This window comes from Streptomyces sp. NPDC049597 (genome assembly GCF_040675505.1).
Lineage (GTDB): Bacteria > Actinomycetota > Actinomycetes > Streptomycetales > Streptomycetaceae > Streptomyces.
On record NZ_JBFAOY010000028.1, the window covers coordinates 1 to 54,631 of the forward strand.

Sequence of the window (54,631 nt, forward strand, 5' to 3'; positions counted from 1 at the left end):
GGGGTCACGTCGAGGAGCAGGACGTCCTTGACCTCACCCTTGAGGACACCGGCCTGGAGCGAGGCGCCGATCGCGACGACCTCGTCCGGGTTCACACCCTTGTTGGCGTCCTTGCCGCCGGTGAGCTCCTTGACGAGCTCGGCGACGGCGGGCATACGGGTCGAGCCGCCGACCAGGACCACGTGGTCGATCTCGGACAGCTGGATGCCGGCGTCCTTGATGACGTTGTGGAACGGGGTCTTGCAGCGCTCGAGCAGGTCGGCCGTCAGCTGCTGGAACTGGGCGCGGGTGAGCTTCTCGTCCAGGTGCAGCGGGCCCTCGGCGGACGCCGTGATGTACGGCAGGTTGATCGTCGTCTCGGTCGAGGACGACAGCTCGATCTTCGCCTTCTCCGCGGCCTCGCGCAGACGCTGGAGAGCCATCTTGTCCTTGGACAGGTCGACGCCGTGCCCGTTCTGGAACTGCTTGACCAGGTAGTCGACGACGCGCTGGTCCCAGTCGTCACCACCGAGGTGGTTGTCACCGTTGGTGGCCTTCACCTCGACGACGCCGTCGCCGATCTCCAGCAGCGAGACGTCGAAGGTGCCGCCACCGAGGTCGAAGACGAGGATCGTCTGGTCGTCCTTGTCCAGGCCGTAGGCCAGGGCGGCCGCGGTGGGCTCGTTGACGATGCGCAGGACGTTAAGGCCCGCGATCTCGCCGGCCTCCTTGGTGGCCTGGCGCTCCGAGTCGTTGAAGTACGCCGGGACGGTGATCACCGCGTCGGTGACCTTCTCACCCAGGTACGACTCGGCGTCGCGCTTCAGCTTCTGCAGGATGAACGCGCTCATCTGCTGCGGGTTGAAGTGCTTCCCGTCGAGCTCGATCTTCCAGTCCGTGCCCATGTGGCGCTTGACGGACCGGATGGTCCTGTCGACGTTGGTGACCGCCTGACGCTTGGCCACCTCGCCGACCAGCACCTCACCGTTCTTCGCGAAGGCGACGACGGACGGCGTGGTCCTGGCACCCTCGGCGTTGGTGATGACGGTGGGCTCGCCGCCCTCCAGAACGCTGACGACGGAGTTAGTCGTGCCCAGGTCGATGCCGACCGCACGTGCCATTTCAATTCCTCCAGCTGACTTGAGTGGAACTGGCTCAAGGATGCCCGACGTCTCCCGATGAGTCAACAGACCTGAGTCGAGGCGACTCAACTTTTATCCGGCACTTATATGCAGCCTGACTCTCCCGCGCGTGGCGCACCCGTTCGGATCGAGGCCGGTCTGCGACAGTCATAGTCGCAAAAAGCGGTCAATAACCATCATTCGCGACGAAGGGTGGACACACATGCCCCCGAAGCGAGCCGTCGACCTCGCAGGCAGCCTCCTTCTGCTGCTGGCGCTGTCCCCGGTCCTGCTGGTCGCCGCGGCCGCCGTCGCCGTGACGTCGCCGGGCCCGGTCCTGCACCGCGCACCGCACACGGGCCTGGGCGGCCGCCCCTTCGAGAGGCTCACTTTTCGCACGACGCACGCCGGTCACGTCACACTGGTGGGCAGGCTGCTGCGCCGCCGGTTCCTGGACGGCCTGCCGCAGCTGCTCAACGTCGTGCGCGGCGAGATGTCCCTCGTCGGACCGCCCCCGCTGCCCGTCGCCCCGGCCCCCACCGGCCCGGGGCGGGCCCGCCTCGCCGTACGGCCCGGAATCACGGGCCTGTGGCAGATCAGCGGGCGATCCGAGCTGCCCTGGGAGGAAATGACGGTGCTCGACCTGCATTATGTGGAACAGCACTGGCTCGGACTCGACCTGATGATCCTGGCCAGAACGGTCCCCACCGCGGTCGCCGGGCGCCCTCCGGTCAGGGTTGCCTGAGCGACACAGATCACCGCCCACCCAGCTACAGTGCGGCGGAATAAGTGGGTACGCTCAGCACGGACTGAATAAGTTACCGCTTAGTAATAGTGCTGGATCATCCCACCCTCGCAGGCCCGAGGAGCCCCCAATGCAACTCGCCGCGATCATCGTGTCGCTGACCCTGACCGTGGTCGGCGTTGCGCTCATCTCCCGAGCGGTCGCGCAGATCTACCGGTTCGTCAAGCTCGGGCAGCCCGTGCCCGCGGGCAGCCGCACCGACAACCCCAAGGCGCGCACGGTCACCCTGGTCAGGGAGTTCCTCGGCCACACCCGGATGAACCGGTGGGGCATCGTCGGATTCGCGCACTGGTTCGTGGCCGTCGGCTTCCTGACGCTGCCGCCCACCCTGGTGCAGGCGTTCGGACAGCTCTTCGAGGCGGACTGGGTGCTCCCGGTCGTCGGCGGCTTCCTGCCGTTCGAGCTCTACATCGAGTTCATCGGCGTGATGACGATCCTCGGCATCGTCGTGCTGATGGCGATCCGGCTGCTGAGCCTGCCCTCCCGCGCGGGCCGCAAGTCCCGCTTCGCGGGCTCCAAGGCCTGGCAGGCGTACTTCGTCGAGTACGTGATCCTCACCATCGGCCTGGCGATCTACGTGCTGCGCGGCCTGGAGGGCGCGATCCACCACGTCGAGCACTACGAGGCGGCGTACTTCGCCTCGTACCCGCTGGTCCTGGCCTTCAAGGGCCTGAGCGTGCCGACGCTGCAGACGCTGATCTACTTCACCGCGATGGTGAAGATCAGCATCTCCTTCATCTGGGCCATCACGGTGGCGCTCAACACCAACATGGGTGTGGCCTGGCACCGCTTCCTCGGCTTCCCGAACATCTGGTTCAAGCGCAACGCCACCGGCGAGAGCGCCCTGGGCGCGCTGCAGCCGATGACGTCGGGCGGCAAGCCGATCGACTTCGAGGACCCGGGCGAGGACGACGTCTACGGCGTCTCCCAGGTCGAGCAGTTCTCCTGGAAGGGCATCCTCGACTTCTCCACCTGCACCGAGTGCGGCCGCTGCCAGTCGCAGTGCCCCGCCTGGAACACCGGCAAGCCGCTCTCCCCGAAGCTGCTGATCATGTCGCTGCGCGACCACGCGCACGCCAAGGCCCCCTACCTGCTGGCCGGCGGCGGCAAGACCATGGAGGGCGAGGAGAAGGCATCCGAGGAGCAGCTGAAGGACGTGCCCGCCGCCGCGCTGGCGGAGGCCGAGCGGCCGCTGATCGGCACCGTCGAGGAGAACGGCGTCATCGACCCGGACGTGCTGTGGTCCTGCACCACCTGCGGCGCCTGCGTCGAGCAGTGCCCGGTCGACATCGAGCACATCGACCACATCGTCGACATGCGCCGCTACCAGGTCATGATCGAGTCCGCGTTCCCGTCCGAGGCGGGCACGATGCTCAAGAACCTGGAGAAGAAGGGCAACCCCTGGGGCCTGGCCAAGAAGCAGCGCGTGGAATGGACCAAGGAGGTCGACTTCGAGGTCCCGATCGTCGGCAAGGACGTCGAGGACCTCACCGAGGTCGACTACCTCTACTGGGTCGGCTGCGCCGGCGCCCTGGAGGACCGGGCCAAGAAGACCACCAAGGCCTTCGCTGAGCTGCTGCACATGGCGGGCGTCAAGTTCGCGATCATGGGCGGCGAGGAGAAGTGCACCGGCGACTCCCCCCGCCGCCTGGGCAACGAGCCGCTGTTCCAGCAGCTCGGCCAGGAGAACGTCGCCATGCTCAACATGGCCTTCGGCGAGGACGACGAGGACGAGTCGACGAAGAAGCCGAAGTCCGCGAAGAAGATCGTCGCGACCTGCCCCCACTGCTTCAACACGATCGCGAACGAGTACCCCCAGCTGGGCGGCGAGTTCGAGGTCATCCACCACACCCAGCTGCTCCAGCACCTCATCGACGAGGGCAAGCTGATCCCGGTCACCCCGGTCGAGGGCCTGATCACCTACCACGACCCCTGCTACCTGGGCCGCCACAACAAGGTCTACACGCCCCCGCGCGAGATCATGGACAAGGTCCCCGGCCTGCGCCAGCAGGAGATGCACCGCCACAAGGAACGCGGCTTCTGCTGCGGCGCCGGCGGCGCCCGGATGTGGATGGAGGAGCGCATCGGCAAGCGCATCAACACCGAGCGCGTCGACGAGGCCCTGTCCCTCAACCCGGACATCGTCTCCACCGCCTGCCCGTTCTGCCTGGTCATGCTCACCGACTCCGTCAACGGCAAGAAGAACGACGGCCAGGCCAAGGAATCGCTGCAGGTCGTGGACGTGGCGCAACTGCTCCTCGACTCGGTCAGGACGCCCGTCGACCCGGCGGGCGAGGCCGAGGCCGAGAACACGTCGGAACCGGAGCCGGTGAAGTAGCCGTCCTCCAGTAGGAACAGCGAGCGGCCGGACCTGCCTCGGGGGCAGGACCGGCCGCTTCTGTCATGTCTCCCGGAGCCCCACCCACCACTTCTGACCTCGGCGAAGTCACACGGGGCCGGTCCCCCTCGGGGCACCCCTAGGGGATGTCACAGCTCGGCCGCAAAGGCCCCCGGTTCCCGGTCCGCCGTCACCCGCCATGCGCGGACCGGGTACGTTCGATTACGTGGCTGGATTCAGGATCGGACGCGGCCGGGACAACCGCACGCCGCAACAACAGCAGGCGCCCCAGGCGCCGCCCTACCCGGGCGGCGGCCGTACCGCGCCTCCCTACGGGCAGCAGGCCCCGCAGTGGCCCCGGACGAGCGGCGGGCCCCAGCAGTATCAGCAGCAGCAGCGCCGCCAGGGCGGGTACGACGAGCCGGAGTACTTCGGCGACCCGTACCACCAGGCCCCGCCCGCGCACGACCCGTACGCGGCCAACAACCCGGGCCACACGCAGGCGTTCAGCGTCCACGACGACGACGTGTACGGCGACGGCGCCACCTACCGCGCCGGCGCGGCCCCGGCCGCACCCGCCGGTCCGCGACTGCACTGGAAGCAGTTGCTGAGCGGCATCGTGATGCGCCCCGGCCCGACCTTCCTGCAGATGCGGGACTACCCGGTGTGGGGCCCCGCGCTCGTCGTCACCTTCCTCTACGGCCTGCTCGCGATCTTCGGCTTCGACGAGCCGCGCGAGGAGGTGATCAACGCGACGATCTCCACCGCGATCCCGTACGTGCTGAGCACGGGCGTCACGTTCGTGATCAGTGGACTGATCCTCGGCGCCGTGACCCATACGCTGGCCCGCCAGTTCGGCGGCGACGGCGCGTGGCAGCCGACGGTCGGCCTCTCCATGCTGATCATGTCCATCACGGACGCGCCGCGCCTGGTCTTCGCCCTCTTCCTGGGCGGCGAGAACTCCCTGGTGCAGGTGCTGGGCTGGCTGACGTGGCTGGCGGCCGGGGCGCTGTTCACGTCGATGGTCAGCAAGTCCCACGACCTGCCGTGGCCGAAGGCCCTGGGCGCGTCGGCGATCCAGCTGATCGCGCTGCTGTCGATCATCAAGCTCGGCACGATCTGATCCGGGCAGAGGAAAGGCCCCCGCCTGCGGGGGCCTTTCCATGTCGCCGCGGAGTCCCGCGCGCTCTCCTGCGCGTCCCTGCGCTCCCTAGGCGTCCCTACGCGTCGAGAACCTGCCCGGACCGGCGCACGACGGGCTTCTCCACGCTCCACGCTGACTTGACTGTATGACAGTAGTAGCCTTGCCCTGCTTTGAGACGCAGGGGGAGGTCCGTTCATCGTGGCGCGCAAAGTGGGGATCTACACCCGAATCTCTCGGGACGATGAGGGCGATGCCCTGGGCGTGGCCCGACAGCAGCAGGATTGCGAGCGTCTGGCTGATCTTCGGTCTTGGCAGGCAGTGAAGACCTACGAAGACAACGACGTCTCAGCGTTCAAGCGAAACGTCGTCCGTGACGAGTTCGAGCTGATGCTGAAGGACCTGAGCGCCGGCCTCATCGACGGCATCGTCGCTTACGACCTGGACCGCCTTGCCCGACAGCCGCGCGACCTGGAACGGCTGATCGAGATCTTCGACGAGCGCCCCAAGCTGGAGTTCGCGACGGTCACCAACGACGTGAACCTGGGAACGCCGGACGGCCGGACCATGGCCCGCATCATGGTCGCATTCGCCAACAAGTCGTCGCATGACGCGTCCCGCCGGATCAAGCGCAAGCACCTGGAGCTGGCCCAGCAGGGCAAGGACAGCGGCGGCCCGGCACCGTACGGATGGCGCAAGGACGATCGGACGAAGGTCGACCCCGAGGCCGCGCGAGCGATCCGCGAAGCCCAACAAGAGATCCTCGCCGGGGTCCGCATCGGCACGATCCGTGCCCGTTGGTGGGAACAGGGACTCGGCAACCCGCGTGCCGGCACCAAGCGCATGGCACACCACCACGTCGAGCACATCCTGACCAACCCTCGGCTGGTCGGGTATCGCACGTACCACGGCGAGATCCTGACCGGGGACGACGGTGAGCCAGTCAAGGGTGAATGGGAGCCGATCAACACCGTCGCAGAGTGGGAGGCGGTGTGTGCGGCCATTGCGGAGCGCAAGCAACAACAGCGTCCGGGAAAGCTCCTGGCCCGCAAGTACCTGCTGTCAGGCATCGCCCGGTGCGGACTCTGCAAGACCAAGATTCGGGGACAGGTCAACCAGCGATGGAAGCCAGGCTCAAAGGCAGCCAGGTACACGTATCAGTGCTCGGTGGTCAATGGCGGGTGCGGCAAGGTCGGGCGCGTGGGTGAGCCCGTCGACAAACTGATCGCGGAACTGGTGCTGGAGGAGCAGCGGGAGAAGGCGGCCGCACGAGGGGTGCCCGTCGAGCAGCAGTGGCCGCGGGAGGCCGAGCTGGAATCGGTCGTGGCTGACATCAGCCAGCTTCTGGAAGCCGAGAAGACCAAGCAGATCACCGTGTCCACCCTGCTACAGCTGCTCCCCGCGAAGGAGAGGGAGCGCGACGAACTCAGGTTGGAACGGGCCCGCTTCTACAAGCAGCAGAAGCAAGCAGAAGCCCAGAAGGCAGCCGCCGACCTCTCGTTGGCCGAGTTCCTTGATCTCCCAATCGAGCGCCAGCAGGAGGTCGTACTCCACAGCCTCTCAGCCGTGATGATCTACCCCGCCGGACGAGGCGCCCGCAAGTTCGACCCCAGGCTGATCGAACCTGTCTGGCGATGACGGTCACGCCTTCCCGTGCAAGATGAGCACGCGCCGCACCCACTCCTGATCCCTCTCAGGAGCCCGGCGGAGGTGCATCCGCATCCACTCCTCGGTACTCATGACCTCACGCTTCGGCGCACCCTTGTGAGCCTTCGGCCGCTCAGCGCTCCTGCTCATCGGTGGCACCTCCTGCCCATTCCTCCCGGGCGGTTTCTCGGTTGATGCGGATGTCTTCGGCGATGGACGCGGCGAGGGCGGATTCGCCGGGGGTGTGGCCGTGGCCGGCGTAGCGCCAGTCGGCGAGGACGAGTGTGGTGTCGGGCTCGGGCAGGCCGAGGGTTCGGCGTTGTTCGGCTGCGCGGTAGTCGGCGCGGACCTGTCGTCGCTCGGTGAAGGTGGAGGAGTAGCGGCGGGACTTGGTGAGGAAGTGGCCGCGGAAGCCGAGCATGTGCGCCCAGGCCCAGAGCTTGCGGGCCGGGTAGAGCGGGTCGAGGTCCCAGCAGGCGCGGATGAGCCGGCGTGCGTGGTCGGGCATGCGGTGTTGGTCGAGTTCGGCGAGTTCGCCGATCCGGCGGTCGAGTGTGCCGGTGGTCTCGGCTGCTTTGGTGGCGTACTTGGCGACGTAGGCCGCGACCTTCTGCTCTGTGATGTCGTCCGAGTCGAACGCCGTGATGGGCCGGACGTCGAGTTTCTTGCCCCAGCCCAGGGTGCGTGCGGGCTGCCCGTCGGCGGCGGGCACGGTCACCGTGGTGTACGGGTGCTTGCGAGCCTCGTGGATCGCCTCGGTGAGCAGGTCGAGGGTGGCCCAGGCCGGGGGCGTGCTGTCGGGCCCGTCGGGTCCGTCAATGCGGATGACGGCGTGGAAGTGGATCGCACCTCGCTTTTGGAACTCCGCGACCTTGTTGAACGACAGCCGGGCCGATTCCTTGAACGCCTTCTGCGTGAGTCCGGCAGCTGCGGCGAGTTCGCGGCGGAGCCGGTTGATGAACCGGTGCCACAACTCGCCTGCGTGGTTGTTGAACAGGACCGCGCCGGCGTAGTCGTACGTCGCGGGATCGAGGGCCGTGCCGAGGGCGGGATCGTCCTCTCGGTGGCGAGCACCGCAGCGGCAGCGCCCGGCATCGGGGATGTTGTGGACCGGCCCGAACGACGGGGCGGTCAGGGTGGCGAAGACCCGGGGGCGCTCCCGTACAGAGGCCGGGATGTTCATGGCGTCGTCGCCGGAAAGGCCCGCGCGGACGAGGCGGTAGGCGTCTCCCGCGTAGAGGTAGGCGCAGGGCTGGCAGCGCGAAGCACGGCGGTTGCCGCAGGCGATCCGTAGCCGGCCGCCGGGTTCGTCTTCGGTGGAGTAGGTGTGCAGGACCTGGCCGGTGTTCTTGTCGCGGGTGAGGGTCCAGCCGGTGAGGTGGATGGGTTGGGCGCATCCGCCGGTCTTTTTGATCTGGTCTTGCCAGCGGTCGAAGTCGGGGGCCGAGGCCACCCTGAGCAGGTCGCCCAGGGTGGTCGGGTCGAGCGTGTCAGCCATGGGCCGCCTCCATCGCATCGGCGAGGCGCGGGGAGGTGAGCAGTCCGGGCGGCGGGGTCCACAGGCCACGGGCGCCGGGCCACGGCAGCGGCGCGGCGAGCGGTGTCACGTCGGTGAGTCGCCAGTGGTAGCGGCCCCGGGCGGACCAGAGTGTGCACCAGCCGTCGTCGGTGTGGCAGTCCTCCAGGCGGGCGACGGCGACGATTGCGCCCCGGGGGAAGGGGCGGCGCAGGAACGGACGGGCCAGCGGTGCGTCTTTCGCGTTCGGGTCGGTGGTGCGTCCGGCGTGGATGAGGACCAGGCCCCGATGATCGGTCGGCCAGGTGCGGTTCTCGATCCGCTTGGTGCCGTAGGCGATCGCACTCGCCCAGGGCTGCCACAGCGTCAGCGCCAAAACCTCGGGGGTACTCATACAGCCGCCCCCTCGGTGGCGAGGGAGAACACCGCGTAGATAACGACCGTCGAGCGTCCAAGCCGCGTGACGAACTCCAGCCTGGTGCGTTGATTCAGCGCGCTGCGAGCGACCTCGGTGGTGTCCACATGAAGGGCTTCACGCCAGGCTTCCAAGGCGCTGGCCGTGTCGAGGAGAACGTGAGCCTCGGTGGGGGTGAAGCTGCTGGTGCTGATGTAGCCGCCGGGCAGGGCCGGGTGCGTCTGGGCGAAGCGGGCCAGAGCTGAGAGCAGTACCTCTTGGTCGCCGAGTGCATTCCCTTCGATCTCGTTCATGCCCTCACCGCCCCGCCGTCGAGACGCGCGTGGTGACGAGCCAGCGGGGTGCGGTGCCGGTGCCGTGGCAGGCCGGGCAGTGCGCGGTGATGGTGCGCAGGTGTCCGGAGCGGTCGCGGCCACCGAGGGTCACGGCGACGGACGGGAAGCCGTCGCAGTTCGGGCAGATCCGATCAGCGGGGCGCTTGGGGTGGGTCATGATGGAGTCCCTCCGGTTGTGAGATCGGGTAGGGGTCGGTCCGTCCGGGCGGCGGATACTTGGCGGTAGAGTCCGCCCGGAGGGCCGGTCATTTGCTGGGCTTCTTGGGGACCTTGACTGCGAGGGTGATCAGTCCGCCTCCGCCGATCAGCGTGGGAACCGCGGCTTTGATGGCTGCTGCTGTGGTGGCGGCGACCTGGACCAGGGACAGCACGGCGACGGTGGTGATGTAGACCAGGCCGCAGAGGCCGACCGTGGCCACGAGGATCAAGACCACCGGGCCCGTCCATGAGCGGGGCGTGGTGTGGACGATGACCACGGACCGAGGGTCGGTGCCCGGGGGGATCAGGTCGGACGGAACATGTCCGCTTCGGAGCTGTGCATCGGGGCGTATCACGGTGGTTCTCCCTTCCGGTCAGGTCACTTGGTGGTGCCGTTGACGACGTCGACACCGGCCTTGGTGCCGGACTCGATCGCCGGGGCCAGGAACGTGTCGGCGAGGAGGAAGCCGCTGAGGAGGAGCACGACGATCAGCCAGGTCGGCGGACGCAGGTGCTTGATCCCGAAGTAGCCGAAGATGGCCACGAGGAAGATCAGCGGAAGCTCGACGTTCACAGCCGGTCAGTCCTTTCCGGTGAGCTGGAGGGCGAGGGCATCGGCCATCGGGCCGGGCACACCCAGACGGGCACGCAGGGTGTCGGGATCGATCGCGGTACCGGTCGAGGCCCGGTGCGCATCGGCGATCTTCCGGGCGTGCGCGAGGAGCGCGGCCGGTACCGGGGCGGCGGGCGGAAGCGCGCGAACTGGATCGATCTCAGGCTCGGGATCGGAGGCCGGGACCGCGGCGGGTGTGTCACGGGTGAGCGCGATGTCCGCAGCCGGTTCGGGAAGCGGGCCCGGGGCGGGACTCGCGTCGGTGGCCTGGTGGGCGGGGGTATGGACGAGCAGGGTGCCGCCGAGGAACGCGAGTGCGGGCCAGCCGGCCACCAGGATCCGCAGCCAGGCAGGAACGTTGTTCAGGTCAAGCAGGCCCGCGGTGGCGACATTCGCGCCGAGCGAGGCAGCGAGCGCAACCGTGAACCAGGTCCACGCCGCACGCGCGGGCTCACCGGCATCCCGGAGGATGCGCAGGCGTCGCCAGGCGGCGACCAGCAGCAGATCCACGGAGACCGGGTAGGCCCAGGCTTTCCAGCCGTCCTGGCCTGCGGCGACGGCGATGTCGTGCAGGTGGGCGAAGGACAGAGCACCGGCGATCACGGCTTGCACCAGCACGGCATCCAGGCGGATCTTGCGGCTCACGGGTCTTCACCTCCTCGGGGTGTTGGGGCCAGGGCCGGGCGGGGCTCATACGTCCTGCCGCCCGGCACCCGGCGGAATCACTCGGTCGGGGTCTGGCCGGTGCCGAAGCAGGTCAGGCACAGGGCTTCCGGCCGGTCACTGCTTTCCCGTTTGCACCGGCCGCCGACCTGGAAGGACTCGGAGACCTGACCGGTCGCGCAGTCCGGACACGGCTTGGGCTTGGGCTTTGGCTTGCTGGTGGCCGGGCGGCGGGCGGTGCGCTTCGGTGCCGTCACGGGGCTACTCCTTTCGGGCATGGCGGGGTAGGGACCTGGCGCGAGATGGTCACGCCGACCGGATGGAGCGATGAGGCTACGGGGTGCCCGAGGCGACGGCCTGTGCCGCAGGAGTGGCTGATGCCGGGATGCCGGTGGCCGGGCGGAACGGGGCCAGGGTCGGGATGTCCGGCGTCAGGTGCGCGAACTCGCGGCACACCGCAGCGACTTCACCCAGGGACGTCTTCGGTGTGCGGATGCGCGTCCAGTTGCCGGAGGAGTCACCGACGATCGCGGTACCGGCCCGCTCCGGGGCGATGCTGGTCGCAGCCGTGACGGCGAGTTCGTTGACGTCGGCCAGGCCCATTTCGGCGGTCTGCTTGTCGTTGCAGCGATGCACCACACGCCCGGTGAGCTGAGCACGCAGCGCGGTGGCGCCCTTGCCGAGCTCGGAGCCGAAGCGCTGCCCGCACACCTCCAGGTAGATGCCGACCGCGCGGGCCAGCTGAGCGAGGCGCACCAGCTGCGTGACCATGTGGTCCCGGCGGGCCGTGTCTGCCTTGGAGGCGATCAGGAACAATTCGGCGATCTCATCGATCAGGACCACGATCGGGACCGGGCGCAGCTTCTTCGGCAGGCCCCAGATGTCGGAGGTGATGTCCTCGAGCGGGGTGCCCGGGGCGATGCCCTGGTGCAGGCACAGCAAGTCGAAGCGGTCTTCCATCTCCTCGACCAGCGCGTCCAGCAGCCCTTCGGCCTGATCAGGGGTGATGGCCAGGGCCGACAGCCGCGGGGCGAAGGGGCCCTGCTCCACGCCGCGTTTGCAGTCGATGCCGACCAGCGCGACACTCTGCGGCGCGAGAGCCTTGATTAGGCAGCGTTGATGCATCGACTTGCCCGACTTGTTCGCACCCAGCGTCAGGCCGTGCGGGATCTCCTGATAGTCGCGCACGTACGGCCGGCCGTCCTCCCGCAGAGCAACCGTCGCGGACAGCGGTCCCGCAGCCAGACGGCGCGGCATCCGCACGTGGGCAAGGATGTCGAAGCCGGTCATCCGCAGATCGACCACACCCGGCTTGATCTCGAAGACGTGCACCGAGTACACACCCCACGCGTGCCGCAGCCGCTCGGCCGACTTGACCACATCGTCCGGGGCCAGGCCCGCAGCCAGCCGCAGGCGCAGCACCAGACCGGTGCGGGTCGGGCGTATCCCGCGCAGCTTCGGAACACCGGGGCGGGCCTGCTGCTCACCGGCGGACAGCTTTCGGGCGAAGACCTTCCACCACGGCGGAGCCACCGTCAGCTCACACGCCTCCATCGTCGGACGGTAGGACGACAGCACCCGGTAGAGCGCGGCCGGAAGACCGAACAGCACCCAGTACACGGCCGGAGCCTTGACCCGAACGATCAGCGCGAAGACCACTAACGCGCCTATGCACAGAAGCAGTTCCGTCACGGCGATCAGCCCTTGCCGTTCGCAGCCGCCGGAACCTGCGCGGCCATCACCGCGGTTGCCTTGAAGCTGATGCCGTGCCCGAAGTCGTTCTCCCACGGAGTGGCCACCAGACCAGGCAGAGCCACCGGCATACCGGGGACCAGGTCCGGCTGCACACCGTCCTCGGTCACCACGACGGTCACCGCGTCCGGCCGGCCATCCACGACCACGGCCACGTTCACGTTGAACTGAACCTTGCCGGACTGCTTGTCGATCGCGACCTCACCGGTCTCCCGGTTCTTGACCTTCGGCTCCGGAGCCTGGATCAACATCACCGTCATGGCTTCGGTCTTCACGGGGATCCTGCGCATGATGGAACTCCCTTTCAGGGGATTGGGAGGGCGGCGAACTACTTGGCGGTTGGGCGTCGCCCTCTCGGCTTCTCATGACTGGAGCGTCATGAGGCATGCTGCTATATAGCAGACTAGAGCACAAGAGGTAGTGCGCGATAGAGTGCGCTAGTTCTTGGTGCTCGATACCCTCGGTTCATGACCGTTGCTGCCCACGATCCGCGGCCCAAGAAAGTGCAGATCGCCGACGCACTGCGCACCGAGATCGCAGACGCCCGACTCCCGGCAGGGCATCGCCTTGCATCACTTCGCAATCTCGCTGACAGGTTCGAGGTCACGACGGTCACCATCGGCAACGCGCTCCAGATCCTCATGGACGAAGGGTTGATCACGTCCGTGCCGACACGGGGGTACTTCGTGCAGACGCCTCCGACAAGCGCTGACGAAGCGACCGGGCATGTTAAGCGGGACGAGATCAACGCAATCCACTCCGAGATCCGAGAACTTGCCGCCCGAGTGGCCGAGTTGGAGAAGCGAGCCGGTCAGAAGGGCAGCGCCTGACTGGTGATCCACCATGCGCGCTCCGTGACCGTGCAACTAGTGACAGGCGTGGTGTCACTGGGGGACAGCCTTGGTGCCAACCCCCTGTCACCCCCGTGTCACCGGCTTGCGGGATGCCAGACTCGAAGCAGGCACCCCGATGGGAGGGCACATGAGCGACGACCGTCCGGCATGGGCGCGACGTATCGCGGCGGAGCGAGAGACGCGGCAGTGGTCACAAGCTGAGGCCGTGGCTGCCCTACGAGCACACGCACCGAAGCGGCTGCCTGAGGGCGCGAGCATGGTGCGGCAGTGGAAGCGCTGGGAGTCCGGTGAAGTCACGCCGAGCGAGTTCTACCAGCCGATCATTGCCGCAACCTTCGGCACTGTGACCCATGCGATCTTCCCCGTCGCCAGCCGACGAGACGGAAACGCCGAGATCATCGCGGCCAGCGGCATGGAAACGCTCGACATCATCAGCCGCTTGCAGGCGTCCGACGTCGACAGCGCCACTCTGGACGCTCTGCGGATCACCACCGATCGGCTGTGCTCTGAGTACCCGCACCTGCCGAGCGGCCAGCTTGCGATGGAGGGACGCCAATGGCTCAAGCGTGTGGCCGGCCTCCAGGCTCAGCGACTCACTCTTGCCCAGCACCGGGAGGTGCTCACGCTCTCAGGATGGCTGGCCCTCCTGATCGGCTGTGTCGAGTACGACATGGGCGACCGAGGAGCCGCTGAGAGCACGCGCCGCGCCGCTCTGTCGCTCGCCAACGAGGCGGGTAACTCGGAGATCGCCGGTTGGGCTCACGAGATGCGTGCATGGTTCGCCCTGACCACTGGCGACTACCGCGGCATCCTTGCTGCCTCACAGGCAGGAACGGACGCCGCGCCAAACCATGGGGTGGCCGTCCAGCTTGCAGCCCAGGAAGCCAAGGGATGGGCCCGACTTGGTGATCGTCGGCAGACTGAGGTTGCACTCGATCGCGGCCGCAAGCTGCTCGAAGGAATGCCGTACCCCGAAAACCTTGATCACCACTTCGTGGTGGACCCGGCGAAGTTCGATTTCTATGCGATGGACTGCTACCGACTCCTCGGAGAGGACCGCTTCGCGGAGAACCTAGCTCACGAGGTGATTCGTGCGGGGACAGACTTTGACGGAACCGAACGCGCACCGATGAGGATGGCCGAGGCTCGGATCACACTCGGGGTAGTAGCCGCTCGGCAGGGCGATCTGGACCAAGCCGTGACCTACGGAACGTGGGCACTCAAAGGTGATCGGCAGTCCTTGCCGTCGCTCCTCATGGTCAGTCGAGAACTGGCCGGGATCGTCAACCGCGATTACGCCAGCGAAGCAGCTGGCCGCGAGTACCTTGACCACCTGAACACGCTCAGCCGCACCAGCTGAGTTGCGCGGACAGAGTTTCCCTACGTCATCAAGGCTCGCTGCGCTCGCTGCTGAGGGCCGGTCATCGAGCACAGGTCCCGCCGGTCCAGCCGCCACACGTAGCCAAGCCACACTGGACCGGCTCTGTCCCATGCTCGCCATACGCCCGAGTCGCCCCCAGCAGACCTCAAGACGCCAGCGCACCGGGCCCGGGGGAAGAGACGGTCGCTCGGAAGAACACCACATTGGACGCATCGAGCGTCTGCATTCCCGACCTCCTGAACTGCGGTAGCAGTCTGATGCAGAGATCAGAGGTGCCGCGCCAAGGCGCGGCGGCGCCGGCCGGACGCCGCCGCGCTTGCCCCTCAATGTCTACGCCACCGGGGCCGCACGTCGTCGCCCGCCCGCGCCCACAAGGGGGCGAAAGAACCAGGCCGGGGGTGGGGACGGACGGCTCCACGGCTTTACCCACCTCCCCGATCCGGGACCCGCGTCGAGCAAGACCAGGGGGCCACTCGGACACATTGCGGGCAGGGGACAAACCTGCCCGAGTAGCCGGCAAGCGTACGGCCCCCTGATCATGCACGACCCCAAACCAGGCAGGACACCGGCCAAAGCCGATCCACCGCCCTCACGTAGGAGGCGGCACGCGCCCTGCCTTCCTCCCGCGCGATCGAAGCCGTCCAGGACGTACGGCGGCGCATGGTCCCGTTCGGGCCGCATCCCCTCGTCGCGGACTGCAACGAGCGGGCAAGGACACTCCAGGCGGCCTGGGGCTCGACCCCCGTCTCCTCTTCCTCCGTCTGTGGCGGCTTCGCTAACAGAGCGGCGTCCCTTGCCGCATGTCCGCGCCGTACCGCTCGGCTCGCCCGTATAGCCCTCTCTCCTGCGTTTTGAGCAGCATGTAATTGATCGGACACTTAGCGTGAGCTGCGGCGAACAGCGCCGCGGCGACCCCTGACGTCCCTGACAGGGCATCGGTCGCCGCCCTCATTTCGGAGCACGGGAAGCACGTCGGTGGCGTGCACTACAGGAGGTCTTCATGTCGGGTATTGCAGTCTCGGGGGCGCCGGGGCGGGGACGCAAGGGGCGAAGTCGCAGGGGCAGAGGTTCGTGGTGGGTGCTGTTGCGGGCCTGGGTGACGGGACTGGCGGTCCTGGCCGGCCTGGCCGTCCCGCTCGCCGTAGCCACGCCCGCCGCCGCGCAGACCGGAACCTTCGCCTACGTCGCCAACACCAACGCGGACACAGTGTCGGTGATCGACACAGCCACCAACACCGTCACCGCCACCGTCACCGTCGGCGACAACCCCACGCTGTTGGCGGTCACGCCGGACGGCTCCCGCGTCTACGTCGCCAACGCCGGCTCGGACAACGTGTCCGTGATCGACACAGCCACCAACACCGTCATCGACACCGTCACCGTCGGCGACAACCCCACGGGTGTGGCGGTCACGCCGGACGGCTCCCGCGTCTACGTCGCCAACGGCCTCTCGGACAACGTGTCCGTGATCGACACAGCCACCAACACCGTCATCGACACCGTCACCGTCGGTGACTTCCCCAACGGGGTGGCGGTCACGCCGGACGGCTCCCGCGTCTACGTCGTCAACAGCCTCTCGGACAACGTGTCCGTGATCGACACAGCCACCAACACCGTCATCGACACCGTCACCGTCGGCGACTTCCCTGGGGGTGTGGCGGTCACGCCGGACGGCTCCCGCGTCTACGTCACCAACAGCTTCGATGACACCGTGTCGGTGATCGCCACGACCACCAATACCGTCATCGACACCGTCACCGTCGGCGACGGCCCCGCGAGGGTGGCGGTCACGCCGGACGGCTCCCGCGCCTACGTCACCAACGCCCTCTCGGACAACGTGTCCGTGATCGACACAGCCACCAACACCGTCATCGACACCGTCACCGTCGGCGACTTCCCCCTGGATGTGGCGGTCACGCCGGACGGCTCCCGCGCCTACGTCACCAACAGCCTCGCTGACAGCGTGTCGGTGATCGCCACGGCCACCAACGCCGTCATCGACACCGTCACCGTCGGCGACGGCCCCAATGGAGTGGCGATCGGGACCATCGATGCGGACCGGACCCCGACCAAGCTGACGCTGAGGCTGGAGAAGAAGGGGAAGGGGAAGGGGAAGGGGAAGGGGAAGGACGTCGTGGACGCCCTGGGCGCCGGGGGCAGGGACGGCCTCACTCTGAAGGCCAAGCTGACCGCCGAGGGCTGGCCCCTGGCAGGCAAGCCCATCGACTTCACCACCGACTCCGTCTCGCTGTGCACCGACACCACCGACAGCAAGGGCAAGGCCACCTGCAAGGTCCCGCGCAGCCGGGCCAACGAGACCTGCTACACCGCCACCTTCGCCGGCGACGACACCTACGAGCCCTCCACCGCCACCTTCTGCAGGTTCAACGGCAAGACCGACAGGCTGTCAGAACTGGCGGGTCCGGAAGGCCTGAGCGTTATCCCCAGCCCGGCACTGCCGCCGGCCAGGACATGAACGTGATCCTGCGCGACCAAGCCCCGGCCACTTCACGCCGACGCCCACAGCCACGCGACTGATCACCTCGAAGGCACTGCCCCGCCAGGGCATGTCGTCGCTTCATGGCTCGTGGCCCTGACCCCGCCTGGGGTCAGGGCCACGACGGTGCCATGGGGGGCTCGATCGACGACACCGCGCGCATCGACGCATGAGGCGAGTGGCGAGCGCCTCGCGCAACAGGCCCGGCGGAACAGCAGGTCAGATGTGTTCTTATAGAGCTTCGCGCGACGGAGAGATCGGTGCGCCGGACTTACGGCATGGAGGCAACACAGACCAGGGGAAGTTGATCCAGTCGTCGGTGCGCTTCCAGACGTACTCGCACTTCACGAGCGAGTGCGACTTCTCGTAGATCACGGCGCTGCGGACCTCGGCGACGTGGTCGACGCAGAAGTCGTGGACGAGCTTGAGCGTCTTGCCCGTGTCGGCAACGTCGTCGGCGATCAGGACCTTCTTGTCGGAGAAGTCGATGGCGTTGGGCACCGGCGCCAGCATGACCGGCATCTCCAGCGTCGTCCCCACGCCGGTGTAGAACTCCACGTTGACCAGGTGGATGTTCTTGCAGTCCAGCGCGTAGGCGAGACCGCCGGCGACGAAGACGCCGCCGCGCGCGATGGAGAGCACGATGTCGGGCTCGTAGCCGTCGTCGGCGATGGTCTGCGCGAGCTCACGGATCGCGCCGCCGAACCGCTCGTACGTCAGGTTCTCCCGTACGTCACTCATGTTCGTTCCGGCCCTCACACCTGCGTCCGATGGAAATTGAGGAAGGACCGGGAGGCCGTCGGGCCCCGCTGGCCCTGGTACCGGGATCCGTACCGCTCGCTCCCGTACGGCTCCTCTGCGGGGGAGCTGAGCCGGAACATGCAGAGCTGCCCGATCTTCATGCCCGGCCAGAGCTTGATCGGCAGCGTGGCGAGGTTCGACAGCTCCAGGGTCACGTGCCCGGAGAACCCGGGGTCGATGAAGCCGGCAGTGGAGTGCGTCACCAGGCCGAGCCGCCCGAGGGAGCTCTTCCCCTCCAGTCTCGACGCGATGTCGTCCGGCAGCGAGATGACCTCGTAGGTCGAGGCGAGCACGAACTCGCCCGGGTGCAGGATGAACGCCTCGTCGCCCTCCGGCTCGACGAGCCGCGTCAGATCGGCCTGCTCGACGGCGGGGTCGATGTGGGGGTAACGGTGATTCTCGAACACCCGGAAGTAGCGGTCCAGCCGCACGTCGATGCTCGAGGGCTGCACCATGGATTCGTCGTACGGATCGATGCGCACGCGCCCGGCGTCGATCTCGGCCCGGATGTCCTTGTCTGAGAGAAGCACGCCCCGAGGATACGCAGAGCGCGCGGGCGGCCCCCAATCGGACACCGGCCCGCGCGCCCGGCCGCCGCCTCGGCTACCGCTTGCTCTGCTCCACGACGGGCACGGCATGCCGCAGCCGCGCGCACCGAGGACACCGGATCAGCCGCCCCGGCCCGAGCCGGTCGGGACCGAGCTGCTGCATAGGAAACGAAGCGGTGGTGAACACGTGCCCCTCGGCACAGCGGACGACGGTGCGCTCCATCAGGTCCATCGGGCCCCTTCCCCAACGAATACGGACGAAGGCCCACATTAAGGGATGATCCGGACCCGCCCCGGGCGGCACTCCGCGCCCCGAGGTTACGCCTCAACTCCCGCACCACGCACCCGCATCCGCCCTCCCGGAAACACGAACACCCCGCGGCGTCATACACCGGGGGGCGAGCGATGGGGTAGAGTGTGCGACGATGCGGCACCGATCACCGGTGCGCTACGCGGGTGTAGTTTAATGGTAGAACATGAGCTTCCCAAGCTCAGAGCGCGGGTTCGATTCCCGTCACCCGCTCCACGAGAAAGCCCCAGGCCAGCGGCCCGGGGCTTCTTTGTTGTCTAGACCGGATCAAGCTTCGCGTGCCCGTTCCGTGCCCGATCCCTGATCATCGGGCACGCTGTCGGCCTTCTCACGCTCGGCGCGGACACGGGCGTCGATCCCGTCGGCCACCTCCCGCTGACGCTCAAGGTTCGAGTGCTGATAGATCAGCGCGGCCCGCTCGGAGGACTGCCCGGCTCGGACCATCGTGTCCTTGAGCGTGGCACCCGACTGCGTCGAGAGGGTGTGACCGGTGTGACGAAGGTCGTAGAAGCGGAAGTTCTCCGGCAGCCCGACCGCCGCACGAGCCTTACGCCACTTCCGCCCGAAGGTGGAGCGCCGAAACGGCTTGCCGCGCTCCCCCACGAACAGCAGTCCGTCCGGCTGCTTCTCCGCGTACCAGGCGAGGTGCCGCTTGAGGTCCTTCTCCAGAAAGGCCGGCAGGACGAGGAACCGCTTGCCCGCGTCGGACTTTGTGTCGCCCGGTGCCCGCCGACCGGTGGTGAGTTCGGGCTCGGCGGTCCGCACCCAGATGCCGACGTTCTCCAGGTCGACATCACGACGGCGCATCGCGGCCTGTTCCTCCGGCCGGGCCGGGCCGTAGGCGGCGATGTAGACCATCAGCCGCCAGCGAGGCCCGAGGGCGTCGGCGAGCGCGTCGACCTGGGCGACAGTGGCGGTCGGACGCTCCTCGGCGGTCTCCTTGCCCGCGCCCCTGATACGGCAGGGGTTGCGGCGGATCAGCTCGTCATCGGCGGCGGTCTCCATGATGGCTTTCAGTAGCCGGTACGCCTTGGCGACCGTGGTTTCCGCCCCGGTGGTGTCGAGGCGTTCCGAACGCCAGGAGCGGACGCGGGGCGGGGTGATCTCGTCCAGGTCCAGGTCCTCGAAGGCAGGCAGGATGTGCAGTCGGAGCAGCCGCCGATACAGCTCGTCCGTCGTGGGCGAGAGACGACGCTCTTTGACCCACCGCAGCGCATAGTCCTTGAAGTTGACCGCCCCGGCATCGGGGTCCGCCCAGTCACCGCGCCGGATCTCGGTCTGCTGCTCAGCCAGCCAGTCGTCAGCATCCCGTGCAGTCTCGAAGGTGTGCGGCGCCGGGCGGTCGACGCCATCGGGGCCGAGGTACCGAGCCTGATAGCGGCCAGAAGGCAGCTTCCGGATGCGACCAAAGCGCCGCTTGTTCTTCTTGTTCCTCGCCATCAAGCAGCCCTCCCGTACCGAGCGCGGCGACGGCGGATGGGCTGGACGGTGTTGCCGTCGATGTAGGCGTCCAGCGCGCTTTCCGAGATCCGCACATGGCGGCCGACCTTGACGAAGGCGATCCGCCGTTCGGCGATGAGCCGCCGAGGGAAACGGGCGGTGGTGCCGAGGCGTTCGGCGGCTTGCTCAACGGTCAGCAGGAGGTCACTCACGACCGGTCTCCTTCCAGGGCTGCGAGGGCTTCGCGGGCGGTCTCGCGGTTGAGTTGGATGTCTCGGGCGATCGAGGCGGCGAGGGCGGACTCACCAGGGGTGTGGCCATGCCCGGCGTACTCCCAGGAGGCGAGGACCAGGACGGTGTCCGGGTCGCCGAGGGCGTCGTGTTCCTGGGCGGCGCGGTAGTCGGCGCGGATCTGGCGCAGTGCGCCGAGGGTGGTGGAGTAGCGGCGGGACTTGGTGGAGAAGTGGCCGCGGAAGCCGAGCATGTGCGCCCAGGCCCCGAGCTTGCGGTCGGGGTAGAGGGGCGCGAGGTCGAGGCAGGCCTCGATGAGGCGGCGGGGGTGGTCGGGGACGTCCAGGAGGTCGAGGACTTCCCGGTTGCCGATGCGGCGGTCGAGGCTGCCGGTCGACTCGGCTGCCTTGGTGGCGTACTTGGCCACGTAGGCGGCGACGGCCTGTTCGGTGATGTCGGAGCCGTCGTCGAAGGCTTTGACGGGTCGGATGTCGAGCTGGGTGCCCCAGCGGAAAGGCCGGCAGGGCTGGTCCCCGGCGGCCGGGACGGTGATCGAGGTGTAGGAGTGGGCGACCGCCGCGCGGATGGAGTCGTCGAGCAGCTGCACGGTGGCCCAGGACGGCGGGGCCGTGTCGGGGCCGTCGGGTCCGTCGAGGCGGATCACGGCGTGGAAGTGGATCGCTCCGCGCTTCTGGAACTCGGCGACCTTGCCGTACGAGACCCGCAGCACGTCTTTCAGCTCGCGCTGGGTGAGTCCGGCGCGGGCGGCGATCTCCCGGCGCAGGCGGGTGGTGAAGCGCTGCCAGAGCTCCCCGGCATGGTTGTTGAACAAGACGGCTCCGGCGTAGTCGTACGTCGCCGGGTCGAGGGCGGTGCCGAGAGCAGGATCGTCCTCTGGGTGGCGGGTGCCGCAGCGGCAGACGCCACGGTCGGGCCGGTTATGGACCGGGCCGAACGAGGGGGCGGTGAGGGTCGCGAAGACGCGCGGGTGATCGCGGACGGTTGCGGGGATGTCCCTGGATTCGTCCCCGGCCAGGCCCGCCCGGATGAGGTGGTAGGTGTCTCCGGCGTAGGTGTAGGCGCAGGTGGGGCAGCGGGAGGCGCGGCGGTTGCCGCAGGCGACGCGGAGCCGTCCGTCTGGCTCGGTGTCGGTGGAGTAGCGGCGCAGGGTCTCGCCGGTGGTGCGGTCTTTGGCGAGGGTCCAGCCGGTGAGGTGGATGGGGTCGGAGCAGCCGCCGGTGCGGTGCACCTGGTCTTTCCAGCGGTCGAAGCCGGGGGACCCGGCCACCCGGAGAACATCGTCCAGGGTGGCCGGGTCCAGGCCCGCCGCGGTGGCGGTGTGGGTCATGCGGCCACCTCGATGCGGGCGGGGATCGGCTGGCGGGCGGGGCGGGTGCCGGTGCCGTGGCAGGCCGGGCAGTGGACGGTGATGGTGCGCAGGTTCCCGTGCCGGTCGCGGCCGCCGAGGGTGACGCGGACCGTGGGGAAGCCGTCGCAGTTCGAGCAGACCCGCACGGCGTGGGTGGTGGGCTGGGCCATGATGGGTGTTCCTTCCGGATCGTTTGGTTCGGGCAGGGACACGGCTCCCGGGGCGGGCAAGACTTGGCGGTTGAGACCGCCCCGGGGGCCGGTCAGCGGCGCTTGCGCTCGGATGCGATCAGCGAGCGGACGACGAGCGCGCACACGGCGACCGAGGCCGCGGTAATTGCGACCGCCAAGAGCATCGAGACCAGAACCGCGCCGACGACCAGGACGACGGCGGTGCCGCCACCGACGAAGGCGAGCGCGGTGCCGGGCGTGAGCCGGACCGTGGGCCGGACCGGTGCTGCCGGGGCGACGGGGGCTGGGGCAGGGGTGTGCTGGACGATCGCGGTCGGCTCGACGACGGGCGGGGTGACGACGCCGGTCGGAGTCGGCATGGTGGGGATCTTCGGGCGGAGCATCAGTGGTTCTCCCTTCGGTGGTGCGCTACTTGACGGCGGTGTCGATGACGGGCGCCAGCAGGCTGTCCGCGAGGAGGTAGCCGCCGAGGAGCAGCACAGCGACGAGCCACCAGGGCGGGCGGATGAGGCTGATGCCGAGGGCACCGACGACGATCAGAGCGAGCCAGAGCGGAACGTCCATGGCGGTGATCTCCCGATCAGTCGGTGATGCGGCAGCGGTGGGTGCGGGCGGCGAGCTGAGCGGCGGAGGAGCTGGAGAAGTCGGCGGACCAGCCGCAGCGGTCGGCGGTGCAGACGGCGGCGTGCTTGGTGCGGCCGTGCCGGTCGCGGTGCGTGCCGATCTGCACGGGGCCGATCCGCATGACGGAGTGGAACTGGTCGCGGGCGGGCATGTCAGTTGGTCTCCGTTCGGGTGGTCGTTGGGTCGGGGTAGGTGGCGCGGATTCCGGCGGCGGTGGCCGCGTCGGTGGTGAGCTGGGCGGCTTCCTCGGCGAGCAGGTGAGCGAGGTAGGGCCTGTCAGCGGCAGTCATCTCGCGGGCGCTGTCGAGGTAGTCGGCGGCGGTCAAGTCGGCCGGGTCACGGATCACAGGTGTTGCTCCCTTCGAGGTCACGCGAGTTGAGCGGCGATGGCGTCGGCCATCGGGGCCGGAACGCCAAGTCGGGCGCGCAGTGTGTCGACGTCGATCGGTGAGCCGGTACGGGCCTGGTGGTCGTCGGCGACCTTGCGGGCGTGGTCGACGAGCGCGGCCGGGACCGGCGGAGCCGGGGCGAGAGCGGGCTCAGGCGCTGCCGGTAGAGCCGGGGCAGGCTCCGGCTCGGGTGCGACCTCCGGTTCGGCCGGCACCACCTCGACCGGCTCGGGCTCCGGCTCGTGGCCCTGGTCGGTCGCAGCTGGTGAGTGGGCGAGGAGGGTGCCGCCGAGGAAGGCGAGCGCGGGCCAACCAGCGATGCCGAAGCGCAGCCAGGCGGGCGGATGCGCCAGGTCGAGGAATCCGGCGGTGGCGACGTTCGCGCCGAGCGAGGCGACCAGCGCGATCAGGAACCAGCACCAGGCGAGCCGGGACGGGCCGTCCGAGCGGAGCCGTCGCCAGGCGGCGACCAGGAGCAGGTCGACACTGACCGGGTAGGCCCATGCCTTCCATCCGGTCTGTCCGGCAGCGGCGGCGAGGTCGTGCAGGTGGGCGAAGGACAGGGCCCCGGCGATCACGGCTTGCACGAGGACGGCGTCGATGCGGAGCGAGCGGGTCATGTCTTCACCTCCTTTGCAGGGCGTTTTGGGCATGGCGGGGGTAGGGAGCTGGCGCGAGGCGGTCGCGCCGACCGAGATGCGGGGCAGGTCAGGCGGAGGCGGGTGCCTCGGTGGGGGCCGGGATCTTGACGAGGGAGACCGTGGGCGGCAGTTCGGGCCGGAAGGCGGCGAGGCCGGGCAGTTCCGGGGTGCGGTGGGCGTGCCGGTTGCAGGCGTTGACGGCCTGGCGCATCGAGGTGTGCGGGGTGCGGATGCGGGCCCAGCCGCCGGACGAGTCGCCGGTGACGGCGAGGCCGGGGGTATCGGTCGGGATGGAGATGGCGGCCAGGACGGCGTCGGGGGCGATGTCGCCGAAGGCCATGTTGGCGGAGGTTTCGTCGTTGACGCGGTGGGCGGTGCGGGCGGTGAGCTGGGCGCGGAGCATGGTGATGCCCTTGCCGAGTTCGGAGCCGAAGCGCTGCCCGCAGATCTCCAGGTAGATGCCGGCGGCGCGGCCGAGCTGGGCGAGCCGGGCGAGCGCGGTGATAATGCGGTCCCGGCGCTTCTCCTCGTCCTTAGTGGCGAACAGGGCGAGTTCGGCGACCTCGTCGACGAGCAGCACGATCGGGGTCGGGCGCAGGTGGTCGGGCAGGTCCCAGATGTCGGCCGCGATCTCCGCATCCGGCACGTGTGCGGTGATGCGCTGTTCAGCGCGAATCAGTTGGTAGACGCCCTCCATGTGCGTGACGAGCGCGTCGAGGAGTTCGGCGGCGGCGTCGGGGTTGTCGGCCAGCGCGGAGAACCGCCGTGCCAGCGGGAACAGCTCCACACCCTGTTTGCAGTCGATGCCGACCAAGGCCACGTCCTGCGCGGCGAGTTCGGCGACCAAGTTGCGCTGATACACAGACTTGCCGGACTTCGTGGCCCCGACAGTCAGGGCGTGGGGGGTGGTGCGGTAATCGCGGTAGTGCACAGCACCGTCCTCGCACAGTGCGACCGGGATCCGCATCGGCACACGTTCGACCTTGGCGGGCATCTGCACCCGAGCCAGGACGTCGTAGCCGGTCATCCGCAGCTCGACCACACCCGAGCGGATCTCACGCGAGGTGACGCCGTACATCGCGAACGAGTGCCGCAGCCGGTCACACGAGGCGGCCACGTCGAAGGCGTCCTGGCCAGGCCGCAGTCCCAGCCCTAAGACCAGTCCGGTCCGGGTCGGGCGGAGCCTCAGGATGCGCGGTGCGCGCGGCTGGGGAGCTGGGCGGTTGGCCATCCGGGCGATGGCGAGCCGCCAGCGAGGCGGCGGGACGGTTAGCCCGCAGGCGTCCATGACCGAGCTGTAGCGGACCAAGACGCGCAGCGTGGCGAGGGTGACGCCGAAGGTCAGCCAGTACCAGGCGGGGCGCCGCCACCGCAGGAGACCCGCGACGGCGACGACCACCAGGAGCGCGACCGTGAAGCCGGTCATGATCAGGCCGCCTTCGGCTTCGTGGCGTTCTCGACCAGCGACGTGACGGCGACCGCGCGGAAGGCGATGCCGTGACGGCGCTGCCCGTTGAACTCGTTCTCCCACGGCCGGGCGATCAGGCCCGTGATCGCGACCGGGGTGCCCATGACCAGGTCGCTGGAGACGCCGGTTTCCGGCACGGTCACCGAAAGGATCTCCACCTCACCGTTCGCCGCGAACATCACGTCGACGGTCGACAGCGCGGCACCAGTCTCGGCGTCCATCGCACGCTCACCGGTGCGGCGGTCCTTCACCTTTGGCTGCGGGGGCTGGGCCACCATCACGGAGGCGGCGGAAGTGTCGACGGGGATCTGACGCACAGAGATCACTCCTCTAGATGTGCTGGACTCCATCACTCATGTATATGAGTGCACATGAAGAAGAGTGCATGACTCCTGTACATGAGTCAACCCGCCAGGGCGAAGAAGTCCCGGCGGGTTGCGAAGAGTTGAGCGAGCGTCAGTCGGCCGCGGGGATGCGGTACTCGAAAACGAACTGGTCAGCGGCCATGAGAGTGTCGCAGACCTCCACGACCCGACCGGCTTCGGTGACCGCGTTGCGGAGCAGGTGCACAACGGGCGCGCCGGAGCTCAACGCCAGTTCGGACGCCTCAGCCTTGGAGGCCGGGCGCGCTGTCAGCGTCTCGACGAACTCGGCGAAGGTGTGGCCGTCGTCCTCCAGGCGGGCGTAGATGCCGCCGGGGCCGGGGTTCTCGGCGAACAGTTCGGGGATGTCTTTGACCACGTCCCACGGCAGGTACGAGGTAGCCGTCTCGACGGGGACGCCGTTGCGGAAGTAGAGCCGCCGCCGGGCGAGGACTTGAGTGCCGGCAGAAACGCCGAGCCGGTCGGCGATCTCCTCGGGAGCTTCCATCGGGCCGATGTAGAGAACGCTCACCTTGGCCGTGGCGCCGGACTGGGCCGACTCGGCGAGGTAGGCGGCCTTGCCGCCCCGGCGGTGCGAGGCGCGGAAGCGATCCGAGGAGCGCAGCCGCACGGGCGGCCGGTCCTTCACGATCGAGCCCTTACCGTGCCGGGTGTCCACGAGTCCGCTGGCCCGGACCTCCACCATCGCCTTACGGATCGTCCCGCCTGAGACGCCGTAGCGCTCCACCAGCTCGGATTCACTCGGCACCAGGTCACCAGGCTTGAGGACGCCCGCCCGGATCTGCTGAACGATCTCTTCGGCGATCTGAACGTACCGAGGTACGGCCCTCCCACCTCCTACGGCTGTTCCCATAGTCCTTCTCACTCTCCTATGCTCCTGTACATGAGTAACAGCGCCCGAGAGACCCAGTCAACGCCACTGCACTCCGTGTCCGTCGCGGGAGCAGTGGTGCGCGAGGACGGGCGACTCCTGGCGATCCGCCGAGCCGACAACGGAACGTGGGAGCTCCCGGGCGGCGTGCTCGAGCTCACCGAGGCCCCCGAAGACGGCGTAGCCCGAGAAGTCTGGGAAGAGACAGGCATCCGGGTCGAGGTGGACGAGCTCACCGGGGTCTACAAGAACACGACGCGCGGGATCGTGGCGCTGGTGTTCCGGTGCAAGCCGTCAGGCGGCGTTGAGCGAACCTCCGCTGAGTCGACGGCGGTTGACTGGCTCACTCCCGAGGAAGTCTCTGAGCGGATGGGTGAGGTCTACGCGGTGCGCCTGCTCGACGCGTTGGACGGACAAGGCCCACATGTCCGCAGCCACGACGGCCGCCGACTGATCACGGCACGGTGAGTGATGCAGCGCAGGACGCGGATGAGTCGTGAAGAGGCGATACCCCTTGTCGAATGCCTGATGAACGGAGGCACAGACGACGAGGCGAAAGACGACGCGATCATGGAAGCCCTGGAGCGCGGACTCGCGTGCCCTCACATCGGCAACTACATCTTCTGGGACTTCGACCAAGAGCTGAGCGCTGCGAAGATCGTAGATCGCGCTTTGGCATACAAGCCGATCGCCCTCTGAGGGAGTGGCGCGGTAAGAGTTTCTCTACTTCATCAAGGCGCTCCCGCCGCGCACAGCGCGGCGGCGCGCGGCCCGGCGACTCGGGCCGCGCTCCTGTCTTCGCCCCGCTCCGGCCCGGCCGCCGGCCGCCCGCCATCAGGGCAACGGCTTGATGGGGTTGAACCCCGATGGGGCTGGGGCGTTCGGCTCCACGGCTTTAGGCAGCCACCATGGGGCGAGCCTCGAAGATCATGGCCCCAACGTCGTGCTTAACGGGCAGGTCCACAGACTGCCCGACTCGCCGGAAGCTTACGGGGCCATGATCTCTCGCCCCATGGCAGCTCCCGCCCAAAGCCGCTACGCCTCCCTATACCAGCAGCCTTTCGGGGATATCTACGACGCTGTAGACACAATTCGACAGCCACTCTCGGACCACCGCGGGATCTTCGCTCAAAGTCAGGATCACTTGCGCCCGGCCACCTTCCCCGCGGAGCTGAGAGCAGGAACGCAGGAAGGATCTCATAGCCGCGGGCCCGACGTCGTACATTCTCGGCCCGTCAAGTAGCAACAGACCGGGGTGGCATCCACTAACGGAAGCGCTGGTCTGCACGAGGCTAAGCAAATAGGCCCAGCGCAGCTTAAGGCCGTCGCTCGCCGAACCTTGGAATCCGAGGTCACTGTCCCCGTGAGCAGGGCGCATAGTCTGTGGATCAATAGAAATTTCACGAGGTGCAAATACAAGGAACTCGAACGTTCCCAAGAAATCCTGCAGCTCGTTCTGCCACCGGGTGAGCTTCCTGTCATCCGCAGGGCTGAATTCGTCATCTCCTAGCGAGTCGAGCTCCGACTTGAGGCCGATAGCATTGCGTTGCGCCGCCAGCAGGTCATTGACGACTACCTGAGCGCTGTCACGCAATCGGACAAGTTCGCGGAACCTGGCCTCCGCAGTGAGCTTCGACTGTAGCCGCTCGATCGAGACGTTGGGGGCCTCAGCTTCGAGGTCGGCCTGTAGGGCTCTAATTCGTGCACGAATTCCACCCGCCTCCTGCTCGAGCGCAGAACGCGCGGATTCATTGGCGCGCGCACTGGCAGAAGCGTCACTGATCACATTGGAGACGGTTTCGAGTTGCTGCGCAACAAGCGCGGCACTCTCAATGGTTGAAAGCACCGGTGCGCCGGATAGGCTCTCCGTTCCGTCCAGCGATTGCTGGCAGGTGGGGCAATCATGGTGCCCGATGGCACGTGCCGAAAATCGCGCCCCCATGCTTTCGAGAGCAGAGATATCTTTATAGCGGCGAAGTTCTTGCTCCAGCAGCCGTCGCCTCTTTTCGAGAACCCCTCTCTGCATATCCATCATGCTTGCTGAATCATCCAGAGACTGCAGTTCGATCGTAATACTCCGCAATCGACTGCGAGCTTCACTCAACGCGGCATTCAGAGTGGACGCTCCGCTCTCAGTAAGTTGAGGTCGCATCAATGCCCTGGCTTCTTGAATCTCTCTTTGGAGATGGTCAAGTGTTTCCTGGAGCGATTCCCAACGATCCCGATTGAATACTGTGAGCACAGATCCGGCGGCAACTCCATCGGAATCAGCACCAAACAGTGGGTTGCGATAGAACGTCGGGGTGCCGAATTCACTAGTTCCGACTACTCGAGCATTGGATACCTGTGCCGCTGCATCGAGAGCACCCCGCAGCGAAGCATACTCCGCCCGAAGCAGCGAGAGGCGTTGCTGTAGTTCCGACCTACGCCTAGCCCGCTCCATGATGTCAAGCTTTAGGTAGAACTCGATCGACCGCCGAAGCGGCTCACGGATTTGATACTGCGTAGGCATCTTCGGCATGATGCCGGACCAGCCTTGCTTCTGTTCCACGAAGAACAGAGAAGCTAGTACTTGCAGATAGAGAGGAACTTCCTTTCCGCCGTATGTTGGCACCACAGGAAGGTCCCAGCCGAGGAACCGTCCCAGATAGTGATGAAAGCCGGCCTCGTTCTGCGCAGTTCCCCCTCGTCCCACGTAGAAGTAGACCGGTTCGCCGGCGCCGCTTCCTCCGCCCGATAGTAGGCGCCCAGGCCACACAGTCACAAGGTCGGGCTTAATTCCCTCCGGAGGGACAGCGTATCGGCGTACGGTGATTTCAGACTCGCCGTTAGAGATTTCAACATCAACCCAGGACTGCAGGACTGGTCGTTCGGCGCCCCCCACCTTGACACTCTGAGTAAGTGCCGTTGTCAGAATCCCTTGCTTGCCCGGTTTAAGCGTCCCTTCAAGGCCCAGGGCATACATGATTGAGTTCAGTAGCAGTGTTTTACCAGAGCTATTTTTTGCTCGAATGATGGTAAGACCATCTCCGAAGCGCGTGGCGAAACTGACGGTGCCTTCGGGTGTTCGTGACGTGATGGATACTGCCGTGACGCGCAACAAGATGCCCCCCTCAGCGAATCAATGCGATAGCGCGCTTGAGTTTTGCCGATGAAATTGATCCGAGGCGCATCAAGAATTCCTTCTCCTCGGAAAACACGTCCTCATTACGGCTCAACTCGTGCGCGAATTGCTGCCCTGGGGATAGTAGGGCCACGCGCCCTTTTGGAGAAACCGAGATCAGCCCCTCGGCGTGGGCTAGTCGAATTGTGAGATCAAGTGAAGGCTCAAGGTTGAAAGACCCGACGCCAGCAACAAAGTTGCCTTGCCACCAAGCCAGGAACCGCGCGCGCGTGGTAGGCGTTCGGAGTGCGTGAGTCAAAACATTTAGGTGATCAACATCAGCAGTTGACGCGCGGAAACTGCTTAGCACTAGGACCAGAGCCCCAATCCGCCAGGTGGTGTCCCTAGTTGGCGGGATCGGTCGCGGCCTGCTTCTGAAAAGCACGGGCTGGCCACGCAGCTCTTCATTCATACGGATAGCCTCCCGTGCCATTTCAACCCGCCTCCTCGAAGTCCAGAGGGCACTGCTGTAGCCAATCCGTCACAGCCATGTAAGCGATACTTTCGGCGTTGCTTCTGGCGATTCCCGGTACTACTTGCTCCACGCGCGTACGCACGTCCTCGATGATCGACCCTAGGACCTTATGGGGTAGATCCCCGGGCCCGAAAGCCAGCAACAGACCTCGTTCTACACTCGCGATACAATCGACAATCTGTTGGTGCACTTCTGGGATGGCTTCCAAGTAGTTGTCAAGGATCCCTTCTGCTGCAAGTTGGCTACCGAGCAAATGCGCTCTGAAGACCGCTCGCTTGGCCGGATCGACAAGGCGAGGAATCCTTGCAAGTTTCTTGTCCATCTCGCCAATGAGCGGACCTGCGACTTGGCCGAAGTCGATTCCGTCTGGAGTGCTTCGAGGGACCTGAGCAGGAACGCCGACGGGAGCTGGAAGCACTGGCCCTCGTCGCAGGATGGCAGCAGAATCCTTGTAATCCGCGAGTTCGTGCACATCAACCATGAAGTCAGCCGTAACGTACGGAAGTCCGGCCTGGCGAACGAAGGTGGCTTTTTCGCTACAGTGCTGAACGGTCCTGTAAGACTCGTGTCGAGGCGTAAAAAGGATCCAGGACTTGATCTTCACGCTATCGAAAAGGCGTGTAAGTTCAACCTCATTCTTAATGAACTTACCGATATCCTTTGTGATTTTGTCGCGATGATTGTCGTAAAGAGCCCTAGGGTTCAGGTCGGGATTTTCTGGACAGTAGCATTGGTAGACAATGCCGCTGCGGGTGAAGCACTCAATTCCGAGATCGCCTCGATCTTGATCGGGAACTTTGATGACGTTGTCAGCGCCGTACTCCTGCCGGAGTAGACGAATAGCCCACTCTTGCCATGTGTCTGGGTCCCAGACCCAACCCGAAGCCCCTGTCACCTGACAGATCATAGAGATCTCGTGACGGGGTGTCATCGGGTTCGAAGGTCCTCCTCAGCAGACGGCTGCACCTGGACGCTTGATGAGGGATGCTGCGTGGTGTGCTTGAGCCCCAGTGGCACCAAGCGAAGGAGGTTGCGTGGCCTCCCGACTGCTAGGTTCCGGGAGAGCGCCGGCCTGCCCGAGGAGCGGTCAGCCTTGAGTCCTACGGAACCGTGGTGACATGAAGCCGGGGATCGGGCTCCGTCTGCCCATGGTTGAAGCAGAGTCGGGCAGCGCTGACATCTCCATGTGGCATTAACGACCTTGGACCCAGTAGTCGTCTGCGTCGTCGCACGGCGGCTGCAGCCACGGCAGTGCCAGCGGCAGCGGACGCCAGAGCGAACCTACAACTTAGGTGTCGGTGTACCAGATCCGTGCCGGGTAGGAGCGGTCGGGCCTGTCAACTGCGCATCGCGTGTTGCGTCGTGAGACCAGCACGTCAGATGGCACGTGACCAGCGATGACGCGTCAGCGCCCGGAACCAGCTTACAAAGTAGCTATCGGTGGTTCGAGTCGCCCACACGTGGCAACGCCCCAAGCTGATCACTCCTGAGTCTCACATCTCCCTCCGCCATCAGCAGGGGCCGTCACACTCATCGCGGAGAGCCTCGTGACCTAGAGCACCAACTGCTGCTCGCCATCCGTCCCGAACTCGTCCACCACCAGGAAGGCTTTGCCAAGCTTGTTCAATTTGAGCTCCAGCCGCCAGTAGTCCACCTCGTCGTGGGAATTGGCGTAGGGGCGCAAGCCTCTTGCAAGCAGACTTTGCCGCCAAACGTTGAAGTCCTGGGTGACGAATCGGTCGCCGTCCTGGTCGTAAATTACGCATTCAGCCTCATAGTCGTCATACTCCGCGTCGTCGTAGGTCTCATCATGAACATGCACGTCCGCCCATGCGAAGAGTCGAGGCACCACTTGGGCGTAGCTGGCCAGCCCGAGCATGATGCCCCAGTGCGCCAACTCCTCAGGGTCGTTGCCGTCCTCGTGATCCACCCCCAGCACGATCGAGCCGCGCCCGGACGTTTTGTTGATCCACTCCTCGATGTCGATCACTAGGCGTTGGCCCTGGGCCAGTCTCTCCATCCATGGACGAGCCAGTTGAAGCTCACGAATGCGCAGGACATAGGGATCACCCTCCGCCGCTGCCCGAAGCGGGGCTGCCGCGCTCTCGTTCAGCACCTGCTCCTCCGGGACCACTAGCTTCCAGCCGCCTGTGGCCGTCTCCACCAGGGTCTTCCGGTTCACCAACTGCCAGTGGCATTGCTTGGTCTCTGGATGGTGGAGCACGACTAGCACCGGCAGCGAGTGGTTGAGCCAGTACTGCACATGCTCCGCATCTGGCCGGAACCACCAGCCGCCAGGGGCAGACTCTCTGAACCAGCTCCCGCCGCTCTTAATCTGGAGTGCAAGGAGCCGGCCTCGTACGTCCTCGCCATCCACGACTTCGGCATGGGCGTCGATGCCGTAGTCCTCTGTGGGCTGGTTGCGGAACAGCCAGCCAAGCTCATCCTCTATGGCTTGCTGAGTGTGCGTTACGCCTTGACTTGCGACTTTGGCGGAGGGCTTACGACGCATCATGCAGACATCCTCTCGCAGGATGAGCCGTGCTAGGGCCGAGACCAAGGTAGGCGACAAGCCTGATCTCTGCCTGTGTCGCGTGAACGGCCTCATCCAGCTGTCCTGCGGCGCCATATCGCCGCTTGGTTCGCTGCGGACCAGAACAAGGCCAGCATCGCTGCTGCTCCGCAACAGATGGACGGCGACAGTCGGGTGGGGACCCGGCAACCGCTTGATCAGCGGTAGACGTCGTGGTCGTAGCTGCGGTCGGCGAAGACCGACTGGGGTTTGCGGCGGGGCCGGCCGAGCCTGCCACGGACTAGTGGAATGGCGTCGAGCAGGGGCATGAGCTGGGTGACGTCGTTGCGATTGCCGCCGGTGAGGATGACGGCGAGCGGGGTGCCGTGTCCGTCGGTGATCACGTGGTGTTTGGAGCCGGCCCGTCCCCGGTCGACTGGCGACGGGCCTGTCTGGAGCCACTTTTTAGCGCCCTGACGTGGCTGGAGTCGACGACCGCTCTCGACCAGTCGAGCCTGGCAGCGGCGTTGAGCTCTGCCAGCAGCACCTCGTGCAACTGTTGCCAGACTCCGGCCTCGTTCCAGTCCCGTAGCCGGCGCCAGCACGTCATACCGGACCCAAAGCCGAGCTCCTGGGGCAGGTGTTCCTACTGGATGCCAGGTATGCAGCACGAACAGGATCCAACACCTGCCGATCCGGGACCGGCTTGCGGCCCGGATACCTGAACCGCCTCTCCCGCCTGGGCAGGAGCGGCTCGATCCGCTTCCACAGGTCATCCGACACGATCCACGGCGAAGCCCGCATGGCCCAGACAACAGCGAACTCGCCGAGCGGACACGGCCACCAGGACCGATCCACCTCACTGTGTTAGGCGTTCTAACAGGGGGTTGGCCGAGCACGACGTCGCCCGACTCCATGGCTGCCGACGTCTGCGCATGATGGGAACGGCGGGCCGAAATCCACCGAGCGTCCTCACCCGCCTGCTTACCGGAAACTCTGGTCACTTTGGTAGCCCGTTGTAAGCAGGAGCCAATGGAGGCATGCAGCGGGCAGAAGAACCCTCTGCAGCCAGACAAGGGCAGCGAGGGCGTAGGGCTCCGATTGACGTCACGAGAGTCCCGAGTGATCCTGGATTCTGGTGGGCCTGTAGGGGCGGGGGTACGAGTCGATGGCCGATGGACCGCCAGAACGCACTTGCTCCGCAAGCCGCTGAGTAAAAGTGAGCATTCAAGCTTATTCGAGAGTCGTCTGCCTCCAGCCCTACTGGGGATGATCCTATGCGCATGCCTCGTAGCCTCACCTCCAAGAAGCTCGCCGTGGTGGCTGGAGATGCTGTCACTGACTGGGTAATAGCTCGCCCCCACACAACGACACAGAAGAAGGGTGCCCGCGCAAAGGGGCAGCAAAGTCCCACACTGTCCGTTCGCGGGGATGAAATTCACGCGGGAGCACGTCTTGTTGAAGATCTGTTGCGTGAGGTGCGAACCGAAAGTTTTAAGGTAGCGCGGCAAAACTGGCGATCAGCCTGGGAGGACAGACTCTTCACAAGGATGAGCCATGTCTATGCAACCCTTCGTGAATTTTCAGCAAGCGACGCTGAGCCTCCGTCGAACACAGCCACATGGCGCATGGATGACTATATGGGCCTCATTCGGAGGCCGCAGACATGTGCGGAGCATGAAGATGTTGCGAGAGACAAAAGTAAGCACGCTTCTCTTGCCGTACTCGTCGACATGGGGATCGACTTTTCATCCTCAGAGAGTCACTGGCCATCCGTCATCACAAATGAGAGTCGAACCCCCTGGGTAATTCTCAAATGGGACAATCAAAAGATTGGTCAAGAAATTAAACACGGACCGCTCTGGGGAAAGTTGGCAAATCGAAAGAACAAGCTAATAGTGGTGACAACCGCAGATAATTTGCGGCACAACAAGGGAATTGAAATTAGCCGAGGGCTGTCCTGGGAACGTACTGCCGGCGACTGTGCAGCCGCCCTCATGAGCAGCAATAGCCCGCTGCACGAATTGACTGAGTGCGCTTACGTAGTAATATCATTCGGACCTGTCGGTGCACTTATATTTGATCGTCAAGCCGATAATGATTTCACGCTGGTTTTCGATCCCCAGATGCTGGAAACCTCTTCAGAATTCTCGCGTAGTGGAATGATGTGGGGATACACCTCCGCTCTCACTGCGGCAATTGCTCGGGCATTTATGCAGCACTGTTCGCATCCAGAAGATAGGGCCCATGTGGTCGGGGCTGTCCGCTCAGGTCTCAATGCGATGCGAGTCATATACGACACGGGGTTTGTGGAGCGCTCTGGACCGGAAGGTACTACAATTCAATTTCCTGTGGCAGAGACAGCTGCCGCAATTAAGGCAGAAGGAGATAGAGTCGCTCACTTTGCGGAGGCGAGTTTCAAGGCGTCTTCCTCCTTGCATGATTTCAATATACTGCGAGAGAAGTATAATCAGTTCAATACGGGCCTGCTTGAACTCTCACGTAGAGTCGCAGTAGAGGGTCCCAGGGCACTAAAGGAAGCCCCACGCCGCACATACGGCGACTTGACCACCGTCGACCGGGACGAAATCGAGAGCTTCGAGTCAATACGGGACATCGTGAGCGGCTATGCCGAGAAAGAAAAGCGCGCTCCAGTTTCAATCGCAATGTTTGGTGCTCCAGGGTCTGGTAAATCTACTGTCGTCGAGGAAGTGATTGGCAGCCTAAAGATCTACACAGAATTCGACCCGCTTACCTTTAATCTATCTCAGTTCCGCTCACCGAACGAGTTGGACGAGGCGTTCCACCTAATCCGGGATGCGCGACTCTCAGGGAATCTGCCCCTCGTCTTCTGGGATGAGTTCGACACCTACTTTGAAAGGAGTCTCGGATGGCTTCGTTATTTCTTGTCCCCAATGCAAGATGGAAGCTTCAGGGAAGGGCAAGTGATTCACCCGATAGGGAAATCGATATTCGTCTTCGCCGGCGGCGTCTCACATAGTCTCGCGCATTTCCGTACCCAACCCGACTTCGTCCAAGCTAAAGCTCCGGACTTCTTGAGCCGCGTGCATGGGGTCATCGATTTGAAAGGCATAGACGCCTCAAGCACCGACTCGGATATGGGGTCCTACTACATGATTAGGCGTGCCATCATCCTGCACTCGATCCTCCAGAGCGAGACAGACTTGTTCAAAGGCGTTAACGCTGCCACAGCGAAGGACCCGAGCACTATTATGGATTCTGGTGTACTCGACGCCTTTCTTACCGTTCCCAAGTATAGGAACGGAGTGAGATCAATGAAGGCTATCGTATCTACCAGTTCACTTGCCGGTGAGTCGCATTTCGGCAGGTCCAATCTGCCAGCGAGAACTCAGCTCAACCTCCATGTTGACGCAGGTGAATTCTACGCACGGATGCGAAGCTAGATAAAATAGGCTTACCGCCCTGGTAACGGAATTAGCGCCTCGGCTTCACCCTCACCGGAAAACAGGCGCCACTGCCCCTAGAGTGTGTATCTTTGACGGGTTGGTCAGTTGATCCAATAAGTCGGATCGGATCAAGCATTAAGGCCACCCATTTCGGTCCGTTGGCGACGGTGTGCCTGCCACCGTCGGACCCTTGAGGCCATCCAGGGGAAGCACCGCACCTGCTCGTTGTGGCGGGCCCCCCAGCCCTCCATGGCTTCCCAGACGAGCGCATACTTGCCGTCGTCACGCGAGTCGTGTTGGCCCTGAGGAGCACGGCGGTGGTGCTTATGAGACCGACGAGCGTGAGGAGTGCGACTGCTGTCGTCGCCTTTACAGCGCGGAGCGGCCTGGGGCGGTAGCAACCCCACCGGCACGCCTGACGAAGTTCCACAGGCCATACATGCAGGAGCGGGAGAGCCCCAGGTCAATGCTGCCAAGTGGCGCTGAAACGCGGGCGCCTTCTAAGCGCTTGACCGGAGCGATATGAGTGACCTTGGCGGCTTAGTCGGCTCCAAGCAGGAAGCCCCAGACTCTGTCTGGGGCTTCCGTATCATCGGATGTGCGCTACTGCTAACCGAAGGCCATCGCCGCCGGCAGTCGAGGGCCCTCGTCGCCGCCTCCACTTGCAGAGGGATCCGGAACCGGCAGTCGGCGGCCGCGGCTCTCCGCCACGCGAAGGGCGTCTCTCAGCGTTCCGGCCAGATCGGTTGCCAAGAGCCGCAGATCCTCCGGACTCGCTCCCTCGTCGACGAGTACTTGTAGCGCGTGCTCCAGGAGTTCGGCCGCCATGCCGAGCTGCATCGCTTCGGTGTTGTCCGCCAAGCGGGACAGGTAGCCGTTGCCGTGGTCGGTGCTCAGGAAACACGGCTTGCCCTCAGGGCCCGACCACGGGAGGAGTCGTAGCTCATTGTGGGCCGTCATCCTTCCGTCCCCCTCTCTTCGGTCCTGTGGTGGGTGGTGAAGACTGCATCGGCGCGGTCGCCGGGGAGTACCAGGAGCGCCGCCTCGACCACGCGTCCTGCGGTGTCGGCCGCAACGCGGGTGATCGCGAGGACTGCCAGGGTCGAGCTGATCCGAAGGGTTACCGCTTCCTCTGGTGTCGGGAGGCGAGCCCTGACCCGCTCACGGATCTCGGCCAGTGGTGGGCGGAGCTGTGCCAGCCTCGCCGCCACCCCCGCGGACCAGGGCGACTCGGCGGGCACGTCGGCCGGCGCCAGGTCGCGAGGGACGTAGATGCGCGCCAGGCTGTGCGGCGATTCCCCCTCATGGCTGAGATAGAGGAATTCGGTCAACGGGCTGCTGGCCGACACCCGTAGCAGGGCGGCCAGTTGTCCACGCGCCCGGAGCTTGGTGACGCGGACGCTGACACGCAGAGCCGCATTAGCCGCTGTCTCGGGCGTGCGACCACCGCCGACGTATGTGATTCGGTGGAGCGGGTGGCGGACGAAGTTGCCCTTGCCGTGGATCTTCTCGACGAGCCCTTCTGCCTCGAGAACCGCGAGGGCGTTCCGCAGCGTCGGTGTGCTGACCGTGTAGTGGGAGGCGAGCTGTGCCTCAGAGGGGAGGCGTTCTCCAGCCTTGATCCGGCCGGTCGAAATCTGGTTCCGGATGTCATCTGCGATGACGTGACGGCGAGAAGGCACGGCCTGAATCACCACTTCCTCAGCATCCGCAGGGCGACGAGCCGGGACCGAGAGTGCATGGTCAGAAGCTCGCCGGACTCGAAAAGAAGTCGCTTTGCCCCGCCGTGCAGTTGGAACAGGTCGGCCACGCGGCACGGCTGGCCTCCGATCTGGATGACGTCGCCGCGCTGCACGTTGGTCGAGGTGATCTCGACATTGGCGGCCAGTGCACCGCTGGGTGCCCATCCCCTCACTGGGTCACCTCCCTCAGTGCGCAGCGGTCGACGGCCGTGTGGCAGGAGCAGTCGCACGCCTCGTAGACCACGGGGATGCCGACCGGGGCCGCAGTGGGGGCCGACTGAGCGCACTGGCCGTGTGTGCCGATCCGGCACGAGCTCGACCGGTAGGAGACCGCCGTGTGCGTCACGCGAGGAGTCATCAGAAGGCCTCCGCCGACGCGAAGCAGGTGTACGCGAATGGCTCGTGGACCATGGTCGCCGCGCGCTGCCTGGCACGCACCTCGATGGCCAGCACGTACGGGCGGACGAGCGCCGCCTTCTCCCCCGCAATAACCTCCATGAGGTCTCGGCGCCGTCCCATGAGCGGCACCGGCCGGGCAGGGCGTACGAGGTGAACGACCATCGGTAGGGCGGGCGTTAAGGGGAGGCGGTGCCCGCCCTTCCGGAGAAACCGCTCTCTGGTGTGCGAGACGGCACGGCGGATACGGTTGAACACGTTGATCAGCTCCTATCGCTGATGGCCCGGTCCCCGGACATCGCCCGTCGCGGGGACCTCTTTGCGTACGGCGGCCCATAAGGTGCGGCCGTTCAAGTTGCTGGCCAGAAGCCCGAATCGATCGGCTTCCGCCACCACGTCCAGGGCCTCCCGCCATGTCTCGGCCGGGAGGGATTCCGGTACCTCCGCTTCGATCGACGTGTGTCGGGCGTGCTCCTCCACGCGAGTGGTGAGTCCGATGGCGGACAACCGTGCGGCGATGTCCTCGGCGCTTGCCTCCGAAGCGGGCACAGGTGAGCCTCCGTCGCCCCGTGGTCACTTTACGTGAAGCTAGTTAACTAGATTAGAGCTAGTGGACTAGATTTTCCATATGCCTGAGCAGCCGCCTTATCTCCACATCGCGGATGTACTTCGACAGCGGATCGCCGAGCATGACTGGGCGCCGGGAGACCGTCTCCCCTCGCGCGCCCAGATCGCCCAGGAGTGCGGCGTCGGCGAGAACGTGGTCCGCCGGGCACAGGAACTACTGATCTCCCAGGGAGTGCTGGAGGGTCGCGCAGGGTCGGGCACCTACGTCGCCGAAGCTCGTCGGCGCGTACGCGTGGTCCGTTCTTCGGCGCGAGAGCAGCGCGACGGTTCCCCGTTCCGGGCCGACATGAAGGCCCTGGGCAAACAGGGGGATTGGGAGAGCCGGACCGAGGCCAAGGTCCCGGCGCCGGCGGAGATTGCGGCGCGGCTCGGTATCGGCGAGGGCGACCTGTGCGTCCGTACCGAGTACGAGTTCCTTGCGGACGCCAGGCCGGTGCAGCTGTCGACGAGCTGGGAGCCGTACGACCTCACCGCCGGCACACTCGTCGTGCTCCCCGAGGGAGGACCGTACGCCGGGGCGGGCGTCGCGCACCGCATGGCGGAGATCGGCATCATTGTCAGCCACGCAGTGGAGCAGCCCGAGCCGCGGCAGGCGAGTGCCGAGGAGGCGTCGCTCCTGGGCATCCAGAAGGCCGCCCTGGTCACGCACATCCGGCGGACGTACTACAGCGACCAGGGGCGGCCCGTGGAGACGGCGGACATCGTCGTGCCCGCCGCTCTGTGCGAGATCGTCTACGAGATCCCCATCAGCCGATAACGGGACAGTGCCCAGGAGTTGGGAGAGCGTCGCTCGGTTATGGACTACAGCCCGAGGGGAACCCACACCGTCTAGCTGAGTGCTGCGGTCGGGTCGTCGAGGGCAAGGCGTGCCAGTCGGCGAAACTCTCGCATGTCTTGGCTGACGGGTGACGTGACTCCTGCTCCCGGAGGAGGCGGAGGCGGCCCGCCTCGCAGCTGCGGGCGCGGTTCGTGTCGATACCGCGAATCGCTGATCAGTTGCTGCAGGGAGCGTGTCAGCTTGGTTGCAGCCGCGGCTACCTCCTGCGGCCCTTCGACCTCGACTACCGCAGCGGCTTTCGCGAGCGAACTGTCGAGTTCTGATGCTTGGTCGAGGAGGCTCTGAAGCTGCTGGCTTCGCGGGCCGTCTGCCTGGGCGAGTACAGAGGCACGGCGGGCGATTGCACTGTAGTCGGTAGCAACGTTGACAAATGCTGTGTAGGCCTCCCTTCGGCCTTGCCGACGCCAATGCTCGTGTTGGCTGCTGCGTTGTGCGCGGCTGTTGTGTCTAGCCGCACGCACAGCACCCCAAGCACCAAGTGCGGCTGCAACTACGGCTGCTACAGCGGCGATTAGGGCCGTACCCCCGATATTCATGGCACGCATTGTGTCAGGGCAGAGCTAACCCTCCGGGAGGTGTCCCTCGCCGACGCTGGCGTTAGCGAGGAGAGCGGTCCGGCCACCAAAGATGACCGCACCACATGCGCACCAGATGCGCACCAGAATGAGCGGACGACCGCGGTCAACGACAGTCGAGACGGCGATGCCCTCAGGCCCGGAGTATCGGCATATACCCAGCTCAGGCCCCAACTCACGTGCAAACGACAAGTGATTCCCAAGCTCAGAGCGCGGGTTCGATTCCCGTCACCCGCTCCACGAGAAAGCCCCAGGCCAGCAGCCTGGGGCTTCTTTGTTGTCCAGACCGGTCACGGTTCAGGCTTCGCGTGCCACCGCCGACTGATCAAGGCCCAGCCCTGGTGCTGCTCGAAGAACGTCTTGCGCCTTACGAGCCCAGCACGGCATCCACTACCGCGCCGAGACCAACCAACCCGAACACGGTCAAGCCCGCGATCCAGACCCGATGTGATCGGAGCTTGACCAGACCCCTGGACGGCAAGCCGGCCACCTGGCAGCGCTCTGTAGCGGAGGCGTGGACCTCGGGTAACCCCCTCGCCTGCTCGAATCGCTCCAGCCAGATGCTGTCAGCCAGCTCGTGATGACGATGCTTCACCAAGAGCTGAACAGACATGAAGAAGACGACCATGGAGAGCAGCCCGGAGCTGGCCTGCGCCAGTTGCCCTGTACCGGGATTGAGAGCAATGGTCATGAGGAACGCCTGTGCCGCTAGCCCCAGCCCGGGCGCTTGCCACATCATCGAATCGAATCCGAATCGGCGGGCAGCAACGACCTGGTACAGGACAAGATCTTGCTCGGCGCTACTTGAGGTCGGAGGAGTTGGCATGAACGCAATGCAAGCAGGCAAGCAGCAGACCTGCGGGCATTTCAAGCAAAACGATGCCAGAGCGGGCGCTGCCACAGGTCATGCTGATGAGGACTGAGTGCCTAACTGCGTGACAACCGCGACATACAGCGTCGAACAACGGCGAACCCTCACGGACCATTCCCCCAGACCACAGAGGTCTCAGCCCCTGGCCATGCCACTCTCCAAGTAGCTTTGGGACGAAGAAGTCGCGTGTCATGGCGTGCCCGATGCGTGCCCGACAGGTCGGTAAGCCACGGTCAACAGCGGGTGCCAGAGAGAACCCAAAGCTTCGCCCTGGCACCCGTTACCGCTGGCCAGGGCGTCAACTACGCCCAAAGGCACGGTGATTCCCAAGCTCAGAGCGCGGGTTCGATTCCCGTCACCCGCTCCACGAGAAAGCCCCAGGCCAGCGGCCCGGGGCTTCTTTGTTGTCCAGACCGCGCGTTGTCCAGACCGCGCTTAGCGTCTCGTGCCACATCCGTGCCAGATGCTGAGGCCTCCACTGCATCACGCCGCTGCCGGACGAGCCTGTCGAGACCTCCCGCTGACGCTCGACGTTCGAGTGCCGATAGATCAGCGCGGCCCGCTCGGTCGACTGCCCGGCCCGCACCGGCGTGTCCTTCAGGGTCGCGCCGGACCGGGTCGTCAGAGTGTGCCTGCCCGGTGTGACGAAGATCGTGCGTCGGTGAGAGCGTCGACCTGGTCGACGGTGGCAACGGGACGTTCGGCAGCTGGCTCCTCGCCCGCACCCCGGACGTGGCAGGGGTTGCGGCGGATCAGCTCGTCCCCGACGGGGGTCTCCAGTATGGCCTTCAGCAGGCGGTAGCTCTTGGCGACGGTGGTCTCGGCCCCGTCGAGTCGAGCCGCTCTATAGGCCGTCCTGCTCGATCAGCACGCCGTCGGTTCCCATCCTGTAGAACTTCGGCGGCCCCATTGCTGCCACCGCTCTTCGCATCTCTGCTGCCTTCTCGGCCGGGTCGGGGTCCTTCGGGTCTCGTACGAGGAAGCCGTGGAGTTCGATGTTCTCCGCGTCGACGTCCCCCGGCTCCGGCATGCCCTCCTGGATGAAGCCGCAGAGTGCACGCAGCGCATCTTCGCCAAGCTCCAGAGGATGAAAGGGCAGTGCGTACGGCTCCTCTTCCTCACCCGGCCATGGAATGACGTCCGCCGGACGGTTCCCGGCCCAGTAGGGAGCTTCGAAGGGGAGCGGTTCCCCGATGTTCTCGATGATCCCGTCGTCCGGTGACAGGCTCAGAGATCGGATGAGACGTCCGTCCTCCCATACAGCGAACGCCAGCCAGTCGACCACGCTGTGCATGGCGTGCAGGACCAACCGTCGGCCGGCACTCGCCGCGACGAGATGCCCAGGGAGCTGTGAGGGGGAATCGATCATCATGCGCCGGTCACAGACGATGTCCACGCCGGGCCAGCTCGCGGCATAGGTCGTTCCATCCTTGGGATATACGCCGTCGTACAGATTCGAGCCCTTGCTCTCCTCGATCTCGCACCCTGGATTGAGACGCCGAATCATCACGGACGTCTGCTCCAAGTCCGCCGCGCCCACGTGCCGCAGCAGGTCGGGTACATCGCCGTCGGCGTACACGAGCAGACCGGTTTTGGCTCCCAAGGCCCCTCCCCCAACGCAATATTCAGACGTGGCTGCACCGTATCCCCCCGCTATGACACAAGCGCCGCGTCATCAACGCAGTTACTCCGGGCCGTCCGAGGGCCATCGAGGGACGGCCGAGGACCAGCTAGGGGCACCCGGCCGGCCCCCGAACCAACGAAGACGCAGGTCGCCAACATCCCCGGCAGGACTCCAGGGCAAGAGGTAGCTCTAGGTTGAAACCTCTGCCTGAGCCGACAAGTTGTGCCACTCGTGGCCGCATCCGCCGACGCAGTGCAGCGTCCGCCTGCGAGTGTCCGCGATGCTGAAGAGAGCGACGAGGAGGCGAAACGACTTCGTGAGCTCATGGTCAGGAAGGGCTTCCATCCCGAAGCGCCACTTCGTGAGCATCACCGCAGGCGTGTGGGTGTGCCGGATGCCAGAGCGCGCGATGCTCTCTGGCACATCCTCCTCGCGTGCACGGGCCTGCCCGCAGAACAGGACCAGCGCATGCAGGGTCTTGCGCTGGTCTTCCTCCGACAGGCGCTCGAACCACTCGACACCCTCAGCCGTCGTTCTCAGCCCTTGGGCGAGTTCGTTCAGGATCACCTCGTGTGCGTACAGCACTGTCTCCCACCCCCTGCGATCAGGCCGACGGTACGCCTGCGACTGCCTGCGAGCCTTATAGCCTTGCGTGTTCGACGTGCCCTTCCGTGACCCGCTGTCGACGGTCGACGCGGGCGTCAGGGTCTCCCAGTGATCGGTCCGGCCGTTCTGCGGCGGCGGGCCGGCAAGGGCCGCGAACCCACACGCCCTGGGAGGGCCAGTTCGGCCCGCAGCGCGTCTTCCAGTACCGAGAGACCATCTCCCACGGATTGAAGGGGCGATCGGTCCGTCGTCGAGGTGCCCTCGAAGATCGCGGACTGTGCACTGAGCAGGGCACGATGCACGTCACTCACAGCGGAACGGACCGCCTCGTCGGCTATGAGGGACGCTTCGACGATCCACTTGTAAGCTGCCGACCGGTAGTCGAGCAGCTTGCCGTCGTCCTCGTCCTTCACGATGGAGACGAGGGAGTCGTGCCAGCCGTACAGAGTGATCAAGAGGTCCCGGTACAGGCCCTTCTTGTCATCCAGCCAGCGGACCTGTTCTGCATGGACTCGCTGTTCATGCTGGATACGCAGCTGTCCGCGCTGTGCAAGCCATGCGCCTCCAAATCCTGCCGCGGCGCCCACCGTTGTGCTTGCCAGTCCGATCAGTGCAGCATCCATGGCTGCTTCCTACCAGACAGTTGACGCTGCTGTAGAACAGCCCGAGCCGCGGCAATCGTGGTGACTCGCGCCGCGACGGTTTGCCTTTCGACCTCAGCGGCTCACGTTCGAAGGCGGTGGCTCACCGCAGTCGTGCTCGACGATTGCCCCGTTGACATCGCTCGCACAGCTCCAATCAGCGAACGACCACATCACCGACCACGTGACCATCACCAGAGCGGCACCGCCGCAGAACGCCGCGACGAGCCACGGCTTCTTCGGCAGCAGCAGGATGAAGGACACAGCGAGTGCAGCCGCTGCAGGCCACGCGGGCAGCAACCGACTGGCCAGGACGAACACCGTAGCGGCCCCGAGAGTCGCTGCGATGCCGTGGTGAAGGAGCGAGCGAATGCGGCTCACGTGCCCTCCCATGAGCTCGCCCAACCTGACAGCAGGGAAAGTACAGCAACCACCGCGACCGCAGCCGACCGCCACTGCCCCCAGGCGACCGGCCGACTTGGCCGACCGGGCCGACGGACCTCCCCGACCGTCCTGCCGGTCGTTCGCATCGAGAGGGTCGGCCCATGCCACAGGGCCACAGGGCCGCTTCCCCTCAGCGGTCAGTAAGGACTCGTAGGGTCCGGAGACCGTCGAGCCCCCTGGCATGACGCGAGCCGGCCCCCGATTACGATGCGGGCATGAGTCGGCAGGGATGGCATGCTGCCCGGCCCCATGGGGCGCGGGCGTACGTGCTGCTGGTGCTGGCCGTGCTGGCCGGTGTCCTTGCCATGCACGGCTTGGGCCCCGCTGTTGCGTCCCCTGTTCCGCACCACTCGGCGGCAGCCGATTCACACCACGGCACCACGCCATCGGCCGCGTCCCACACCGACATGGCCTGCGAGGACTGCTCCCACGTCGATCACGGTGACACAGGCACGGGCGGGCACGCCGAGCATGCCGACACCACCTGCGCGGCAGGCGGCACGAGTACGGCGCCCGCGCTTCCCGCCCTGGCCGCGACCGGGGTGGTCACCTGCGCGGCCCCTGACACGGCGCCTCTCCTGCCCGGCGCGCCGGCGACCGGCCGTGCCCCGCCCTCGTTGAGCGAACTGCAGCTCCTGCGCATATAGGCGCGCCCCGGCGGACCCGTACCCCTTGTTCGGTGCCGCCGTGAGAGCCATGCCTGATTCAGCGCACTACACAGGAGTCGCACCACCATGACCGCACACCGTTCCCTGATCCGCCGTGCCGCCGCTGTCGCGGCCACGGCCACCGCCGCCGCCGTACTCGCCGCCTGCGGCGGAGGAGATGACAACCCGTCCGGCCACGACGGCCACAGCAGGAGCGCCTCGCCCAGCGCGTCCGCTCCCGCCCGGCAGGGCGAGCACAACGCCGCCGACGTCACCTTCGCGAAGGGCATGATCCCCCACCACCGGCAGGCGGTGGAGATGGCCGAGCTGGCGGAGACCCGGGCCGGCTCCGCCGAGGTCAAGAAGCTGGCCGCGGAGATCAAGAAGGCGCAGGATCCGGAGATCAAGACCCTGTCCGGATGGCTCACCTCCTGGGGCGAGGCGGTCCCCGAGGAGGAAGAGAGCGGAGAGCACGCCGGCCACTCCATGTCCGGCATGATGACGCCCGAGGAGATGGACAGGCTGGAGAAGTCCTCGGGCAAGGCGTTCGACACCGCCTTCCTGGAGATGATGGTCAAGCACCATGAGGGCGCGGTCGAGATGGCGGAGACCGAGCAGTCCGGGGGCGCCTACCAGCCTGCCAAGGACATGGCCGGCGACATCATCACGTCGCAGAGTGCCGAGATCACGCGGATGAACGAGCTGCTCGGCAAGAGCTGATCGCTCAGGCCGCACGGCGGGGGCGGCTCCCGGGCGCCCCCGCCACCTCTTCCTCCATGCGATGCCGGACCGTCGGGCCCGGCACACACTGGTAGGTGAGAGGGAGGACGTCATGGACCGCATGGATCACACCCCTCACCAGACCAACCGCTCCGCCCAGGAGCAGGCGCGGGAGCATGCGGCGCATGAGCGTGATCAACACGGTCATGGTGCCGGCGGGGCCTCCTGGGGTACCGCGGCGAAGGCGACGGCGCACTGCCTGACCGGCTGCGCGCTGGGCGAGATCCTGGGCATGGTCATCGGCACGGCCCTGATGTGGAACAACGTGCCGACCATGGTGCTGGCCATCGCTCTGGCGTTCCTCTTCGGCTACTCGTTCACTCTGTACGCCGTGCGCAGAGCTGGCCTGAGCCTGAGGGCCGCGATCCGCGTCGCCCTCGCCGCCGACACCGTGTCCATCGCCATCATGGAACTGGTGGACAACCTCATCATCGCCCTGACTCCCGGCGCCTTGGACGCCCATCTCTCGGACGGGCTGTTCTGGTCGGCGCTGCTGGGCGGCTTCGTCGTCGCCTTCTTCATCACCACCCCGGTGAACAAGTGGATGATCGGCCGCGGCAAGGGCCACGCGGTCGCCCACGCTTACCACTGACATGAGAAGAGGGCCACTCGACGCCGTTGGTGTCGAGTGGTCCCCGGGATTTTTCTGCTCGCGACGCCGGACAGCGGTCCACCGGTCAGGAGCCCACGCGCTCGCCCGACGTGGCCGCCGGCTCCTCGGCCCGAGCCGCTGCCTCCGACCCCCGACCGCGCATCAGCAGTGCGGTGAATACGCCCCCCGCCGCGGCGACCGCTGCGGCGCCGAGGAAGGCGGAGCTGAAGCCGTCGGTCAGCGCGGGCAGGTCCCCGAGTCTGCCCGCACCCTGGGATGTGGCGAGTGCGGTGAGCGCGGCCAGGCCGAGGGCGGAGCCCACCTGGTAGGTGGTGTTGACGATGCCCGAGGCCAGACCGGCCTGCTCCTGCGGTACGCCGGAGATCGCCGACATCATCGCCGGGATGTAGGCCAGCGACATCCCCGTCGCCGCGACGAGCGAAGCGGGCAGTACGTCGATCACGAAGGTGCCGGTCGGCTCGACGGCCGACAGCCACACCAGGCCCACGGAGAGGACCAGCAGACCGCCCACGGTCAGCGGCTTGGCCCCGAAGCGGCCCAGGAGCCGGGCGGTGATGAGCGTCATGAAGATCATCAGCAGCCCGGTCATGGGCAGCAGCGCGGCGCCGCTGGCGAACGCCCCGTACCCAAGTACCTGCTGGAGGTAGAGGTTGAGGAAGTACCACATGGGGATCCAAGCGGCTCCCAGCAGCGTCATCGCCACGTTCGAGACGCCGAGGCCCGGAGTACGCCAGACACCGAGCGGCATGAGCGGCGCCTTGGCCGACTTCTGGATGACCAGGAACAGCACCAGCAGCACGGCGGCGGCGACGAGTTCCAGGACGGTCTGCGCGTCGCCCCAGCCGACCTCGGGAGCGCGGACGATCGCGAACACCGCGAGCGCGAGACCGGCGGTGACCGACACCGCTCCGAGGACGTCCACGGAGCCGCGCCGACCGGCGACGGCCGGGAGCAGTCCGGTGGCCAGCAGGGTGGCGACGCCGATCGGGATGTAGACGATGAAGACCCAGGGCCAGCTCGCCCACTCGGTGAACACACCGCCGAGGAACACGCCCGCGGTGCCGCCGGCCGGCGCGGCAGCGCCGTACAGGGCGAGTGCCTTGCCCATCTCCCGGGGGTTGTGCCCGAACAGCATCATCAGCAGCGTCATCGACGCCGGCGCGATCAGCGCGCCTCCCACGCCCTGCACCGCCCGGCCCGCGATCTCGACCCACGCGGTGCTCGCGGCCGCGGCGACCACCGAGCCGGCGGTCAGCACCACCCAGCCGGAGACGAAGATCCGCCGGGCTCCCAGCAGGTCGGACAGGCGGCCGCCCAGCAGCAGCAGACCGCCGAAGGCGATGGCGTAGGCGTTGAACACCCACTGCAGGTCACCTTGGGAGAAGCCCAGGTCACGCTGCATCTCGGGAAGCGCCACACCAATGATGGACGTGTCCATGATCACCATGAACTGGGCGGCGGCGAGCACGAGGAGTGCCCACCAACGCCGTTGATTGACGGTCGACATTGCTCTGCCCTTCACTGAGGCCCATACCCCCTAGGGGTATCTACGACGGCTGAGACAATATACGGCCCGGGGGTATTCCGGAAGGGGTCGGGAATTGTGCCGCCGAGCGGACGGCCGCGGCAGGCACGACCGACCGGGCAGCCACGGGTGCGTCGAGCGTCAAGCCGGACGGCGAGCCACGTCCCCGCCGCGAGCAGCCGCATCCGCCGACTGCGTCCTGTTTCTACTGCTCCGCGGAGACCGGACGTTGCGCGCGCTCGTCACGCCGCTGCTGCTCCTGCTTGCGCCACCCGTACCGGGTCAGGCCCCGCGGCTTGAACACCGAGAGGATCGTGATGACGACCAGGACGACCAGGCCGCCGACGGAATGGGGGAGTGTGCCCGGCAGGTCGCGCGGGTCGGCGCCGACGGCTGCGGCATCGGCCATGGAGCTGATGGTCCGCGTCTCCACCAGCAGGACGGCGGCGGCGAGAAGCGCGAGCAGGAACTTGACCACGACCCAGTAGTGCCGCAACAGCCCCCACGAGGTGCCCAGCGCGTTGATCAGCCCGATGAGGGCGGACGCGAGAGCCAGCGGGACGACGACGTACCAGGCGATCATCTCCATCGCCAGGTAGGCGCTCCGCACCGTCTGGACGTCCTGACCGGTCAGGGCCGCGACGTCCAGCGCCACGTAGGCGGCGACCGCGCCGAGCCATCCGAGCGAGGTCGTCACGTGCAGGGTGAGCACGACCTTGCGCAGGGGCGGCGACATGATCATCGAAGGCTCCACCGGGACGGACCGTGGCTGCCGGTGCCCTCCGTGGCCCGTGCGTGCTCGGTGGGCGGTGCGTACTCCTGCGTGACGCCACTGATCGAGGCGCCGCCGCCGGACATGTGTCGGCCAGGGCGGTGCTCGCCACCATGGCCGGTCAACTTCAGGACGAGGAACAGCAGGACCACGGCGGCGATGACGATCGCGGGCCACTTGACCCAGCGCGGCATGCCAGGGGGCACACCGCGGTCAGGCCCTGCCCCGGGGTCGGGGTGGCGAGGTGACTCGACCATGGGAGTCCTCCGGCGGGCGTGGTCAGCGATGCCTTTCGGACAGCATCAGTTTACGAGACACTGTGTCTACCACACGTCAAAACGTCACCTCAGCGTCACCCCGTACAATGGCGTGGTGCCGAAGCTGTGGAACGAGACGATCGAGACGCACCGCAACGCCGTCCGGGAGGCGATCCTGGAGAACACCTGGGCGCTGGTGACGGAGCACGGACTGATGTCGGTGACCATGACGCAGATCGCCGAGAAGACCGGCATCGGACGGGCGACGCTGTACAAGTACTTCCCCGACGTCGCAGCGATCCTGGCCGCTCACCACGAGCGCCACGTCGCCGGCCACCTCGCACACCTCGCCGAACTCCGGAACCGGCCCGGCGGCCCAGCCGAGAGGCTCGAAGCGGTGCTGGAGCAGTACGCGTTCATCTGCCACCACCGCCGCCGCCACGGCACCGAGGAACTGGCGGCGCTCCTGCACCGAGGCGAGCACGCCGACCACGCCCAGCAGCTGCTCCTCGACCTCTTCCGGGAGCTCCTGCACGACGTGGCAGCGACCGGTGCCCTCCGGGACGACGTCGCCCCCGCCGAACTCGCGCGCTACTGCCTCCACGCCCTCGCCGCAGCCGGCGACCTGCCGTCCGAAGAAGCCGTCCGGCGGCTGGTCACCGTGACCCTGGCGGGGCTGCGTCCTCCCGGCTGACCTCACCACCGCACCGGTATGGACCGCGCCGGCATCCGCACCGCCACCGCGTCGGCGCTCTCCCGCCACAGCGGGCTACGCCGCCGGCATCACCCGCGCGACGGGGTGGCACATGTACGAGCCGTGATCGCCCTCGCCCGTCGGCGCGTCAACGCCGCTACTCCGTGACCTTATGCATCACCACGGTGCAGCGGCCGTTTCGCTTACGCCGGACAGGCGAATATGCCATCCGGCTGGGGGTGGTCGACACCGGACCGGTTGCAGCGCTCAAGGCCGGACTGATCACTGAGAGTGTCAGCATGAACGGGTTGCCCGTCCTGTCACGCCGTTGCTCGACGTGAGCCACAGGCTGTGGGGGCGGGAGCGCGCGACACTCCTGGAGAGAACATGCAGGACCTTACGATCTGCCGTGAGCTCGGCGAACGCCACGGCGAGGGCCGGGTGCTGAACAGTCTCGGCACCGCTCTGCAGCAGGTGCAGCGGTTCGACGGTGCGATAGCGGCCCACCAGCAGGACCTCGCCATCTGCCGTGAGCTCGGCGAACGCCACGGCGAAGGTCAGGCGCTGAACAACCTCGGTGCCGCTCTGCAGCAGGTGGGGCGGTTCGACGAAGCCATCGACGCCCACCAGCAGGCCGTCGACCGTTTCACCGAGCTCGGTGACCTCCATGGCGAGGGCCGGGCGCTGAACAACCTCGGCGCCGCTCTGCAGCAGATGCGGCGGTTCGACGAAGCCATCGACGCCCACCAGCAGGCCGCCGATCGTTTCACCGAACTCGGTGACCTCCACCGCGAAGGCCAGGCACTGAACAACCTGGGCGCCGCTCTCCAGCAGGTGAGGCGGTTCGACGGGGCGATTTCTGCCCACCAGCAGGCCGCGAGTCTTTTCACCAAACTCGGTGATCGCGACGGAGAAGGACAGGCGCTGAACAACTTGGGGGCCGCTCTGCAGCAGGTCCGGCGGTTCGACGAAGCCATCGAAGCTCACCAGTACGCCGCCGACCGCTTCAGCGAACTCGGCGACCGCCACCGCGAAGGTCAGGCACTGAACAACCTCGGTGCCGCCCTGCAACAGGTACGGCGGTTCGACGAAGCCATCGACGCCCACCAGGACGCCGCCGACCGCTTCAGCGAACTCGGCGACCACAACGGCGAGGGTCAGGCACTGAACAACCTGGGCGCCGCCCTGCAACAGGTACGGCGGTTCGACGAGGCCCTCAGTGCGCACCAGCAGGCCGCCACCCGCTTCAGTGAACTCGGCGGCGGGGGCCGCGTCCTCAAAGGTCGGGAGTCTCGCGGGGTGTGGCGCGTGTTCAGGGGCAAGCGTCGTGGGGACCGGGCACGGCAGCCCGTTGCGGGAGCCGCCCCACAGCCCGCGGAAATCGCTCCGGCACCGTACGTTCCGGCGCTCCCACCCGCTGCCAAGGTGCCGTCAGCGGTCGGGGACATCGCCGACTGAACCAGCTGCGGTACATCCCGGAAGACCACAGCGAGGACCCCGACGTGAACCGTGCGCCTCGCATGCTCCATCGATCAGGAAGCCACACGAACAACAGTCGCTCGCAGGGAAGAGAGAGACGAGAGCCCCCAACCATCCGTTCTGGTCAGGGGCTTTCTCGCTGGGCCGGTGGGTGTGGGATGCGCACCCGACCGGACTCGGCAGACGCCGTTGAGGTCCCACCACTCGCCGTCGGTCCGCACACCGCTCGACACGGCATGCACAGGCGGGTCGGTTCAGTGCTTCTTGCGGCTGTTGCCCGTGGTCGCGCCGGCCGACTTCACCGCGGCCGCGGCGTCCACGACGCCCCAGCCGTAGGCCGGTGAGTAGACACCCGTCAGGCCGGTGCCCGGCTGGCGGGCCGTGTCGAGGAGCGCGTCCTCGACGTTCGACAGGGTCCGGCCCTGGGCGAAGAGCAGGGCGGCGACACCCGCCACGTGCGGTGTGGCCATGGACGTGCCGGCGTAGTAGTCGTAGTCCTTCTGGCCGCAGGCAGCGGATCCGGTGCCGACCGGCACGGTGGACACGATGTCGTCCTCGCAGGAGAGGAGTCCCGCGCCGCCGGGAGCTGCGACGGCCTTGAGGTCGGGCTTGTTCGGGAGTTCGGAGAACCAGCTCTTCAGCTCGTTGCGGTCGGTCGAGGCGACGCAGATCGCCCCGGGCTCCCACGCCGGGGTGTTGCAGGCCGGGGTGGCGGAGTTGCCGGCGGCCACGATGACCGACGTGCCCTGCGCGTTGGCGTACGCGATCGCTTCGGTCACCGACGACTCCAGGCCGGTGATGGTGAGGACCTGCGTTCCCGCCAGCCCGCCGAGGCTCATGTTGATCACGTCGGCGCCGTGGTCCACCGCCCACCGTATGCCGGCGGCTATGTCCTCGAAGGTGCCGCTGCCCTCCTCCAGCACCTTCACCGGCATGATCCCGGCGTTCGGCGCGACACCGGCGACGCCGGTGCCGTTGCCCGCGACGGCGGCCACGATGCCCGCGACGTGGGTGCCGTGCTCGTCGCCGTTGTTCTGCCCGTCGGGGCCGCGGAAGTCGCCGTTCCCGCACGGCCCGCCCGCCTTGCCGCAGTCGGTGAACGTGGCGCCGGGCACCAGGTTGGCCTTCAGGTCGGGGTGGGTCAGGTCCACCCCGGTGTCGACGACGGCGACAACGGCACCCGTGCCGGTGCTGGTGGGCCACGCCTGTTCGGCGCGGACCTGGTCCAGGCCCCACTGGTCGCCTCTCAGCGGGTCGCCGGCGCCGGCATGCGCGAGGCCGGCCGACGTGCTCAACAGGGTGGCGGCGCCGAGAAGCGACGCGGCCAGAGTGAATCTGCGGTTGCGGGACATGTGTTCCTCTCCTGGGTGACGGACGGGAGCACCGATGGTCAGCCGGCCTGCCGCGCGGTGAGGGTGAACTGGCGGTGGGCGCCGTGCAGGTGGAGCAGGGTCCGGCCTGTCGGCAGCAGCAGAGAGCCGGACGGCGGGGAAAGCGACGTGTCGAACCCGGCGAGCGGGCCGCCGATGAGCACCCGGTCACCGGCAGAGGGCAGCCCCCGGCCGTCCTCGGCCACGGCCACCGTCGTCACACCGCCGCGCACGGCCTCGACGCCGGCGGCGGTCTGCGGGCAACTCACCGCCCGTGCGCCGCACGGGAGTTCATGGTCAGGCCGCACAGCGAGCGCCTCGACGTCCGCGGCCGACAGGCCGGACGCCGCGCGGTGCGCCTGCAGCCGGTCCCCCGCGACGGCGGTCGCTTCGCCGGCCTGAGGACCGGTCAGGTGTCCAGCGGGCGCCCGCACGGTCCGAGGCGTCCCGGAGCTGGTGTCCCAGGTAGCTCTCCGCGATATGCGGGCCGGGGCGGACTTCGGCAGCGCCGGCCCGGGCGCGGACTGTTCATCGATGGGCGGCAGGGCCGGCAGGCCACGCCGTACGTCCGTGGACTCCTGCGGGACGTCACCGGCGACGGCCGGCACCGGACCGGCCGGCGGGTCCTCGGTCGCGGAGGCGGCGGGCTTCGGTGTCGCCACCAGCGCAGCGGTGAGCGCGGACACGACCGACGTGCGGGATGCGTTCATGGGCAGTCCTCGGCTGGAAGCGATGCGACGGCCGCGGTCCGTCGACGCAAATGAAAGCCTCGGTTCCGGCCCCTGGACAATCCAAGAACTGCACCTATTCTTGCTTCAACCATGAGCGACAATGCGTCCGCGGCGCGCCCGCTCCCTCCGGGCCCGTCCCATGCGTCCTTCGCCGAGAACGTATCGACGACCGTTCAGGAACACGTCCGCAAGGCCGAGTTGGCCGCGCTCCGCGGCCGGGCCGACCTCGGTCTCGAAACACTGCGGGGCGCCCTCGCGCAGGCGCCGCGGCTCGCCGACGACGACCGGGTCGCTCTCGCCGAGATGGCTTCCATGCTCACCCGGTGGGGAGCGCCCGGCCCCGCCCCCTGGGCGCTGCTCGACGAGTTGGCCGCCGCGTGCCACACCCCCCGCGCACGCGGTGCGGTGTTTCTCGCACAGGCACGGGCCGCGCGGGGCAAGGCGATGGCCGAGTACGGCACCCGGGCCCTCTTCGAGTTCACCGCGGCAGGAGACATAGGGGGACAGGCGCTCGCCCTGAGCCGCATGTCCTTCCCCGCCGACGCCGGCCTGAGCCCCTCCTACCGGCGTGAACTCGCCCGCCGTGCGCTGACCCTGGCCCGGCAGTCCGGCGAGCCGTGGATCATCGCCCTCGTCGCCGGCATGCTGGCCGCAGGCGAGACCTACCGGGGACGCAGGCGCGCACCCCACCGCTGGCGTCAGGCCGCCTCGCTGCTGCCGGCCGACCTCGACGCGGTCACCGGCGAGATCGCCTCGCTCAACTACCTGAACTGGGCGCTGACCTGCGCCTACGTCGGGGACTACCCGACCGCCCTGGAGGCCGTCGGCCGCGGCCGGGTGGTGGGCCGAGGGCCCTGGGTGAACAAGTTCGCGGCGGTCGAGGCGCTCGTGCGCCACCGTACGGGACACCTCGACATCGCCAGCGAGCAGGCCACGGTCGCGATGGCGGGCGCCGCACCGGGCGTCCGCGAACTCGGCAGCGCTGTCGCCGCCGCGGTCACGTTCGAGACGGCCCGCCGCCTCCCGCACGACGACCTCGAGGCGGTCGTCGAGGTGGCGTACGCGACCTCGCCCCCGTGCGGCGCGAGTGCGGCGGCGACCCTCGCGTACGTACGCCATGCGCGCCGCGAGCCGCGTCCGGCGCGCGGGCTGCCGAAGATCCTGCGGAGGGCGCGGGAGTCGGAGCACCACTTCGGCTGGGAGGACGCCCTGCTCGCCCTGACCGAGATCGCACCCGACGCGGCGCGGGAGGAGGCCGCCGCCATGTCAGGGTTCTGGGCGCCCTATCCGCGCGCCGCCG

62 protein-coding genes, 1 tRNA gene and 1 pseudogene (1 of these 64 cut by a window edge) are annotated in these 54,631 nt (G+C 66.8%); 19 read left to right on the forward strand and 45 right to left on the reverse strand.

The annotated features are described in order from the left end of the window. Nucleotides 1–1,100 (reverse strand): Hsp70 family protein (locus tag AB0K02_RS26555; protein ID WP_365995037.1); only part of this gene is annotated, 1,100 nt, incomplete at its 3' end. Nucleotides 1,101–1,323: 223 nt separating this feature from the next. On the opposite strand from AB0K02_RS26555, the gene AB0K02_RS26560 reads away from it, so the two are divergent. The 4 genes from AB0K02_RS26560 (at nt 1,324) to AB0K02_RS26575 (ending at nt 7,022) form a co-directional block, all read left to right on the forward strand. Continuing rightward, complete coding sequence (locus tag AB0K02_RS26560) at nt 1,324–1,845, forward strand: sugar transferase (protein ID WP_365995038.1); 522 nt, start codon at nt 1,324–1,326, stop codon at nt 1,843–1,845. A gap of 130 nt (nt 1,846–1,975) precedes the next feature. Beyond that, nucleotides 1,976–4,243, forward strand: a complete 2,268-nt coding sequence (locus tag AB0K02_RS26565; RefSeq protein ID WP_365995039.1) for a (Fe-S)-binding protein — start codon at nt 1,976–1,978, stop codon at nt 4,241–4,243. Between the two features lie 226 nt (nt 4,244–4,469). Next, nucleotides 4,470–5,366: a Yip1 family protein gene (locus tag AB0K02_RS26570; RefSeq protein ID WP_365995040.1), complete on the forward strand. Its 897-nt coding sequence runs from the start codon at nt 4,470–4,472 to the stop codon at nt 5,364–5,366. Between the two features lie 219 nt (nt 5,367–5,585). Next, the gene (locus AB0K02_RS26575; protein WP_365995041.1) at nt 5,586–7,022 is read left to right on the forward strand and encodes a recombinase family protein; all 1,437 of its coding nucleotides are present in this window, start codon (nt 5,586–5,588) and stop codon (nt 7,020–7,022) included. 142 nt (nt 7,023–7,164) lie between these two features. On the opposite strand, the gene repSA (AB0K02_RS26580) is transcribed toward AB0K02_RS26575, so the two are convergent. The 10 genes from repSA (AB0K02_RS26580) to AB0K02_RS26625 form a co-directional block, all read right to left on the reverse strand. Continuing rightward, nucleotides 7,165–8,529 (reverse strand): replication initiator protein RepSA, encoded by a 1,365-nt coding sequence (gene repSA, locus AB0K02_RS26580; RefSeq protein ID WP_365995042.1) that lies wholly within the window; start codon nt 8,527–8,529, stop codon nt 7,165–7,167. Beyond that, nucleotides 8,522–8,941 (reverse strand): ASCH domain-containing protein, encoded by a 420-nt coding sequence (locus AB0K02_RS26585; RefSeq protein ID WP_365995043.1) that lies wholly within the window; start codon nt 8,939–8,941, stop codon nt 8,522–8,524. Before AB0K02_RS26585 ends, repSA (AB0K02_RS26580) begins: the two co-directional genes overlap by 8 nt. Beyond that, nucleotides 8,938–9,255, reverse strand: a complete 318-nt coding sequence (locus AB0K02_RS26590) for a hypothetical protein (RefSeq protein WP_365995044.1) — start codon at nt 9,253–9,255, stop codon at nt 8,938–8,940. Before AB0K02_RS26590 ends, AB0K02_RS26585 begins: the two co-directional genes overlap by 4 nt. Before the next feature lie 4 nt (nt 9,256–9,259). Beyond that, nucleotides 9,260–9,454: a hypothetical protein gene (locus tag AB0K02_RS26595; RefSeq protein WP_365995045.1), complete on the reverse strand. Its 195-nt coding sequence runs from the start codon at nt 9,452–9,454 to the stop codon at nt 9,260–9,262. An 88-nt stretch (nt 9,455–9,542) separates the two neighbouring features. After that, on the reverse strand, nt 9,543–9,773 hold the full coding sequence (locus tag AB0K02_RS26600; protein ID WP_365995046.1) for a hypothetical protein: 231 nt from the start codon (nt 9,771–9,773) through the stop codon (nt 9,543–9,545). A 101-nt stretch (nt 9,774–9,874) separates the two neighbouring features. Further along, nucleotides 9,875–10,069, reverse strand: a complete 195-nt coding sequence (locus AB0K02_RS26605) for a hypothetical protein (protein ID WP_365995047.1) — start codon at nt 10,067–10,069, stop codon at nt 9,875–9,877. A 6-nt stretch (nt 10,070–10,075) separates the two neighbouring features. After that, nucleotides 10,076–10,753, reverse strand: a complete 678-nt coding sequence (locus AB0K02_RS26610; protein ID WP_365995048.1) for a DUF2637 domain-containing protein — start codon at nt 10,751–10,753, stop codon at nt 10,076–10,078. Between the two features lie 77 nt (nt 10,754–10,830). Continuing rightward, a complete protein-coding gene (locus tag AB0K02_RS26615) occupies nt 10,831–11,028 on the reverse strand; it encodes a hypothetical protein (protein ID WP_365995049.1) in 198 nt (65 codons plus the stop codon). 76 nt (nt 11,029–11,104) lie between these two features. Continuing rightward, the gene (locus tag AB0K02_RS26620) at nt 11,105–12,454 is read right to left on the reverse strand and encodes an FtsK/SpoIIIE domain-containing protein (protein ID WP_365995127.1); all 1,350 of its coding nucleotides are present in this window, start codon (nt 12,452–12,454) and stop codon (nt 11,105–11,107) included. 14 nt (nt 12,455–12,468) lie between these two features. Then, nucleotides 12,469–12,813 carry a hypothetical protein gene (locus tag AB0K02_RS26625; protein ID WP_365995050.1) on the reverse strand — a complete coding sequence of 115 codons (345 nt, stop codon included), beginning with the start codon at nt 12,811–12,813 and terminating at the stop codon, nt 12,469–12,471. A gap of 177 nt (nt 12,814–12,990) precedes the next feature. Between AB0K02_RS26625 and AB0K02_RS26630 the strand changes: the two genes are divergently transcribed. The 3 genes from AB0K02_RS26630 (at nt 12,991) to AB0K02_RS26640 (ending at nt 17,234) form a co-directional block, all read left to right on the forward strand. Further along, complete coding sequence (locus AB0K02_RS26630) at nt 12,991–13,353, forward strand: winged helix-turn-helix domain-containing protein (protein WP_365995051.1); 363 nt, start codon at nt 12,991–12,993, stop codon at nt 13,351–13,353. A gap of 151 nt (nt 13,354–13,504) precedes the next feature. Next, nucleotides 13,505–14,737, forward strand: a complete 1,233-nt coding sequence (locus tag AB0K02_RS26635) for an XRE family transcriptional regulator (protein WP_365995052.1) — start codon at nt 13,505–13,507, stop codon at nt 14,735–14,737. A 1,021-nt stretch (nt 14,738–15,758) separates the two neighbouring features. Next, a complete protein-coding gene (locus AB0K02_RS26640; RefSeq protein ID WP_365995053.1) occupies nt 15,759–17,234 on the forward strand; it encodes a beta-propeller fold lactonase family protein in 1,476 nt (491 codons plus the stop codon). Nucleotides 17,235–17,486: 252 nt separating this feature from the next. Here AB0K02_RS26640 and AB0K02_RS26645 read toward each other — a convergent pair whose 3' ends face one another. The 3 genes from AB0K02_RS26645 to AB0K02_RS26655 all read right to left on the reverse strand — a co-directional run bounded on the left by AB0K02_RS26645 (nt 17,487) and on the right by AB0K02_RS26655 (nt 18,836). Beyond that, nucleotides 17,487–17,996 (reverse strand): phosphoribosyltransferase, encoded by a 510-nt coding sequence (locus AB0K02_RS26645; RefSeq protein WP_365995054.1) that lies wholly within the window; start codon nt 17,994–17,996, stop codon nt 17,487–17,489. Nucleotides 17,997–18,010: 14 nt separating this feature from the next. After that, nucleotides 18,011–18,586: a dCTP deaminase gene (gene dcd, locus AB0K02_RS26650; protein ID WP_365995055.1), complete on the reverse strand. Its 576-nt coding sequence runs from the start codon at nt 18,584–18,586 to the stop codon at nt 18,011–18,013. 73 nt (nt 18,587–18,659) lie between these two features. Beyond that, complete coding sequence (locus AB0K02_RS26655) at nt 18,660–18,836, reverse strand: hypothetical protein (RefSeq protein ID WP_365995056.1); 177 nt, start codon at nt 18,834–18,836, stop codon at nt 18,660–18,662. A gap of 220 nt (nt 18,837–19,056) precedes the next feature. Here AB0K02_RS26655 and AB0K02_RS26660 point away from each other — a divergent pair. Next, a tRNA-Gly gene (locus tag AB0K02_RS26660) sits at nt 19,057–19,130 on the forward strand. Between the two features lie 51 nt (nt 19,131–19,181). Here the strand turns inward: AB0K02_RS26660 and AB0K02_RS26665 are convergent. The 12 genes from AB0K02_RS26665 to AB0K02_RS26720 all read right to left on the reverse strand — a co-directional run bounded on the left by AB0K02_RS26665 (nt 19,182) and on the right by AB0K02_RS26720 (nt 26,503). Continuing rightward, nucleotides 19,182–20,354 carry a site-specific integrase gene (locus tag AB0K02_RS26665; protein ID WP_365995057.1) on the reverse strand — a complete coding sequence of 391 codons (1,173 nt, stop codon included), beginning with the start codon at nt 20,352–20,354 and terminating at the stop codon, nt 19,182–19,184. Beyond that, on the reverse strand, nt 20,354–20,566 hold the full coding sequence (locus AB0K02_RS26670; RefSeq protein WP_365995059.1) for a helix-turn-helix domain-containing protein: 213 nt from the start codon (nt 20,564–20,566) through the stop codon (nt 20,354–20,356). Before AB0K02_RS26670 ends, AB0K02_RS26665 begins: the two co-directional genes overlap by 1 nt. Continuing rightward, a complete protein-coding gene (gene repSA / locus AB0K02_RS26675; RefSeq protein WP_365995060.1) occupies nt 20,563–21,933 on the reverse strand; it encodes a replication initiator protein RepSA in 1,371 nt (456 codons plus the stop codon). Before repSA (AB0K02_RS26675) ends, AB0K02_RS26670 begins: the two co-directional genes overlap by 4 nt. After that, the gene (locus AB0K02_RS26680) at nt 21,930–22,124 is read right to left on the reverse strand and encodes a hypothetical protein (RefSeq protein WP_365995061.1); all 195 of its coding nucleotides are present in this window, start codon (nt 22,122–22,124) and stop codon (nt 21,930–21,932) included. Before AB0K02_RS26680 ends, repSA (AB0K02_RS26675) begins: the two co-directional genes overlap by 4 nt. A gap of 92 nt (nt 22,125–22,216) precedes the next feature. Continuing rightward, on the reverse strand, nt 22,217–22,528 hold the full coding sequence (locus tag AB0K02_RS26685; RefSeq protein WP_365995062.1) for a SpdD-like protein: 312 nt from the start codon (nt 22,526–22,528) through the stop codon (nt 22,217–22,219). 25 nt (nt 22,529–22,553) lie between these two features. Continuing rightward, on the reverse strand, nt 22,554–22,709 hold the full coding sequence (locus AB0K02_RS26690; RefSeq protein ID WP_365995063.1) for a hypothetical protein: 156 nt from the start codon (nt 22,707–22,709) through the stop codon (nt 22,554–22,556). A gap of 16 nt (nt 22,710–22,725) precedes the next feature. Next, nucleotides 22,726–22,920: a mobile element transfer protein gene (locus AB0K02_RS26695; protein WP_365995064.1), complete on the reverse strand. Its 195-nt coding sequence runs from the start codon at nt 22,918–22,920 to the stop codon at nt 22,726–22,728. A gap of 1 nt (nt 22,921) precedes the next feature. Then, nucleotides 22,922–23,116, reverse strand: a complete 195-nt coding sequence (locus AB0K02_RS26700; RefSeq protein WP_365995065.1) for a hypothetical protein — start codon at nt 23,114–23,116, stop codon at nt 22,922–22,924. Between the two features lie 20 nt (nt 23,117–23,136). After that, a complete protein-coding gene (locus AB0K02_RS26705) occupies nt 23,137–23,778 on the reverse strand; it encodes a DUF2637 domain-containing protein (protein ID WP_365995066.1) in 642 nt (213 codons plus the stop codon). Between the two features lie 88 nt (nt 23,779–23,866). Further along, nucleotides 23,867–25,225: an FtsK/SpoIIIE domain-containing protein gene (locus AB0K02_RS26710; protein ID WP_365995067.1), complete on the reverse strand. Its 1,359-nt coding sequence runs from the start codon at nt 25,223–25,225 to the stop codon at nt 23,867–23,869. A gap of 2 nt (nt 25,226–25,227) precedes the next feature. Next, the gene (locus AB0K02_RS26715; protein WP_365995068.1) at nt 25,228–25,584 is read right to left on the reverse strand and encodes a hypothetical protein; all 357 of its coding nucleotides are present in this window, start codon (nt 25,582–25,584) and stop codon (nt 25,228–25,230) included. Between the two features lie 139 nt (nt 25,585–25,723). Then, nucleotides 25,724–26,503, reverse strand: coding sequence for a GntR family transcriptional regulator (locus AB0K02_RS26720; protein WP_365995069.1), 780 nt, complete (start codon nt 26,501–26,503; stop codon nt 25,724–25,726). A gap of 18 nt (nt 26,504–26,521) precedes the next feature. Here AB0K02_RS26720 and AB0K02_RS26725 point away from each other — a divergent pair, with 18 nt between their 5' ends. Both AB0K02_RS26725 and AB0K02_RS26730 read left to right on the forward strand, forming a co-directional pair. After that, on the forward strand, nt 26,522–26,989 hold the full coding sequence (locus AB0K02_RS26725; protein WP_365995070.1) for an NUDIX domain-containing protein: 468 nt from the start codon (nt 26,522–26,524) through the stop codon (nt 26,987–26,989). Nucleotides 26,990–27,010: 21 nt separating this feature from the next. After that, on the forward strand, nt 27,011–27,220 hold the full coding sequence (locus tag AB0K02_RS26730; protein ID WP_365995071.1) for an e9imm peptide: 210 nt from the start codon (nt 27,011–27,013) through the stop codon (nt 27,218–27,220). Between the two features lie 346 nt (nt 27,221–27,566). On the opposite strand, the gene AB0K02_RS26735 is transcribed toward AB0K02_RS26730, so the two are convergent. Beyond that, the gene (locus AB0K02_RS26735) at nt 27,567–29,624 is read right to left on the reverse strand and encodes a hypothetical protein (RefSeq protein ID WP_365995072.1); all 2,058 of its coding nucleotides are present in this window, start codon (nt 29,622–29,624) and stop codon (nt 27,567–27,569) included. Nucleotides 29,625–30,343: 719 nt separating this feature from the next. Between AB0K02_RS26735 and AB0K02_RS26740 the strand changes: the two genes are divergently transcribed. Then, entirely contained in the window at nt 30,344–30,994 is a 651-nt protein-coding gene (locus AB0K02_RS26740; protein ID WP_365995073.1) for a hypothetical protein, read from the forward strand. 717 nt (nt 30,995–31,711) lie between these two features. Here the strand turns inward: AB0K02_RS26740 and AB0K02_RS26745 are convergent. Both AB0K02_RS26745 and AB0K02_RS26750 read right to left on the reverse strand, forming a co-directional pair. Beyond that, on the reverse strand, nt 31,712–32,674 hold the full coding sequence (locus AB0K02_RS26745; RefSeq protein ID WP_365995074.1) for a DUF4365 domain-containing protein: 963 nt from the start codon (nt 32,672–32,674) through the stop codon (nt 31,712–31,714). Between the two features lie 218 nt (nt 32,675–32,892). After that, nucleotides 32,893–33,475: pseudogene (locus AB0K02_RS26750) on the reverse strand (IS5 family transposase); the annotation flags it as partial. A gap of 479 nt (nt 33,476–33,954) precedes the next feature. On the opposite strand from AB0K02_RS26750, the gene AB0K02_RS26755 reads away from it, so the two are divergent. Beyond that, nucleotides 33,955–36,096 carry an AAA family ATPase gene (locus AB0K02_RS26755; protein ID WP_365995075.1) on the forward strand — a complete coding sequence of 714 codons (2,142 nt, stop codon included), beginning with the start codon at nt 33,955–33,957 and terminating at the stop codon, nt 36,094–36,096. A gap of 612 nt (nt 36,097–36,708) precedes the next feature. Here the strand turns inward: AB0K02_RS26755 and AB0K02_RS26760 are convergent. The 6 genes from AB0K02_RS26760 to AB0K02_RS26785 form a co-directional block, all read right to left on the reverse strand. Beyond that, on the reverse strand, nt 36,709–37,059 hold the full coding sequence (locus tag AB0K02_RS26760) for a hypothetical protein (RefSeq protein ID WP_365995076.1): 351 nt from the start codon (nt 37,057–37,059) through the stop codon (nt 36,709–36,711). Continuing rightward, a complete protein-coding gene (locus AB0K02_RS26765) occupies nt 37,056–37,793 on the reverse strand; it encodes a GntR family transcriptional regulator (protein ID WP_365995128.1) in 738 nt (245 codons plus the stop codon). Before AB0K02_RS26765 ends, AB0K02_RS26760 begins: the two co-directional genes overlap by 4 nt. Continuing rightward, entirely contained in the window at nt 37,790–38,014 is a 225-nt protein-coding gene (locus AB0K02_RS26770) for a hypothetical protein (RefSeq protein WP_365995077.1), read from the reverse strand. Before AB0K02_RS26770 ends, AB0K02_RS26765 begins: the two co-directional genes overlap by 4 nt. Further along, complete coding sequence (locus tag AB0K02_RS26775; protein ID WP_365995078.1) at nt 38,011–38,199, reverse strand: hypothetical protein; 189 nt, start codon at nt 38,197–38,199, stop codon at nt 38,011–38,013. The genes AB0K02_RS26770 and AB0K02_RS26775 overlap by 4 nt, the downstream gene beginning before the upstream one ends. After that, nucleotides 38,199–38,360, reverse strand: coding sequence for a hypothetical protein (locus tag AB0K02_RS26780; protein WP_365995079.1), 162 nt, complete (start codon nt 38,358–38,360; stop codon nt 38,199–38,201). Before AB0K02_RS26780 ends, AB0K02_RS26775 begins: the two co-directional genes overlap by 1 nt. A 147-nt stretch (nt 38,361–38,507) precedes the next feature. Next, on the reverse strand, nt 38,508–38,786 hold the full coding sequence (locus tag AB0K02_RS26785; protein WP_365995080.1) for a hypothetical protein: 279 nt from the start codon (nt 38,784–38,786) through the stop codon (nt 38,508–38,510). Between the two features lie 79 nt (nt 38,787–38,865). Between AB0K02_RS26785 and AB0K02_RS26790 the strand changes: the two genes are divergently transcribed. Continuing rightward, a complete protein-coding gene (locus AB0K02_RS26790) occupies nt 38,866–39,621 on the forward strand; it encodes a GntR family transcriptional regulator (RefSeq protein ID WP_365995082.1) in 756 nt (251 codons plus the stop codon). A gap of 1,023 nt (nt 39,622–40,644) precedes the next feature. Here AB0K02_RS26790 and AB0K02_RS26795 read toward each other — a convergent pair. The 5 genes from AB0K02_RS26795 to AB0K02_RS26815 all read right to left on the reverse strand — a co-directional run bounded on the left by AB0K02_RS26795 (nt 40,645) and on the right by AB0K02_RS26815 (nt 44,400). Further along, nucleotides 40,645–40,968 (reverse strand): hypothetical protein, encoded by a 324-nt coding sequence (locus AB0K02_RS26795; protein ID WP_365995083.1) that lies wholly within the window; start codon nt 40,966–40,968, stop codon nt 40,645–40,647. A 1,024-nt stretch (nt 40,969–41,992) separates the two neighbouring features. Further along, complete coding sequence (locus tag AB0K02_RS26800) at nt 41,993–42,751, reverse strand: hypothetical protein (protein ID WP_365995084.1); 759 nt, start codon at nt 42,749–42,751, stop codon at nt 41,993–41,995. A gap of 210 nt (nt 42,752–42,961) precedes the next feature. After that, nucleotides 42,962–43,339, reverse strand: coding sequence for a DUF5958 family protein (locus tag AB0K02_RS26805; RefSeq protein WP_365995085.1), 378 nt, complete (start codon nt 43,337–43,339; stop codon nt 42,962–42,964). A 134-nt stretch (nt 43,340–43,473) separates the two neighbouring features. Then, nucleotides 43,474–44,001, reverse strand: a complete 528-nt coding sequence (locus AB0K02_RS26810; protein ID WP_365995086.1) for a hypothetical protein — start codon at nt 43,999–44,001, stop codon at nt 43,474–43,476. 93 nt (nt 44,002–44,094) lie between these two features. Continuing rightward, a complete protein-coding gene (locus tag AB0K02_RS26815) occupies nt 44,095–44,400 on the reverse strand; it encodes a hypothetical protein (RefSeq protein WP_365995087.1) in 306 nt (101 codons plus the stop codon). Nucleotides 44,401–44,678: 278 nt separating this feature from the next. Between AB0K02_RS26815 and AB0K02_RS26820 the strand changes: the two genes are divergently transcribed. From AB0K02_RS26820 to AB0K02_RS26830, 3 genes are all read left to right on the forward strand, one after another. Then, nucleotides 44,679–45,110: a DUF6153 family protein gene (locus tag AB0K02_RS26820; RefSeq protein WP_365995088.1), complete on the forward strand. Its 432-nt coding sequence runs from the start codon at nt 44,679–44,681 to the stop codon at nt 45,108–45,110. An 87-nt stretch (nt 45,111–45,197) separates the two neighbouring features. Next, nucleotides 45,198–45,830 (forward strand): DUF305 domain-containing protein, encoded by a 633-nt coding sequence (locus tag AB0K02_RS26825; protein WP_365995089.1) that lies wholly within the window; start codon nt 45,198–45,200, stop codon nt 45,828–45,830. A 112-nt stretch (nt 45,831–45,942) separates the two neighbouring features. Further along, nucleotides 45,943–46,482, forward strand: a complete 540-nt coding sequence (locus AB0K02_RS26830) for a DUF4396 domain-containing protein (RefSeq protein WP_365995090.1) — start codon at nt 45,943–45,945, stop codon at nt 46,480–46,482. 85 nt (nt 46,483–46,567) lie between these two features. On the opposite strand, the gene AB0K02_RS26835 is transcribed toward AB0K02_RS26830, so the two are convergent. The 3 genes from AB0K02_RS26835 to AB0K02_RS26845 all read right to left on the reverse strand — a co-directional run bounded on the left by AB0K02_RS26835 (nt 46,568) and on the right by AB0K02_RS26845 (nt 48,994). Then, nucleotides 46,568–48,010, reverse strand: coding sequence for an MFS transporter (locus AB0K02_RS26835; protein ID WP_365995091.1), 1,443 nt, complete (start codon nt 48,008–48,010; stop codon nt 46,568–46,570). Nucleotides 48,011–48,233: 223 nt separating this feature from the next. Next, nucleotides 48,234–48,770 (reverse strand): hypothetical protein, encoded by a 537-nt coding sequence (locus tag AB0K02_RS26840; protein ID WP_365995092.1) that lies wholly within the window; start codon nt 48,768–48,770, stop codon nt 48,234–48,236. Beyond that, nucleotides 48,767–48,994: a hypothetical protein gene (locus tag AB0K02_RS26845; protein WP_365995093.1), complete on the reverse strand. Its 228-nt coding sequence runs from the start codon at nt 48,992–48,994 to the stop codon at nt 48,767–48,769. Before AB0K02_RS26845 ends, AB0K02_RS26840 begins: the two co-directional genes overlap by 4 nt. 178 nt (nt 48,995–49,172) lie before the next feature. Here AB0K02_RS26845 and AB0K02_RS26850 point away from each other — a divergent pair, with 178 nt between their 5' ends. Both AB0K02_RS26850 and AB0K02_RS26855 read left to right on the forward strand, forming a co-directional pair. After that, entirely contained in the window at nt 49,173–49,751 is a 579-nt protein-coding gene (locus tag AB0K02_RS26850) for a TetR/AcrR family transcriptional regulator (RefSeq protein ID WP_365995094.1), read from the forward strand. A 387-nt stretch (nt 49,752–50,138) separates the two neighbouring features. Next, complete coding sequence (locus AB0K02_RS26855) at nt 50,139–51,209, forward strand: tetratricopeptide repeat protein (RefSeq protein ID WP_365995095.1); 1,071 nt, start codon at nt 50,139–50,141, stop codon at nt 51,207–51,209. 275 nt (nt 51,210–51,484) lie between these two features. Here AB0K02_RS26855 and AB0K02_RS26860 read toward each other — a convergent pair whose 3' ends face one another. Together AB0K02_RS26860 and AB0K02_RS26865 are read right to left on the reverse strand one after the other, a co-directional pair. Further along, on the reverse strand, nt 51,485–52,582 hold the full coding sequence (locus AB0K02_RS26860; protein ID WP_365995096.1) for a S8 family peptidase: 1,098 nt from the start codon (nt 52,580–52,582) through the stop codon (nt 51,485–51,487). Nucleotides 52,583–52,620: 38 nt separating this feature from the next. Beyond that, nucleotides 52,621–53,310 carry a hypothetical protein gene (locus AB0K02_RS26865; protein ID WP_365995097.1) on the reverse strand — a complete coding sequence of 230 codons (690 nt, stop codon included), beginning with the start codon at nt 53,308–53,310 and terminating at the stop codon, nt 52,621–52,623. A gap of 111 nt (nt 53,311–53,421) precedes the next feature. Between AB0K02_RS26865 and AB0K02_RS26870 the strand changes: the two genes are divergently transcribed. After that, nucleotides 53,422–54,631 carry the 5' portion of a LuxR C-terminal-related transcriptional regulator gene (locus AB0K02_RS26870; RefSeq protein ID WP_365995098.1) on the forward strand. Its footprint extends 485 nt past the window's final position, so only the first 1,210 of its 1,695 coding nucleotides appear in the window; it begins with the start codon at nt 53,422–53,424; its stop codon lies beyond the right edge, outside the window.

Bases quoted from the DNA above. Each gene is read 5' to 3' on its own strand.
- AB0K02_RS26820 (WP_365995088.1), top strand. From the start codon at position 44,679: ATGAGTCGGCAGGGATGGCATGCTGCCCGGCCCCATGGGGCGCGGGCG.
- AB0K02_RS26760 (WP_365995076.1), bottom strand. From the start codon at position 37,059: ATGACGGCCCACAATGAGCTACGACTCCTCCCGTGGTCGGGCCCTGAG.
- AB0K02_RS26695 (WP_365995064.1), bottom strand. From the start codon at position 22,920: ATGCCCGCCCGCGACCAGTTCCACTCCGTCATGCGGATCGGCCCCGTG.
- AB0K02_RS26775 (WP_365995078.1), bottom strand. From the start codon at position 38,199: ATGACTCCTCGCGTGACGCACACGGCGGTCTCCTACCGGTCGAGCTCG.
- AB0K02_RS26645 (WP_365995054.1), bottom strand. From the start codon at position 17,996: ATGAGTGACGTACGGGAGAACCTGACGTACGAGCGGTTCGGCGGCGCG.
- AB0K02_RS26730 (WP_365995071.1), top strand. From the start codon at position 27,011: ATGAGTCGTGAAGAGGCGATACCCCTTGTCGAATGCCTGATGAACGGA.
- AB0K02_RS26635 (WP_365995052.1), top strand. From the start codon at position 13,505: ATGAGCGACGACCGTCCGGCATGGGCGCGACGTATCGCGGCGGAGCGA.
- AB0K02_RS26790 (WP_365995082.1), top strand. From the start codon at position 38,866: ATGCCTGAGCAGCCGCCTTATCTCCACATCGCGGATGTACTTCGACAG.
- AB0K02_RS26830 (WP_365995090.1), top strand. From the start codon at position 45,943: ATGGACCGCATGGATCACACCCCTCACCAGACCAACCGCTCCGCCCAG.
- AB0K02_RS26585 (WP_365995043.1), bottom strand. From the start codon at position 8,941: ATGAGTACCCCCGAGGTTTTGGCGCTGACGCTGTGGCAGCCCTGGGCG.
- AB0K02_RS26680 (WP_365995061.1), bottom strand. From the start codon at position 22,124: ATGGCCCAGCCCACCACCCACGCCGTGCGGGTCTGCTCGAACTGCGAC.
- AB0K02_RS26840 (WP_365995092.1), bottom strand. From the start codon at position 48,770: ATGATCATGTCGCCGCCCCTGCGCAAGGTCGTGCTCACCCTGCACGTG.
- AB0K02_RS26690 (WP_365995063.1), bottom strand. From the start codon at position 22,709: ATGGACGTTCCGCTCTGGCTCGCTCTGATCGTCGTCGGTGCCCTCGGC.
- AB0K02_RS26685 (WP_365995062.1), bottom strand. From the start codon at position 22,528: ATGCTCCGCCCGAAGATCCCCACCATGCCGACTCCGACCGGCGTCGTC.
- AB0K02_RS26810 (WP_365995086.1), bottom strand. From the start codon at position 44,001: ATGGATGCTGCACTGATCGGACTGGCAAGCACAACGGTGGGCGCCGCG.
- AB0K02_RS26755 (WP_365995075.1), top strand. From the start codon at position 33,955: ATGCCTCGTAGCCTCACCTCCAAGAAGCTCGCCGTGGTGGCTGGAGAT.
- AB0K02_RS26860 (WP_365995096.1), bottom strand. From the start codon at position 52,582: ATGTCCCGCAACCGCAGATTCACTCTGGCCGCGTCGCTTCTCGGCGCC.
- AB0K02_RS26795 (WP_365995083.1), bottom strand. From the start codon at position 40,968: ATGACCATTGCTCTCAATCCCGGTACAGGGCAACTGGCGCAGGCCAGC.
- AB0K02_RS26855 (WP_365995095.1), top strand. From the start codon at position 50,139: ATGCAGGACCTTACGATCTGCCGTGAGCTCGGCGAACGCCACGGCGAG.
- AB0K02_RS26705 (WP_365995066.1), bottom strand. From the start codon at position 23,778: ATGACCCGCTCGCTCCGCATCGACGCCGTCCTCGTGCAAGCCGTGATC.
- AB0K02_RS26780 (WP_365995079.1), bottom strand. From the start codon at position 38,360: ATGGGACGGCGCCGAGACCTCATGGAGGTTATTGCGGGGGAGAAGGCG.
- repSA (WP_365995060.1), bottom strand. From the start codon at position 21,933: ATGACCCACACCGCCACCGCGGCGGGCCTGGACCCGGCCACCCTGGAC.
- AB0K02_RS26720 (WP_365995069.1), bottom strand. From the start codon at position 26,503: ATGGGAACAGCCGTAGGAGGTGGGAGGGCCGTACCTCGGTACGTTCAG.
- AB0K02_RS26745 (WP_365995074.1), bottom strand. From the start codon at position 32,674: ATGATGCGTCGTAAGCCCTCCGCCAAAGTCGCAAGTCAAGGCGTAACG.
- AB0K02_RS26725 (WP_365995070.1), top strand. From the start codon at position 26,522: ATGCTCCTGTACATGAGTAACAGCGCCCGAGAGACCCAGTCAACGCCA.
- AB0K02_RS26625 (WP_365995050.1), bottom strand. From the start codon at position 12,813: ATGCGCAGGATCCCCGTGAAGACCGAAGCCATGACGGTGATGTTGATC.
- AB0K02_RS26590 (WP_365995044.1), bottom strand. From the start codon at position 9,255: ATGAACGAGATCGAAGGGAATGCACTCGGCGACCAAGAGGTACTGCTC.
- AB0K02_RS26845 (WP_365995093.1), bottom strand. From the start codon at position 48,994: ATGCCGCGCTGGGTCAAGTGGCCCGCGATCGTCATCGCCGCCGTGGTC.
- repSA (WP_365995042.1), bottom strand. From the start codon at position 8,529: ATGGCTGACACGCTCGACCCGACCACCCTGGGCGACCTGCTCAGGGTG.
- AB0K02_RS26665 (WP_365995057.1), bottom strand. From the start codon at position 20,354: ATGGCGAGGAACAAGAAGAACAAGCGGCGCTTTGGTCGCATCCGGAAG.
- AB0K02_RS26710 (WP_365995067.1), bottom strand. From the start codon at position 25,225: ATGACCGGCTTCACGGTCGCGCTCCTGGTGGTCGTCGCCGTCGCGGGT.
- AB0K02_RS26835 (WP_365995091.1), bottom strand. From the start codon at position 48,010: ATGTCGACCGTCAATCAACGGCGTTGGTGGGCACTCCTCGTGCTCGCC.
- AB0K02_RS26825 (WP_365995089.1), top strand. From the start codon at position 45,198: ATGACCGCACACCGTTCCCTGATCCGCCGTGCCGCCGCTGTCGCGGCC.
- AB0K02_RS26560 (WP_365995038.1), top strand. From the start codon at position 1,324: ATGCCCCCGAAGCGAGCCGTCGACCTCGCAGGCAGCCTCCTTCTGCTG.
- AB0K02_RS26595 (WP_365995045.1), bottom strand. From the start codon at position 9,454: ATGACCCACCCCAAGCGCCCCGCTGATCGGATCTGCCCGAACTGCGAC.
- AB0K02_RS26640 (WP_365995053.1), top strand. From the start codon at position 15,759: ATGTCGGGTATTGCAGTCTCGGGGGCGCCGGGGCGGGGACGCAAGGGG.
- AB0K02_RS26865 (WP_365995097.1), bottom strand. From the start codon at position 53,310: ATGAACGCATCCCGCACGTCGGTCGTGTCCGCGCTCACCGCTGCGCTG.
- AB0K02_RS26565 (WP_365995039.1), top strand. From the start codon at position 1,976: ATGCAACTCGCCGCGATCATCGTGTCGCTGACCCTGACCGTGGTCGGC.
- AB0K02_RS26655 (WP_365995056.1), bottom strand. From the start codon at position 18,836: ATGGACCTGATGGAGCGCACCGTCGTCCGCTGTGCCGAGGGGCACGTG.
- AB0K02_RS26630 (WP_365995051.1), top strand. From the start codon at position 12,991: ATGACCGTTGCTGCCCACGATCCGCGGCCCAAGAAAGTGCAGATCGCC.